This window comes from Gloeomargarita sp. (genome assembly GCF_053491055.1).
This window is the reverse complement of record NZ_JBRCEP010000025.1, coordinates 1-40,994: the sequence shown is the minus strand read 5'-3', so window position 1 is coordinate 40,994 and position 40,994 is coordinate 1. Positions and strand designations below refer to the sequence as shown.

Annotated in this window: 45 protein-coding genes and 1 tRNA gene; 23 read left to right on the top strand and 23 right to left on the bottom strand. The window is 56.5% G+C overall.

Going from position 1 to position 40,994, the window contains the following annotated elements; translation table 11 throughout:
- Window positions 1-127 precede the first annotated feature (127 nt).
- From ACWISF_RS02810 to ACWISF_RS02795, 4 genes are all read right to left on the bottom strand, one after another.
- A complete protein-coding gene (locus ACWISF_RS02810) occupies window positions 128-547 on the bottom strand; it encodes an FkbM family methyltransferase (RefSeq protein WP_448380074.1) in 420 nt (139 codons plus the stop codon).
- A 12-nt stretch (window positions 548-559) separates the two neighbouring features.
- Window positions 560-1,603, bottom strand: coding sequence for a GDP-mannose 4,6-dehydratase (gene gmd / locus ACWISF_RS02805; protein WP_448380073.1), 1,044 nt, complete (start codon window positions 1,601-1,603; stop codon window positions 560-562).
- Window positions 1,604-1,616: 13 nt separating this feature from the next.
- The gene (gene moeB / locus ACWISF_RS02800) at window positions 1,617-2,801 is read right to left on the bottom strand and encodes a molybdopterin-synthase adenylyltransferase MoeB (protein ID WP_448380072.1); all 1,185 of its coding nucleotides are present in this window, start codon (window positions 2,799-2,801) and stop codon (window positions 1,617-1,619) included.
- Window positions 2,802-2,897: 96 nt separating this feature from the next.
- Window positions 2,898-3,044 carry a DUF3285 domain-containing protein gene (locus ACWISF_RS02795; RefSeq protein ID WP_448380071.1) on the bottom strand — a complete coding sequence of 49 codons (147 nt, stop codon included), beginning with the start codon at window positions 3,042-3,044 and terminating at the stop codon, window positions 2,898-2,900.
- 139 nt (window positions 3,045-3,183) lie between these two features.
- Here ACWISF_RS02795 and ACWISF_RS02790 point away from each other — a divergent pair, with 139 nt between their 5' ends.
- Genes ACWISF_RS02790 through ACWISF_RS02780 form a run of 3 tightly spaced genes read left to right on the top strand, consistent with a single transcriptional unit; the run spans window position 3,184 to window position 4,110 of the window.
- A complete protein-coding gene (locus ACWISF_RS02790; RefSeq protein WP_448380070.1) occupies window positions 3,184-3,384 on the top strand; it encodes a DUF2997 domain-containing protein in 201 nt (66 codons plus the stop codon).
- 13 nt (window positions 3,385-3,397) lie between these two features.
- Complete coding sequence (locus ACWISF_RS02785; protein ID WP_448380069.1) at window positions 3,398-3,784, top strand: DUF1257 domain-containing protein; 387 nt, start codon at window positions 3,398-3,400, stop codon at window positions 3,782-3,784.
- Window positions 3,727-4,110: a ferredoxin gene (locus tag ACWISF_RS02780; RefSeq protein ID WP_448380076.1), complete on the top strand. Its 384-nt coding sequence runs from the start codon at window positions 3,727-3,729 to the stop codon at window positions 4,108-4,110. Before ACWISF_RS02785 ends, ACWISF_RS02780 begins: the two co-directional genes overlap by 58 nt.
- On the opposite strand, the gene gloA is transcribed toward ACWISF_RS02780, so the two are convergent.
- The 5 genes from gloA to ACWISF_RS02755 all read right to left on the bottom strand — a co-directional run bounded on the left by gloA (window position 4,107) and on the right by ACWISF_RS02755 (window position 10,593).
- Complete coding sequence (gloA, locus tag ACWISF_RS02775; RefSeq protein ID WP_448380068.1) at window positions 4,107-4,553, bottom strand: lactoylglutathione lyase; 447 nt, start codon at window positions 4,551-4,553, stop codon at window positions 4,107-4,109. The two genes, ACWISF_RS02780 and gloA, sit on opposite strands and share 4 nt — an antisense overlap.
- A gap of 166 nt (window positions 4,554-4,719) precedes the next feature.
- Complete coding sequence (locus ACWISF_RS02770) at window positions 4,720-5,766, bottom strand: DUF58 domain-containing protein (protein WP_448380067.1); 1,047 nt, start codon at window positions 5,764-5,766, stop codon at window positions 4,720-4,722.
- A gap of 131 nt (window positions 5,767-5,897) precedes the next feature.
- A complete protein-coding gene (locus ACWISF_RS02765; RefSeq protein ID WP_448380066.1) occupies window positions 5,898-7,208 on the bottom strand; it encodes a CO2 hydration protein in 1,311 nt (436 codons plus the stop codon).
- 17 nt (window positions 7,209-7,225) lie between these two features.
- Window positions 7,226-8,719: an NADH-quinone oxidoreductase subunit M gene (locus ACWISF_RS02760; RefSeq protein WP_448380065.1), complete on the bottom strand. Its 1,494-nt coding sequence runs from the start codon at window positions 8,717-8,719 to the stop codon at window positions 7,226-7,228.
- A gap of 26 nt (window positions 8,720-8,745) precedes the next feature.
- Window positions 8,746-10,593 carry an NAD(P)H-quinone oxidoreductase subunit F gene (locus tag ACWISF_RS02755; protein WP_448380064.1) on the bottom strand — a complete coding sequence of 616 codons (1,848 nt, stop codon included), beginning with the start codon at window positions 10,591-10,593 and terminating at the stop codon, window positions 8,746-8,748.
- 227 nt (window positions 10,594-10,820) lie between these two features.
- On the opposite strand from ACWISF_RS02755, the gene ACWISF_RS02750 reads away from it, so the two are divergent.
- Window positions 10,821-11,621 carry a pentapeptide repeat-containing protein gene (locus ACWISF_RS02750; protein WP_448380063.1) on the top strand — a complete coding sequence of 267 codons (801 nt, stop codon included), beginning with the start codon at window positions 10,821-10,823 and terminating at the stop codon, window positions 11,619-11,621.
- On the top strand, window positions 11,618-12,385 hold the full coding sequence (locus ACWISF_RS02745; RefSeq protein WP_448380062.1) for a class I SAM-dependent methyltransferase: 768 nt from the start codon (window positions 11,618-11,620) through the stop codon (window positions 12,383-12,385). Before ACWISF_RS02750 ends, ACWISF_RS02745 begins: the two co-directional genes overlap by 4 nt.
- A gap of 25 nt (window positions 12,386-12,410) precedes the next feature.
- On the opposite strand, the gene ACWISF_RS02740 is transcribed toward ACWISF_RS02745, so the two are convergent.
- Window positions 12,411-13,148, bottom strand: coding sequence for a superoxide dismutase (locus ACWISF_RS02740; RefSeq protein WP_448380061.1), 738 nt, complete (start codon window positions 13,146-13,148; stop codon window positions 12,411-12,413).
- A 148-nt stretch (window positions 13,149-13,296) separates the two neighbouring features.
- Here ACWISF_RS02740 and psaC point away from each other — a divergent pair, with 148 nt between their 5' ends.
- Complete coding sequence (gene psaC, locus ACWISF_RS02735) at window positions 13,297-13,542, top strand: photosystem I iron-sulfur center protein PsaC (RefSeq protein WP_448380060.1); 246 nt, start codon at window positions 13,297-13,299, stop codon at window positions 13,540-13,542.
- Window positions 13,543-14,141: 599 nt separating this feature from the next.
- Here the strand turns inward: psaC and ACWISF_RS02730 are convergent.
- Window positions 14,142-15,158: an aspartate-semialdehyde dehydrogenase gene (locus ACWISF_RS02730; RefSeq protein WP_448380059.1), complete on the bottom strand. Its 1,017-nt coding sequence runs from the start codon at window positions 15,156-15,158 to the stop codon at window positions 14,142-14,144.
- Window positions 15,159-15,224: 66 nt separating this feature from the next.
- On the opposite strand from ACWISF_RS02730, the gene tig reads away from it, so the two are divergent.
- The 6 genes from tig to ebsA all read left to right on the top strand — a co-directional run bounded on the left by tig (window position 15,225) and on the right by ebsA (window position 21,057).
- Window positions 15,225-16,787 (top strand): trigger factor, encoded by a 1,563-nt coding sequence (tig, locus tag ACWISF_RS02725; protein WP_448380058.1) that lies wholly within the window; start codon window positions 15,225-15,227, stop codon window positions 16,785-16,787.
- A gap of 101 nt (window positions 16,788-16,888) precedes the next feature.
- Window positions 16,889-17,476: an ATP-dependent Clp protease proteolytic subunit gene (locus tag ACWISF_RS02720; RefSeq protein ID WP_448380075.1), complete on the top strand. Its 588-nt coding sequence runs from the start codon at window positions 16,889-16,891 to the stop codon at window positions 17,474-17,476.
- Between the two features lie 26 nt (window positions 17,477-17,502).
- A complete protein-coding gene (gene clpX / locus ACWISF_RS02715; RefSeq protein WP_448380057.1) occupies window positions 17,503-18,819 on the top strand; it encodes an ATP-dependent protease ATP-binding subunit ClpX in 1,317 nt (438 codons plus the stop codon).
- A gap of 403 nt (window positions 18,820-19,222) precedes the next feature.
- Window positions 19,223-19,570, top strand: coding sequence for an NAD(P)H-quinone oxidoreductase subunit M (ndhM, locus tag ACWISF_RS02710; RefSeq protein WP_448380056.1), 348 nt, complete (start codon window positions 19,223-19,225; stop codon window positions 19,568-19,570).
- Window positions 19,571-19,642: 72 nt separating this feature from the next.
- Window positions 19,643-20,575 carry a 50S ribosomal protein L11 methyltransferase gene (gene prmA, locus ACWISF_RS02705; RefSeq protein ID WP_448380055.1) on the top strand — a complete coding sequence of 311 codons (933 nt, stop codon included), beginning with the start codon at window positions 19,643-19,645 and terminating at the stop codon, window positions 20,573-20,575.
- Window positions 20,576-20,640: 65 nt separating this feature from the next.
- Window positions 20,641-21,057: a type IV pilus biogenesis protein EbsA gene (ebsA, locus tag ACWISF_RS02700; RefSeq protein ID WP_448380054.1), complete on the top strand. Its 417-nt coding sequence runs from the start codon at window positions 20,641-20,643 to the stop codon at window positions 21,055-21,057.
- On the opposite strand, the gene hisS is transcribed toward ebsA, so the two are convergent.
- The 3 genes from hisS to ACWISF_RS02685 all read right to left on the bottom strand — a co-directional run bounded on the left by hisS (window position 21,054) and on the right by ACWISF_RS02685 (window position 23,476).
- Window positions 21,054-22,340, bottom strand: coding sequence for a histidine--tRNA ligase (gene hisS / locus ACWISF_RS02695; protein ID WP_448380053.1), 1,287 nt, complete (start codon window positions 22,338-22,340; stop codon window positions 21,054-21,056). The genes ebsA and hisS overlap by 4 nt on opposite strands.
- Window positions 22,341-22,399: 59 nt before the next feature.
- A complete protein-coding gene (locus ACWISF_RS02690) occupies window positions 22,400-23,050 on the bottom strand; it encodes a peroxiredoxin (RefSeq protein ID WP_448380052.1) in 651 nt (216 codons plus the stop codon).
- 81 nt (window positions 23,051-23,131) lie between these two features.
- The gene (locus ACWISF_RS02685; protein WP_448380051.1) at window positions 23,132-23,476 is read right to left on the bottom strand and encodes a DUF2203 domain-containing protein; all 345 of its coding nucleotides are present in this window, start codon (window positions 23,474-23,476) and stop codon (window positions 23,132-23,134) included.
- A 57-nt stretch (window positions 23,477-23,533) separates the two neighbouring features.
- Between ACWISF_RS02685 and ACWISF_RS02680 the strand changes: the two genes are divergently transcribed.
- From ACWISF_RS02680 to mraY, 3 genes are all read left to right on the top strand, one after another.
- The gene (locus ACWISF_RS02680; RefSeq protein ID WP_448380050.1) at window positions 23,534-23,776 is read left to right on the top strand and encodes a DUF6439 family protein; all 243 of its coding nucleotides are present in this window, start codon (window positions 23,534-23,536) and stop codon (window positions 23,774-23,776) included.
- Between the two features lie 87 nt (window positions 23,777-23,863).
- Window positions 23,864-24,163, top strand: a complete 300-nt coding sequence (locus tag ACWISF_RS02675) for a DUF3134 family protein (RefSeq protein ID WP_448380049.1) — start codon at window positions 23,864-23,866, stop codon at window positions 24,161-24,163.
- A gap of 76 nt (window positions 24,164-24,239) precedes the next feature.
- Window positions 24,240-25,313 (top strand): phospho-N-acetylmuramoyl-pentapeptide-transferase, encoded by a 1,074-nt coding sequence (gene mraY / locus ACWISF_RS02670; protein ID WP_448380048.1) that lies wholly within the window; start codon window positions 24,240-24,242, stop codon window positions 25,311-25,313.
- Here the strand turns inward: mraY and acs are convergent.
- Window positions 25,293-27,275: an acetate--CoA ligase gene (gene acs / locus ACWISF_RS02665; protein WP_448380047.1), complete on the bottom strand. Its 1,983-nt coding sequence runs from the start codon at window positions 27,273-27,275 to the stop codon at window positions 25,293-25,295. The two genes, mraY and acs, sit on opposite strands and share 21 nt — an antisense overlap.
- Before the next feature lie 198 nt (window positions 27,276-27,473).
- Between acs and ACWISF_RS02660 the strand changes: the two genes are divergently transcribed.
- On the top strand, window positions 27,474-27,824 hold the full coding sequence (locus ACWISF_RS02660) for a thioredoxin family protein (RefSeq protein ID WP_448380046.1): 351 nt from the start codon (window positions 27,474-27,476) through the stop codon (window positions 27,822-27,824).
- A gap of 13 nt (window positions 27,825-27,837) precedes the next feature.
- Here the strand turns inward: ACWISF_RS02660 and hslO are convergent, their stop codons facing one another.
- Entirely contained in the window at window positions 27,838-28,743 is a 906-nt protein-coding gene (gene hslO / locus ACWISF_RS02655) for an Hsp33 family molecular chaperone HslO (protein WP_448380045.1), read from the bottom strand.
- A gap of 64 nt (window positions 28,744-28,807) precedes the next feature.
- Here hslO and deoC point away from each other — a divergent pair, with 64 nt between their 5' ends.
- On the top strand, window positions 28,808-29,476 hold the full coding sequence (gene deoC, locus ACWISF_RS02650) for a deoxyribose-phosphate aldolase (RefSeq protein ID WP_448380044.1): 669 nt from the start codon (window positions 28,808-28,810) through the stop codon (window positions 29,474-29,476).
- On the top strand, window positions 29,469-31,355 hold the full coding sequence (gene cobJ / locus ACWISF_RS02645; RefSeq protein WP_448380043.1) for a precorrin-3B C(17)-methyltransferase: 1,887 nt from the start codon (window positions 29,469-29,471) through the stop codon (window positions 31,353-31,355). Before deoC ends, cobJ begins: the two co-directional genes overlap by 8 nt.
- Here cobJ and ACWISF_RS02640 read toward each other — a convergent pair.
- Both ACWISF_RS02640 and trmB read right to left on the bottom strand, forming a co-directional pair.
- Window positions 31,297-32,424, bottom strand: coding sequence for a beta-ketoacyl synthase N-terminal-like domain-containing protein (locus tag ACWISF_RS02640; RefSeq protein WP_448380042.1), 1,128 nt, complete (start codon window positions 32,422-32,424; stop codon window positions 31,297-31,299). The two genes, cobJ and ACWISF_RS02640, sit on opposite strands and share 59 nt — an antisense overlap.
- A complete protein-coding gene (trmB, locus tag ACWISF_RS02635) occupies window positions 32,421-33,050 on the bottom strand; it encodes a tRNA (guanosine(46)-N7)-methyltransferase TrmB (protein ID WP_448380041.1) in 630 nt (209 codons plus the stop codon). Before trmB ends, ACWISF_RS02640 begins: the two co-directional genes overlap by 4 nt.
- Window positions 33,051-33,099: 49 nt before the next feature.
- Here trmB and ACWISF_RS02630 point away from each other — a divergent pair.
- Window positions 33,100-33,173 (top strand) — tRNA-Val (locus tag ACWISF_RS02630).
- 196 nt (window positions 33,174-33,369) lie between these two features.
- Here the strand turns inward: ACWISF_RS02630 and psbA are convergent.
- Both psbA and ACWISF_RS02620 read right to left on the bottom strand, forming a co-directional pair.
- Window positions 33,370-34,440 (bottom strand): photosystem II q(b) protein, encoded by a 1,071-nt coding sequence (psbA, locus tag ACWISF_RS02625; protein ID WP_448380040.1) that lies wholly within the window; start codon window positions 34,438-34,440, stop codon window positions 33,370-33,372.
- A gap of 113 nt (window positions 34,441-34,553) precedes the next feature.
- Window positions 34,554-34,898 (bottom strand): histidine triad nucleotide-binding protein, encoded by a 345-nt coding sequence (locus tag ACWISF_RS02620; protein ID WP_448380039.1) that lies wholly within the window; start codon window positions 34,896-34,898, stop codon window positions 34,554-34,556.
- Between the two features lie 102 nt (window positions 34,899-35,000).
- Here ACWISF_RS02620 and argB point away from each other — a divergent pair, with 102 nt between their 5' ends.
- Window positions 35,001-35,870: an acetylglutamate kinase gene (argB, locus tag ACWISF_RS02615; protein WP_448380038.1), complete on the top strand. Its 870-nt coding sequence runs from the start codon at window positions 35,001-35,003 to the stop codon at window positions 35,868-35,870.
- A gap of 13 nt (window positions 35,871-35,883) precedes the next feature.
- Here the strand turns inward: argB and ACWISF_RS02610 are convergent, their stop codons facing one another.
- A complete protein-coding gene (locus ACWISF_RS02610; protein ID WP_448380037.1) occupies window positions 35,884-36,096 on the bottom strand; it encodes a hypothetical protein in 213 nt (70 codons plus the stop codon).
- A gap of 884 nt (window positions 36,097-36,980) precedes the next feature.
- On the opposite strand from ACWISF_RS02610, the gene ACWISF_RS02605 reads away from it, so the two are divergent.
- Entirely contained in the window at window positions 36,981-38,219 is a 1,239-nt protein-coding gene (locus tag ACWISF_RS02605) for a CCA tRNA nucleotidyltransferase (RefSeq protein WP_448380036.1), read from the top strand.
- Here the strand turns inward: ACWISF_RS02605 and plsY are convergent.
- Entirely contained in the window at window positions 38,216-38,839 is a 624-nt protein-coding gene (gene plsY / locus ACWISF_RS02600) for a glycerol-3-phosphate 1-O-acyltransferase PlsY (RefSeq protein ID WP_448380035.1), read from the bottom strand. The genes ACWISF_RS02605 and plsY overlap by 4 nt on opposite strands.
- Entirely contained in the window at window positions 38,830-39,099 is a 270-nt protein-coding gene (locus ACWISF_RS02595; RefSeq protein ID WP_448380034.1) for a chlororespiratory reduction protein 7, read from the bottom strand. Before ACWISF_RS02595 ends, plsY begins: the two co-directional genes overlap by 10 nt.
- Window positions 39,100-39,446: 347 nt before the next feature.
- Here ACWISF_RS02595 and ACWISF_RS02590 point away from each other — a divergent pair, with 347 nt between their 5' ends.
- A complete protein-coding gene (locus tag ACWISF_RS02590; protein ID WP_448380033.1) occupies window positions 39,447-40,394 on the top strand; it encodes an FAD-dependent thymidylate synthase in 948 nt (315 codons plus the stop codon).
- A complete protein-coding gene (locus ACWISF_RS02585; protein WP_448380032.1) occupies window positions 40,391-40,906 on the top strand; it encodes a dCTP deaminase in 516 nt (171 codons plus the stop codon). Before ACWISF_RS02590 ends, ACWISF_RS02585 begins: the two co-directional genes overlap by 4 nt.
- The last annotated feature ends 88 nt before the right edge of the window (window positions 40,907-40,994 follow it).

The following is a 40,994-nucleotide window of genomic DNA, read 5'->3' as shown; positions in this document are numbered from 1 at the left end:
TGTAAACCAGCCCCCCTACATCCCCCCGTATACGGGGGGACAGGAGGGGGGTCTGTGGTTGGCTTGCCAACTGCAGGGCTACCGTTCGCGTCAGCGGCGCGTAGCGCTTAAGCCCGCTCCGTACCGCTTAGCGGTCGGAGCCGGGTAGTTTACATGGGCGACCATCACTCATATAGAAATCAATTTCTCCATCGGTCGCTGAAATCGCTATCTTGGCCAAGGTAACCCGCGGATCGCTGCCCAATCGCTGCTGAAATTTCTCAGAAGCGCGGGGGTCGGGTTCAAAAGCATATACTTTTGCCCTGGGAAAAAGTTCTAAAAAAAGGGCCGTGTGACTTCCATCGTTTGCCCCAATTTCTAGGATTACCGGGTCATCTTTACCCAACCATGCGACCAACTCATGCAGGTCAAAAGTCCCGCTGGTAACCGGGGTCAATTCGGGTCTGAAACGACTGGCAATTTTGAGCACGCTTCTTTTCCCCTGGTTCCAAATCCTCTTGAGATAGGGAAAACGCTTCAGCCACTTTTTCCAGCCCTTAACCTGCATCCCTGCTGCTTCCTAATCACTCAAGCCCGGCACATTCACCCGATGCCCTGCCTCCTTCAGGGTCAATTCCTGGCGCGCCAATTCCAAATCATGCTCCACCATCATCCGCACCAATTCCGGGAAACTACACCGGGGTTGCCAGCGCAATTGTTTCGCAGCTTTGGTGGCATCCCCCAGCAAATAATCCACCTCCGTCGGGCGAAAATAGCGGGGATCGATTTTCACGTATTCCCGCCAATCCAAACCCACCAACCCAAACGCCGCCTCCAAAAAATCCTGCACCGAATGGGCCTCCCCGGTAGCAATCACAAAATCATCCGGCTGCTCCTGTTGCAACATCAACCACATCGCCTCGACATAATCGCCCGCAAATCCCCAATCCCGCTTGGCCGCCAAATTGCCCAAATATAAATACTTCTGCAACCCCATTTTGATCCGCCCCAACGCCCGCGTAATTTTGCGTGTGACAAAGGTTTCCCCCCGGCGTGGACTCTCATGGTTGAACAAAATGCCATTACAAATAAACATCCCATAGGCTTCCCGGTAATTCACGCAATACCAATAGGCCGCCACCTTGGCCACCGCATAGGGACTGCGGGGATAAAACGGCGTTTTTTCGTTTTGCGGGGGCGGCGCTGCCCCGAACATTTCCGAGGAACCGGCCTGGTAAAATTTCACCCGGCGTCCCGAGGTGTTTTCGTAGTCCCGCACCGCCTCCAGCAACCGCAGCGTCCCCGTCGCCACCGTATCTGCCGTGTATTCCGGTTGGGCAAACGAGACCTTCACGTGGGATTGCGCCCCCAGGTTGTACACCTCATCCGGTTGCACCTGCTCAATAATCCGCCGCAACCCCGTCCCATCGGTCAAATCCCCGTAGTGCAAAAATAGACGCGCCTCCGGGTCGTGGGCGTCTTTGTACAAATGATCCACCCGGCTGGTATTAAATAACGACGCCCGCCGAATAATGCCATGCACCAGATAACCCTTTTGGAGCAAAAATTCTGCCAGGTAGGAACCGTCTTGGCCGGTAATCCCGGTAATCAGGGCTTTTTTCATGGGGGTTCACCACCTAATACTGGGGTACGGAAGGGTCAATTTCCCGACTCCAGGCCAAAATGCCACCCTTGACATTCATCCCCACCCGCCCCGTTTTTTCCTTGATCAAATGCAGGGCTTTTAGGGAACGCACCCCCGATTTGCAATGCACCACCAGTTCTTGATCCCCCCACATTTGCCTTAATTTCTCCAACCCTGGCCCCTGCTCCAATTCCGACAAGGGAATCAACACAGAACCGGGAATGCGCGCCACCTCGTATTCCCCCGGATTACGCACATCCACAAGGAGCGTTTTTGCCGCTTGCGTCGTCAGCCGCCGGTGCAATTCCTGCACCGTAATTTCGGGAATTTCCGCCTGCATCTGCTGCTCCTGCTGTTTTGCCTGGGTAATGCCGCAAAATTGGTCGTAATCAATCAGTTCTGTGATTACCGGACGGTGCGGATGGGGACGCAATTTTAACTCCCGAAACTGCATTTTTAGGGCATTGTAGATCAGCAAACGCCCACTGAGTGTATCTCCCAAACCGAGAATCACCTTAATCGTTTCTGTGGCTTGCAAAGAGCCGATCACGCCGCACAAAACCCCCAAGACACCCCCTTCGGCACAGGAAGGCACCGCACCCGGCGGTGGGGGTTCCGGGAATAAATCCCGATAGGTCGGCCCCCCCTGATAATTAAACACCGAAACCTGCCCTTCAAACCACAAAATGGAACCGTAAATAAACGGTTTATTTAACAACGTGCAGGCATCATTGACCAGATAGCGGGTGGGGAAATTGTCCGTGCCATCCACCACCACATCATAGTTGGCAATTATATCCAGGGCATTGCTGGCCCTTAGCTGGGTTTCATACACATCCACCTGGCAGTGGGGGTTCAACTGGGCCAGGCGTTCTTTGGCCGACTGCGCCTTGGATTGCCCCACCCAGGCCATCGTGTGAATAATCTGCCGCTGCAAGTTGGAAATGTCTACCGTATCAAAATCCACAATGCCCAAGCGACCAATGCCCGCTGCCGCCAAATAAAGCAACACCGGCGAACCCAGCCCCCCGGTGCCCACGCACAGCACCTTGGCCGCTTTTAATTTCTTTTGCCCTGCAAGCCCCACCCCCGGCAAAATCAAATGGCGCGAGTACCGCTCGTATTCGGCTTGGGTGAGCGTCACAGAGGCCGGTTCCAGGGGTTGGTGACCCGTCATGGGTAATGGCTGCTCCAATCTTTCGCCAGTGTCATCCAGACTACCACACTTGCGGCGTCTGTGGGGCAAAAGACGGCTTTAATTTCCGGGTTACCCTCAGTGCCGGGTGAGGTAGGCCAAGCCCACCAACACGCCCACCAACGCCAGCGCTGTCAGGGTGAAGTGCACCAGGGATTTGCGCCCTTGCCGGACCATGTTCCGCATGGCCAGACGGACGTAACTGGGGGGACGCGCTTGGGTCATGGGTCCTTGGGTCTGGGTAACCGCCTTTTCTAGTGTAGCCGCACCAACCGGCTCTCTTCAGAATGTTAAAAAATATGATGGGGCTGTCATTTCCGCCTATCTTCGTTACAATCTGAGGTAATTTGTGGGGTGACAACCGATGGAAACCATTGAGTTCATCATTCGCCCAGACGGGCGGGTGGAGATGCGGGTACAGGGAATTGTCGGTCAGGACTGTATCCGGGTTTCCCACCCAATCGAACAGGATTTGGGTCAGGTTGCCCAGCGGGAATGGACGGCGGAGTATTTCCAGGCCGCCCAGCCCCACTCCCAGGACATCCACATCTATCCCCATTCCTAAAGGCGGTATTCCTATGTCCCACTTCAGCACGATTCAGACCAGCCTGCGCCAGCGGGAAGCCCTGGAAGCGGCGCTTACCCGCCTCAACTATACCTACCGGGTTGGCCCTCAGCCGGTGCGGGGTTACCGGGGGCAGACCCAGATGGCCGAATTGGTCATTCCCCAGGCGAATGGCTATGACATTGGCTTTGTCTGGGATGGTCAGCAATATAACCTTGTGGCGGATTTGCAGTACTGGCAACAGCCCCTGAGTGTGGAAGGGTTTCTCAAGCAGTTGCACCAACAGTACGCCTACGCCGTAGTGCTGGCTCACAGCCAAAAACAGGGGTTCCAGGTGAGCGAATCCCAACAGTTGCCCGATGGTTCCCTGCGGTTGGTGGTGCAGCGCTGGGCAGCCTGATGGAGCGGACGGGATTCGAGCCGGAACTGGGCGGGCAATGGCGGCAACAGGCTGTCTATGTGGATGAGGCGGTCTGTATCGGCTGCAAACACTGCGCCCACGTCGCCCGCAACACGTTTTACATCGAACCGGAGTATGGCCGCTCGCGGGTGATTAACCAGGACGGCGACCCAGAGTACCTCATTCAAGAAGCCATAGATACCTGCCCGGTGGACTGCATCCACTGGGTCAGTTACAAAGATTTGCAACGCCTGGAAACCGCCCGTCAGCGCCAACGCCTCAAACCGGTGGGGTTTCCGGGGGCGACGCAACAGCCGCTTATTTAAGCTGTCGGCGTAGCACTTAAAGCCGGTTCTGACCGGGCGCTGGCGTCGCCGGGTAAATGGGTTTTGAGTTCAATCAGTTCGATTTTGTAGCCGTTGGGGTCCTCGACAAAGGCAATCACCGTTGAACCGTGTTTCATTGGCCCCGGTTCCCGTACCACCTTGCCGCCTTTTGCTTTGATTTGTTCACATGTTGTATAAATATCGTCCACACCAATGGCAATGTGCCCGAAGCCATCGCCTAGGGTGTATTCTGTGCGGCCCCAGTTGTAGGTGAGTTCGATCACGGCTTGGTTGGCTTCATCCCCGTAGCCGACAAACGCCAGGGTAAATGCACCGCCGGGGTAGTCTTGCCGCCGCAGCAATTTCATCCCCAGCACATCGCAGTAGAAGCGTAAGGAAGCTTCCAAATCGCGCACCCGCAGCATGGTGTGCAGTATCCGCATCGTGCTTGGCCCCACCACATCACCTCTATTATGACGGGTGACATCCTCCCGCCGCTGACCCTACGGGTAGAGCACGAGCCTCCTGACCTCACATTCAGGCATTCCTGTCCCACATCCCTTGTCCAGGCGGTTGCCGTTCCCCAGCCTCCCTGAGTACGCCTTACATCTAAAAGGGTAGGTGTGCCAGGAGTTGGGCCGCGCCTAAGGGTGGGGGACTGCCCGGCGAGAGCACAATACAGCGGTCTTGCGCCGTCAGCGGGGTTTGGGCAGGGGGGCGGGGCAACCGTTCGACCACCGCCAGGAGCCGCAAAATGCGATCCAAATGGCTCAAACCCTGTCCCATCCCTGTCCGTTCCTGGGGCGTGACCAGGGCGACCGGATACCCCCGCTGCAGAAGTTCGTAGGCCAGACCCGCACACAGACTCACCCCCTGTTCCAGGCGCTGGGGTTCTAGGCTGGCCGGTGCCACCGGGTAAAAATACAGCGTCAGGGCCGCGTGGTGCTGGCGTTCCAAATCCCGCAGCAAGAGCACATCCCGCCGCGCCGAGGCTTTCCAGTAAATCCGCCGGGCATCATCCCCTGGGCGAAAATCCCGCAACGCCAGAAACTCTCCCTCTCCCCCTGCCTGGGCCTGCGGACGGTTGCCCTCTCCCACCAAAGACAAAAACCGCAGATGCGGGGGTGGTGCCAGGGCAGGATAGACCAACACCGACACCGGCGCCCGGATCACCCGCACCTTGCAAAACAAATCAAAAGGGAAGCGGGTACTGATTTCATAGCCCTCAATCGTCCACCAACCCCGCCGGGGAAACGTCAGCCAGTAGGATGCCTGCACCGTCTGCCCCCGCTCCACCTTCAGAAAATAATTGGCCGGAGCCGTCATGCCCACCGGTGTCCGATCCGTAATACTGATGGAAAAACTGGGAATCCGGCGCTTGCGGTTGTGCACCCTCAAAGTGACCAGCGTTGGCGTCCCCGCAAAAATTTGCTGGGCAAACACCCGCTCCACCACCAACCCCTTCATCACCTCCTCCGACAGGACGCCGCTGGCGATCATCAAACTCAACAGCATCCCAAACAGCAGGTACAGCAGGTTGTTGCCCGTATTGAACGACCCAATACTCACCAGCACCGTCACCAACGTAAAAATCCCCCCGATCCGGGTAAAGGTAAAACGGCGCGGCAGATTGTGAAACCACTGCTGGGCATTCATGGGCGGGTCAGCATCTGAGTAGGCACCCCGATCCTAGGATAATGGGGCAGGAAGCGACCCCTTGGAAAGGAACCCCTAGAACAGACCCACAAAAGGTCAGGCACCCAGCCCCGGCCATTCCTATCTCCCCATTACCGGTAATCGGGGCTTTGGATATGACGAATGCGGGCCGCCTCCCGTATCCCATATTCCGGGCGACAAAAACGGTCCAATTGCGCTTCAAAAAAGCGGCGATTGGCCAACAAATGGCGGGGATTCGGGTCATCCAAAGGATACAAAAGCGCCTCTCGCAGGGCATGAAATACCGCCGAGGTCACGCAATACATAGAGCGCTGGAAACTAATCGCCAACTGCACCAACATATCCGCCTCCCCCCGACAGTGTCTCCGGTAGTAATCCCGCAGATAATCCGGTAAGAAATGGAACATATCTTGGGCCAACAACGTAGGGGGAATCCCCGCCGTCCCCACCGGAAATTTATCCGCATACAGCACCCCATAGTGGAAATCCTCCTGCTTATCCGGCACCATCCCCGCCTGAGCATTGTAGGACTTGGTACCCCGAAAGGGCGACGTGCGATAAAACACCGCCTCCACATAGGGCAACGCCGCCTCGTATAACCACATAAAACCCTTCGCTTTCGGAATCACTTCGTAGCATTCCCCGCGGATGTACACGTGATGGTAAATCGGCCGACCGGCAACCGCAAAAATTCCCTTCACAATAAAATTCATGGCATCTTTGACCGTCGTAATACTCCCTTCCAAATAACGGTCGTGAATTTCAAAAAATACCGGCGCCATCACCTCCCAAAACAGCCCCAAATTCGCATAGTAAGAAGCCTGACGACACTGCTCCAAAAACATCTCTGGAAACAGGCGATACAGCCCCAGCATGATGGGGTTCCCCCGGAAATAGGCCCGAATGGCCCGGTCCGCATTCTGTTTGTATTCCTCACTGTCTAAATAGGGGTCAAACTGGCCGCCCATCCCCCGATGCCAGAGCATCGCCCGCATACATTCTTCCGCAAATTCCATATTGATCCGGTCATGCCAGAGGTGATGCAACCAACGGGGCATCGGCAGCGTTTCCCCCCGGCGAATAAATTTCACAAGCTCAGGATGGGCCGTGGCTTCCCCCCGCCAAATCCGCAAATCCGCATCATCCCCCGCGTAGTGATTGTGTCGGTTCAGATATTCCTCAGAAATGAAAAACTTATGGAAGGCCAACGGATGCAAAAACACCTGCTCGGCGATATACAACAAATCCCGCCAATAAAAATCCATCGGTACCGCATAGGCATACCAAATCCCCACAATTTGCATGAGATTTTCTGGGGTATCCGGCACCATTGCCCCCCCCGCTTCTAACCGATGCACAATCTCCGCCAATTCGTGTTGCGAAGGAGGTAATTTCGTCCGAGGTTCTAAAGTCGCCGTCATGGGTTCCTCCTGAGTGATTATTTGGGTAACAATTCGGAAATCGGAGGCGCCACCGCCACCGTCGTCAACGCCAAATTTTGGGCCGTTTGCTCACTCCATTGCACCAACCAGCGGGGCTGAATCCCCAGGAACAGGATTAAACCCGCCAGCACCAACGCCGGGATTTTTTCTGCCGCCCACACCGGGGGATAGTACGCCGTGCGGTTGTCCAACTTGCCAAAACAGGTGCGGTTGAGCAATATCACAAAATACACCGCCGTTAACCCCGTCCCCAACACACACAGCAAGGTAAACAGAGGAAACACCTGGTAACTGCCCTGAAACACGAGAAACTCCGCCACAAAACCCATCATTCCCGGAATCCCCGCACTGGCCATCCCCCCCAACACCAGCAGGGCACTCACCGTCGGCAACCCCCGCAACGGATTCATCAACCCATTGAGCACATCCAACTCCCGGGTGCCCACCTTCGCCTCAATCACCCCCACCAGGTGGAACAAAATTGCCAAAATCACCCCGTGACTCACCATCTGGCTGATTGCCCCCACCAAGGATAACGGCGTCGCCGTCGCACACCCCAGCATCACATAGCCCATGTGCCCAATCGAACTGTAGGCCACCATACGCTTAATATCCTTTTGGGCAATCGCCGCCAACGCCCCAAACAGCACCCCTGCCGTGCCCCAGAGCGCCAGCCCCAGCGACCACTGCTGCCACAACTCCGGGAACAACTGCACCCCAAACCGCACCAGCCCGTAGGTGCCCAGCTTCGCCAAAATCCCCCCCAACAGGATTGCAATCGGCGGGGACGCCTCCACATAGGCATCCGGCAACCAGGTGTGCAACGGCACCAAAGGCGTTTTGATCCCAAACCCCAGCAGTAGGGTCAACAACAACGTACCCTGCACCGCCACCGGCAATCCCGCCACCGTCGCCCGGATATGCTCATACGCAAAATCCGCCTGCCCACTCAGCCAGCCCAAAGCCAGAATTCCCCCCAGCAACAAAATCCCCGACACCGCCGTATAAAGGAGAAACTTCAACGCCGCATACTGCTTGCGCGCCCCACCCCAAATCGCAATCAAAAAATAAACAGGAATCAACTCCAATTCATAAAACAAGACAAACAACAGGGCATTCTGGGCCGCAAACGCCCCCGCCAACCCACCACTGACCCACAACACCAAACCGTAGTACAACCGCGGCCGCGCCACCGTTGCGGGCGTACTATAGACCACAATCCAGGTGATGAGACTGTTCAACGCCAACAGCGACACACTCAGGCCATCGCAGCCCAGGTCATAGTTCAACCCCAAATTGGGCAACCAGGGCACCAACTCCGTCAACTGCATCCCCGTCGCCATCACGTCAAACCGCCGGAGCACCACCCCCGTCCAAACCACCATCAGTGCCGCCAACACCAGCGCCAGCGTTTTCGCCTGCCGTCCATCCCGCAGGAGAAAAACCGCCAAACCCGCCAACAGGGGACCAAAAATCAAAACACTGAGCATGGTTGCGCCTCGCTTCCTTCAGGTGATTAATGCAAAATCGTTGTCACCGCCAATCCCACCACCAGTGCCATGCCCACCAAAATCGTCAACAAATACCACTGAAACTTCCCCGACGTACTGTACTTGAGGGTCTCGCCCCCAAACACCGTCGCCACCCCCACCAAATTCACCAACCCATCCACCAGATACCGGTCCAACACATCCGTAATTCGCGACACCACATCCACCAGCCCCACCACCGTCATCCGATAAATTTTCGGCGTGTACAGGTCATAGGCCAGCAAATCTTGAAGACTCGTCACCGGCAGCCGCACCGGCTTGGGAATCCCCGGACTCAGGTACACCAGCGCCGCCAAACTTGCCCCCGACAGGGTACTCAGACTCAACAACACCCCCCAATCCTGTTGCCAAGCAGGCAATAACCCCGTCACCGCCAGCAGATGCGGCATATGCAAAACCACCCCCGCCAACACCGTCATCGGCAGGATAAACGGCCAGTGCAACTCCGGCGACCGCTGACTCATCGGCTGCGGACGATTGCCAAACAGCAAACACACCACCCGCACCAACCCAAACGTCAGCAACCCATTCACCAGCAACACCACCGCCACCAACCCCGGCGATTGCTCCGCCAAATCCGTCACCAACTGCAACCAACTCCAAAACCCACCCAACGGCGGAACTGCCACCACCCCAGCGATGCCCACCAACCAGCACAGCAACGTCACCGGACGCCGCGCCGCCAGCCCCCCCAACCGCCGCACATCCTGGGTAATACTATTCCAAATCACATTCCCGGCCCCCATCACCGGCAACCCCATCGCCACCGCGTAGGTCAACATCAGCAGCAGCGCCGTCTGCGGATGCCCCGTTCCCACCGCCACAAACACCAATCCCAAATAGGCACTCACCGGATAGGACAACGTGCGCTTCACACAAATCTGGGCAATGGCAATCAGCGCCGCCCCCAAGGCCGTCGCCACCCCCACCCCTACCGTCACCCCCATGACCCCCGGCGACAGCGCCAGAATCGGGGTCAACTTCACCAGCACCCAACTGCCCGTCAACACCACCACCGCATTGCGCAAAATCGTCGCCGGTATGGGGCCTTCCATCGCCTCATCCAGCCATAGATGGAAGGGAAACTGGGCGCATTTCCCCAACGGCCCCGCCAGCAGGGCCAGCCCCAACCAGAAAAGCACCTGCGGATGCGCCTGGGCATAGGCCACCGTCTGCGGTTGAGCCGCCCACTGAGCCAACTCCGTGAAATTCCAAGTATGGGACAAAGGCCAAATGGCCAACACCCCCATCAACAACAGCAAATCCCCCACCCGCTTAGTCAAAAACGCATCCCGCGCCCCCGTCACCACCAACGGCTGGTTGAACCAAAACCCCACCAGCAGATAGGTGCCCAGGGTCAACAATTCCAAAATCACATAGCTAAAAAACAGGGAATCACACAGAACCAGGGCCGCCATCCCCGCCTCAAAAAAGGCCAGCAGAGAGAAAAACCTCGCCCAGCCCCAGTCCATTTCCATATAGCCAAACGCATACACCTGCGCCAAAAAATTCACCCCAAAAATCACCACCATTGCCGTCAACGACAGGGGCGACACCACCAGCGGCAAGGATAAATCCAACCCCGCTACCTGCAACCACGGCAGGGAATAGCTCAAAGACTCCCGTCCCCCCGTTGCCACTAACCCTAGAGCCGCATGCACCAAACTCACAAAAGTCATCAGCGCATTGATATACCCCGCCGGACGCGGACCCGTGCGCCGAATGATCCCCGGATACCAAAGCACCGCCGCCCCCATCCCCACCAACGGATACAGCGGCACCAGCCAAACCGACTCCAACAACCAGGACACCATGAAAACCTCAAATAAACACAACAGGGATCATGCAAAAACGTAGATAAAACCAGAGTAGTACAGCCCTCTGCCCACCCTGTCCCTACCATAACGACCCTGGCTCAGAAAAGGAAGGGGATGACCCCTCAAAATATGTTCAAAATATGTAATCAATGCTGTTAATTTTTCTTATCAATTCTTAATCCGGCCCCAACGTCTAAACTGGAAGTTAGGGACCCGCATCATCTATGGAACCTGATTCCCATCGCCTTCCCGAACATTTGGCTGCTGCTGTCTTTAGTCGGGCAGCGCGTTTGCACCTGCAATCCCAGGGGCACCTTGACAGCTACTCCCTGGCGGAATTGCTGGAAGCCGGTCAGGCGGCCAACATTCCCCCCGAATGCATCCACCAAGCCCTATACGAACTCCATCACCCCCAACCCCGCCGTTGGCGACCCCTGGCGTTGGCCCTGATCGCCGCGACCTTGAGTTTGGGCACCTGGCATTATCTTTCCCGCCCGCAACCTTTGCCCTCATCCCCGCCGGATGGAGCAACCCTGCTGCGCCGCAAACATTGCCCCCAATGTTCCCTCAATGGCGCCGATTTACGGGGCAAAAATCTCAGTCATTTTAATTTGGCAGGGGCGAATTTGCGGGGTGCTGATTTAAGCGGGGCCAATTTGAGTCATGCCAATTTGCAGGGAGCCGATTTGCGGGGAGCCATCCTGGACGAGGCCAACCTCGCAATCGCCGATTTAAGCGGAGCCAATTTAAGTGGTGCAACCCTCAATCGCGCCAATTTGACCGCTGCCAATTTGCAAGGGGTACTCGCCAATGGCACCCACATCCAGGCTGCCAATTTAACCGGTGCAGACCTCAAAGCCGCGCGATTGCAAGGGAGTAATTTAACGGGGACGGATTTGACAAAAACCAATTTTCAAGGCGCTGATTTAGAGCGAGTGAATATGAGCGCCACGATCTTAAAAAATACAGATTTCGCGCAGGCAAAAAATCTGGAGACTGTGGATTTTTCAGGGGCGCAAAGATGACCGAAGCCACCAAAAAGTCTTTTGCCGAGATTCGGGATGACTATGCGTTTTTTACCGCCCATACGACGGAATTTGACCAGGATTTATACCACTATCAACAAGCGCTGGCCCAATGGCTGCCCCCAGAACCCGTCCTGCAATTTTTAGATTTTGGCTGCGGTACAGGCGCATTCACCTCCCGGTTTCTCCAGCTATTGCATCCCTTAGCACAGCAACTACGTATTACCTTGATTGAACCGGATGACATCTCTCGCCAGCATGCCATTGACCTCTTGACGCCCTTGAGCCAATTTCCGATTCAACACTTCCCCTATTTCTCTTCAGAAATCACCGACCGATTCCATCTCATTCTCTGCAATCACGTTTTGTACTACGTACCTGATTTACGGCAGACGGTGACCTGGCTGTTGCAGCGGCGGCATCCCCAGGGAATGCTTGTGATGACCATGGCAGGCAGAGAAAATATCATCAGCCAATTCTGGCGTGTGTGTTTTGATTATTTAGGTCACAACATTCCCTATTACCTCGCAGAAGATTTAACCCCCCTTCTCCAAGAACTACATCCGAATTACCAGCGGCAGACGGTGACCTATACCCTACGTTTTCCCGATACCTTGGAGAACCGCTGGAAACTGCTGCGATTCATGCTGGGTCAGTATGTGCACCAACTGAAAGCCTACGATTTACCCGACTTATTTGACCCCTATGCCAACCAAGGACAAATTGACATCACCACCTACCACTATCAATTCCAGGTGAGTTGATTTTTTTGTTGATTGCATCGCCCATTCAACTGGGTAATGACGGTTGATCGGCTGTGAGGAGGGCATAGCGTTGCGCCACCACCGGCCAATTCACCACCTGCCACCACGCCTTGAGGTAGTCCAGCCGCCGGTTTTGATAGCTCAGATAATAAGCGTGTTCCCACACATCGTTGCCCAGCAGCGGGGTTAAGCCCACGCTGACCGGACTGTCCTGATTCGGGGTGGTCATGACCTGCAACCGACCGGTTTTGTCGGCGACCAACCACACCCAACCGCTGCCAAACAGTTGGGCGCCCGCTTGGATAAAGGCCTCTTGAAAGCTGGAGAAATCTCCAAAATGGGCCGTTAACGCCTTTTCCAAAGCTCCTGTCGGACGATTGTTGGGCTGGGGCGGTCGCATACTCTCCCAAAACAGGCTGTGATTGTAATGGCCACCCCCATGATTGCGAACCGCCGTGCGAATGTCTGCCGGTATGGCCGCTAAATTTTGCAGGAGTTGTTCGACCGATGGCGTCCCCAGTTCCGGGTGTTTGGCGATGGCCGCATTCAGGGCGTTGACGTAGGCTGTGTGGTGCTTGTCGTGGTGAAACATCATCGTGCGCCGGTCAATCACCGGTTCGAGGGCATCGTAGGCATAAGGCAGCGGTGGCACGGTAAACCGCGCGGTCAACTCCACCTGCTGCGTATCCGCCCACGCCGGTTTTACCCCCAAAGCCACAAACGCCAATCCCCCCAGTAGCACCTGGCGTCGGTTGCACCGCATAAGTCCTCCCTCGGTTGCCACCCATCAGCACCTATTGTAGTCAGAGCTATTCGTTAAATTCCTTGAAGATTCCTGACGGAATGTCCAGGGCCTTGCCTGGGTGCTATAGACTGAGATGCTAGAAACCTGACTGCGGAGCAACTCGGTTATGTCCCACGTTGTCAAAATCTACGATACCTGCATCGGCTGTACTCAGTGTGTACGGGCCTGCCCCCTGGATGTGCTGGAAATGGTGCCCTGGGATGGTTGTAAGGCAGGGCAAATTGCCTCAGCGCCCCGCACGGAAGATTGTGTGGGTTGCAAACGCTGTGAAACTGCCTGCCCAACGGACTTTTTGAGCATTCGGGTCTATCTGGGTGCCGAAACCACCCGCAGTATGGGATTGGCTTATTAACGGCATCGATAGACGGGGTATGGGCGGCGCCGCAGGCCGTCTGTACTCCCGGCAACCGGGAGAAGGGCAACAGTTGCGAAGGAGGTAAATCTGGCGCTACCTCAGCAGCGTTTTGTTTGGCATTGCTCAATAAGCGGTATGACAATGCCCAGCCATTAAACAATCAATATTCGCAAAAATTGGGTTCCCGACTTCAGCAAAAACAGTCTCAAATTGGCCCATCTCCAGAGTTGCTCAAGTTAGCGGTGGTGCATCTTTTGAGGGTTGGCGCCCCAATCGGCATTTGATGATGTAAAGCATGGTCGCTGAGGCCCTGCATTCTTATTTTTATAGCAATTCATAACAAAAAATGTTTTTATTGTGCCGGATGTGAATTGATGAACTACGTTGACACTACCAGGACCGACGCTGAAGTGACGCGCAGGTATGGTTTTGGGTATCCCCAAAGCTCACAGGCAACGGTTCCGAGGGTCTGCTCTACCGGAGACGCACTAGGCCAGGTAAAGGATAACCAACGTCATACCTAATGTGGTTTAGGGGCAAGAATGCTGGCCCCCGTTCCGGGTAAGGTTATCGTAAGTCCTGAGAGCCATCAACATTTAGGGCAACCAACCATTGGCAAGCAAACATTCGGCAATTTGCACCGCATTGAGGGCCGCCCCTTTGCGAATTTGGTCTCCACACAGCCACAAATCCAAACCGCAGGGATGGGACAAATCCTGGCGTATCCGCCCTACCAAAACCGCATCCTGTCCTGAAGCATCAATCGGCATGGGAAAATAATTTTTTTCCCAATCTTCGACCAATTTCACCCCCGGACTTTGGGCTAAAATTTCCCTGGCTTGGGGGGCGGGAAACGGCTCGGCAAATTCCACATTCACTGCCTCGGCATGCGCCCGCCACACCGGTACCCGCACACAGGTCGCCGTCAAACGCAAATCCGGGTAATTCATAATCTTGCGGCTCTCCCGGATCATCTTCAATTCTTCCTCGCAGTAACCCTGTTCGTTACAAGGACTGTTGTGGGGAAATAAATTAAACGCTAACGGATAGGGGAATACCTCGGTCGTCACCGGTTGGTTCGCCAACACCTGCTGCGCCTGCTGCCGCAATTCCTGCATCGCCCGCGCCCCCGCCCCGCTGGCCGATTGATAAGTCGCTACCACCACCCGCCGGAGCGGCTGCACCCGATGCAAAGGGTAGAGCACCACACACAGTAAAATCGTGGTACAGTTGGGGTTGGCAATGATCCCGTGATGCTTTTGTAAAACATGGGCATTGACTTCCGGCACCACCAAAGGCACATCTGCTTCCATACGAAAGGCGCTGGAATTGTCAATCACCACCGCTCCTTGACGCACCGCTACCGGCACCCATTCCCGCGAGACCGTTGCCCCGGCAGAAGCCAGTACAATATCCAAATTTTGTAATTCGGTTGCGCTGACAGGTCGCACGGGCAACTTTTCCCCGGCAAAAGGCAACATTTGTCCTGCCGAGCGGGGGGAAGCCAGCAGCCGCAGTTCACCCACCGGAAACTGCCGTTCTGCCAGCAGTTGGATTAGCTCTGTACCTACGGCTCCGGTTGCCCCCAGAATCCCTACGCGATAGGTCGTCATCGGGTTTAGCATTGGTCAACAATAACGTTAAGATACTATAGACACGACTGGGCGAACCTAACGTTTATGAAAATTACGCAGGAACCCCTACCCAAAAGCCAGTTGGGGTTGCGGGTGGAAATCCCCGCGGAGGAGGTGGCCAAGCAGCATGAGACGGTGTTTCGGCGACTGCTGAAAAATGTGCGGTTGCCGGGGTTTCGCCAGGGGAAGGTGCCGCCCCACATCCTGCGGCAGTATCTGGGGGAAGCGACGATTCGCGGGGCTGTGGTGGAAGAACTGGTGGAAACGGCCATGCCCAAAGCCCTGCAACAGATTGGTGTCCCGACGATTGGGGAACCGGAACTGCGGGAGGAAATGGCGACCCTGGTGCAGCGCTTTCACCCCCAGCAACCCTTTGTTTTTGAAATGGCCGTTGACGTTTGGCCGGAGGTCACCTTGGGGGATTACCGGAGTTTGGCGGTTCGCGCCGTGCGTTACGAAGCCGACCCCGAACAGGTGGAACGGACCCTGCGGCAACAGCAGTACCGACACGCCACGCTGGTGCCGGTCGAACGGCCTGCCCAGGCGGGGGATGTGGCGATTATTGATGTGGAGGCCTACCGGCAGACAGACCAGGGGCGGGGAGAACCGGTGGAATTTTTCCGTAGCCGCGAGATGGAGGTACGCCTTGACCCGGAAGACGGGGAATATTACAAGGAGGTATTGACCGCGCTGGTGGGGATGCAGGTGGGAGAAACCAAAGAAATTACCCTGACTACCGACGATGGGGGTTGGCCAGCCGACCTTGCCAACCAGACCTTTCTCCTGGTGGTGACCCTCAAGGAGTTGAAAGAGCCAGAATTACCGCCTTTGGACGACGAATTTGCCCAGAAGGTAAGCGACTGTCAAACCATCGCAGAACTCCGCCAAAGGCTGGCCGAACGGTATCGCCGCCAAGCCGAACACCGCACCCAACAGAGTCTCGAACGGGGAATTAGCGACGCGCTGCTTGCCATCACCACCACCGAAGTCCCGCGCACCCTGCTGGCGCGGAATTTGCGGAGCTTGTTTGAAGAGGCGGTGCAATCCCTGGCGCAGCAAGGGGCCGACTTGGACGAATGGCTCACCCAAGAGCAGGTGCAGGCCATGGGCGAGGAGTTGTTACCCGTAGCCGAGCGGCGGGTCAAAACCGTGCTGGCGCTCAAAGCGATTGCCGAGCGGGAAGGACTCCACCCCGACGAAGCCGCCATCCAGGCCCGGATTGAGGAAATTCGGCGCACTGAACCCGAACTGGCGGTGAGTCCCTCGGAATTGCGGCGCATGGCAGAGCAAACCTTGCGCCCCAAGTTGGCCCTGCAATGGCTCCAGGAACGGGCACAAATCACTTGGATCACCCAGGAGCAAGCAATTCAAGAATTGCTGGCCAGAACGGAACAGTCGTCTGCGACCGGCGAGGGAGAATCAGCAGCCGCTGCGACGGTTCCAGGGGAATCTGCAACCAGCGCGGAAACATCAACGGTTGCCGCAACCGTTACTTCTGAGTCCACTACGGTCGGTCAAGGAGAACCAACGACGGTGACACCGGCAGCGGGGGTCAGCGGAGAAGCATCGGCACCTGTAGCGGCGACTGCGCCGGAACCCCCAGCTTGAGGCATAATGAGAGACAAGTTTATTTGGCGGGTTGAGCAGGTGGTGCAGTTATGATTAACGACATGGCGCAAATTCCCGTGATTACGAGTCTAACTGGGGAGATGATCCAGGAGGCGCCGCCCCGCCCGGAAACCGGCTTTAATCTCCAGGAACGTCTGTTGCAGGCACGCATTGTGGTTTTGGGAAGTCAGGTCAACGATGCTGTGGCCAACCAACTGGTCGCCAGTTTGCTCTATCTGGATGCTCAAGACCCCACCCAAGACATTAAATTATTCATCAATTCGCCGGGGGGGTCGGTGACGGCCGGGATGGCAATTTATGATGCGATGCAGCAGGTGCGGGCGGATGTCTCCACGATTTGTTTTGGCTTGGCCGCCAGCATGGGGGCATTTTTGTTAGCTGCCGGTGCGCCTGGGAAGCGCTTTTCCATGCCCAATTCTCGGATCATGATTCACCAGCCGCTAGGGGGCGCCCAGGGACAGGCGATTGATATTGAAATTCAGGCGCGGGAAATCCTATACCACAAACGCCGGTTGAACGAACTCCTGGCACAGCACACCGGTCAACCCTTTGAACGGATTGAAGCGGATACGGATCGGGATTTCTTCATGTCGGCGGCAGAGGCGCGGGATTACGGCCTGATTGACCACGTTCTCACCCGTGAAACGCTCTATCCCACACCTGTTTAGTGCCTTTATCTTTTGGGGGAGGGTTTATGTCCCGTTACGACGCCCATCTGAAATGTTCCTTCTGCGGCAAGTCCCAAGAGCAGGTACGCAAGCTGATTGCCGGGCCAGGGGTTTATATTTGCGATGAGTGCGTCGAGCTGTGCAATGAGATTTTGGAGGAGGAATTGGCAGAGGCGCGCAGTGTGCCCGCAGCCCCCAAACGCAAGCCTGCTCCCAGCCGTCCCCCAGCGCTGATAGGTTGCGAATCGCTGCCCCGCCCCCAGGAAATCAAGCACTACCTCGACCAGCACGTGGTCGGCCAGGATGAGGCCAAAAAGATTTTGTCAGTGGCGGTGTACAACCACTACAAGCGGCTGCGGGCGGAGCATCAAGGCGGCGATGATGGGGTGGAATTGCAGAAATCGAACGTTTTGCTCATTGGTCCGACAGGTTGTGGGAAAACGCTGTTGGCGCAGACGTTAGCGAAACTGTTGGACGTGCCCTTTGCGGTGGCCGATGCCACGACGCTTACCGAAGCGGGGTATGTGGGGGAAGATGTGGAAAACATTCTCCTGCGGCTGTTGCAGGTGGCGGATATGGATGTGGAGCGGGCGCAGCAGGGGATTGTGTATATTGACGAGATTGACAAAATTGCCCGCAAGAGTGAGAACCCCTCGATCACCCGCGATGTTTCCGGAGAGGGGGTGCAGCAGGCGTTGCTAAAAATTTTGGAGGGGACGATTGCCAATGTGCCCCCGCAGGGCGGACGCAAACACCCCTATCAGGAATGCATTCAGATCAATACCAGCAATATTTTGTTTATTTGTGGGGGGGCGTTTGTAGGGTTGGAGCGGGTGATCGAGCAGCGGGTGGGAAAAAAGTCGATGGGCTTTTTGTTGCCGGAGGAACCGGCTACGCCTCTGCCTATTAAGGAACAGCGCACCGCCTCGATCCTGCGCCAGGTAGAGCCAGAGGATTTGGTGAAATTTGGCATGATTCCGGAATTTACCGGCCGGATTCCCATTGTGGCGGTATTGGACCCCCTGGACGAGGCTGCCTTGGCCGCCATTTTGACCCAGCCCCGCAATGCCCTGGTCAAGCAATACCAAAAGCTGATGCGGATGGATAATATTGAATTGGAATTTGCCCCAGAAGCCCTGCAAGCCATCGCCCGGGAAGCCTATCGCCGCAAAACGGGGGCCAGAGCCTTGCGCAGCATTATTGAGGAATTGATGCTGGAGGTGATGTACGAATTGCCATCCCGCCGCGATGTGACCCGCTGCTATATCACCCGGGAAATGGTGGAAAAACGCTCTAGCGCCGCGGTTTTGTTGCACCCAACGGCACGCTCGCAAACGGCATAGCGTGTGAAATGAAGCGGTAATTTTTGTCTCCTCGTCATCCTAGGGAAAAGTCTCAAGCATCTCATTTTTTTATGACCCAGTTTTGGCGCAAGCGAGGCAGAGGAAACAAAGTGTTTCTGCTTGAAGTCTGATGCGAAACACATCAAAGTTATGGTCATTGCCAACAAGTTTGCGACATTCGCGGTTACCGGTAAACCCGGTCCGAGAGGGGGATACAGGGATGACCAGTGCCTCCACCTGTGGCATGTTCTTGTGAAACGGCCATGACCGGTAAAAACCACTGCCTTGACCGTACCGCCAAACTGCTGTTTTACCCGCGTATTGCCTGGGCATTAGGGACCCTGAGTGACAGCACCCACCTCCCCGGCGTTACAATAAAAAGACACCGACCAAGGGATGAGCCATGTTACTCAAAAGCACCACTCGTCACATTCGCATTTTTGCCGCTACGGTACAGGATGGGGCACTCGTGCCCAGCGATACGGAATTGACGGTGGATGTGGACCCGGACAACGAATTCAACTGGACGGAAGCGGCGGTGGCACGGGTACATCAAAAGTTTGCGGAGCTGGTGCAGGCCTACCGCGGGGCGGATTTGACCGATTACACCCTGCGGCGGATCGGTTCTGACCTGGAACACCTAATCCGCAAAATGTTGCAAGACGGGGAAATTTCCTACAACCTCAACAGCCGCGTGCTGAACTACAGTATGGGACGCCCTCGGCTGGATACCTCATCCCAGCAGCGGTGACAGCGTTTGCTGCCAGGCCAAGGAACGCGGTTGTGCTAAAAAAAAGGTGGCACGTCGGTTTAGCGCGGGTTCATGGCGATTCCAGCGATGACTTCCTGGTGGCAAGTGGACATTGAATGTCCGCCCCTGCTGGAGGAGATGGCATTTTGGCGGTTACAGGAGTTGGATTGTCGCAGCACGGCCACGGTCTATGGGGATGGCTGGGTGCGGATCACGGCCTATGCGCCCCAAGACCAGTACAATGTCCAGCATTGGGAGGCCTTGCAGGGGTTATTGCGGGAGGATGCCCAGGCAGCGGCGTTGCCTTCCCCCCAGGTGCGGTGGCAGGTGTTGACCAACCAGGATTGGTGGGAATATTGGAAACGGCATTGGCAACCCCAACCGGTGGGGGAACGGTTTTTGATCCAACCGGCCTGGTTGCCGGTACAGAACCCCCAACAGCGGCTGGTGTTGCGGCTTGATCCGGGGTTTGCCTTTGGTACGGGCAGCCATCCCACCACCCAGTTGTGTCTGGAAGCGCTGGAAATGCGGCTTGACCCCCGCTGGACGACGCCGGCGGCGGTGGTGATGGCCGACATTGGCTGTGGGTCGGGGATTTTGGCAATTGGGGCGCTGCTGTTGGGTGCCAAGCGGGTGTATGCGGTGGATACGGATGCCCTGGCCGTTGCTGCCACCCGGCAAAATCAATCCTTGAACCAAATTGCCGGGGAACGGTTGGTGGTGGAACAGGGGAGTCTGTCGCGGTTGGCGGAATTGGTGCCCCAACCCCTCGATGGGTTTGTCTGCAATATCGGGGCGGAGACAATTATGGAGATGGCGCCCCACTGGCGGCGGCTCGCCCATGCCAAGACCTGGGGCATTGTCAGTGGCATGACCCAGGAGCAATTGGCCGCGGTGACCCAGGCGTTGGAGGCCCAGGGTTGGATGGTTGGCGCCCTCCGCCAAAGCCAGAATTGGTGCTGTATCCACATTCGCCCCGACCCCGATTACCAGGGAAGTGCCTAACCCCTGCGCCCAGGAGCATCCCCTTCGATTAGGATGGCTATGACGGGGTGTTTGGAGCCAAAGTGATGTCATCCGTACTGAGTCAGTTACAACCGGCGCCGCGGGACCAAGTGTTGTTGTATCAGCCGTTTTTACCGGCGGGGGTGAAACGGGAAACCCTCCCTTATGCCTTAAGTTTGTATCGCCTGGGCAATTTGGAGGGGGAACGGTATGTGGATGGGGGAGATGGCATCCCCTTTGTGGCCACGTGGAATGTGTCTAACTTACCGGCAGATTTGAGCCGTTGCCAAATCCAATTCGAGGGCAATAGCGATCTCACCTACGAAATCATGCTGGTGAATTTTGAATTTGTGGGTTTTTTGGTGGATTTACTCATCCATTACAAACGCAGCCAAAAGGTGGATTTTCCCCAGGATTTCTACCGCCGTTTGTTGAATATCGGCGACGACAAGGACAAAAAAACCACAGGGACAATGCCCTAGGCCACCGGGGGGTGCTGGCATTTCTGCCGCCAGGGGTGGGGGTCGGCAAAACCCGCCGGAAAGGGGACCATTTCCTGCACACCGGTCGCCAACCATTTCACGGGAATTTGCCCTGTGGCCACTTCCGTTTCCCCCAGGATCACGCAGGCTTTGCTCCCCAATTTGTCCGCTCGTTTGATCTGTTTGCCCAGACTGCTATGGCTTAGGTCCAAGTCCACCCGCAGGCCGTGCTGCCGGAGCATCTGGCTGATTTGCAGCGATAGGTTGGCGGTCGCCTCCCCCACCGCCACTACGGTAATGTCGGGAGCGACGCTGCGGGACACCCCTTGTTTTTGCCACAGCGCCACCAGCCGCTCTAGCCCGATGGCCCAACCCACCGCTGGCGTCTCTGGGCCGCCCAGTTGCTGCACCAACCGGTCGTAGCGTCCCCCGCCGGCCACCGCCGATTGCGCCCCCAAATCCACCGTGGTAATTTCAAAGGCCGTCCGGGTGTAGTAGTCCAGCCCCCGCACCAAGCGGGGATTCAAGACATAGGACCAACCCAACGCCGTCAAGCCCGCCTGCACCCGCTCAAAATGTTCCTGCGCCGCTTTGCTCAGGTACTGGGGGAGTTGGGGCGCGGTGGCCAGAATGGCCTGGGTGGTCGGGCATTTGCTGTCGAGAATCCGCAAGGGGTTTTTGGTCAGCCGCACCTGGGAATCCGGGTCCAAATCCTGGACATAGGGCGTGAGATATTCCACCAGCGCCGCTTGATAGCGTTGACGGTCCTCCGGGTCACCGACGGAATTGAGTTCCAGCGTCAGCGATGGCAAAGACAACGTCTGTAAAAATTCCAACCCCAGCGCAATCACTTCCACATCCGCCCGCGGGTCAGCACTGCCAAACAGTTCCACCCCCAGTTGGTGAAATTGCCGCTGCCGCCCCGCCTGGGGACGTTCGTAGCGGAACATCGGGCCAAGATACCAGCACCGCACCACCCCCTGGGACAGCCGTTTGTGCTCGATCAAACTGCGCACCACCCCTGCGGTTCCCTCCGGGCGCAGGGTCAAACTGCGGTTGCCCCGGTCGGTGAAGGTGTACATTTCCTTGTTAACGATGTCCGTCGCTTCACCGATGCCCCGGCAAAAAAGTTCGGTGGCCTCAAAAATGGGGGTGCGGATTTCCTGGTAATTGGCGCGCCCCAAAAGCTCGCGGGCCTGCTGTTCCAAAGCCTGCCACAGGAGAATTTCCTCCCCCCAGATGTCGCGGGTGCCCCGGCTGGCCTGGAGCGGTGTACTGCTCATGGTGTTTTGGGAATCATGCTCCCTGTTGTAGCATGGCCGGGACACCAACCGCTGCCGGGCTACAGGTCTTTTTTCACCAGGTAAAAGTCCACCTTTTCCGGGTAGTCGCTTTCCCGCCGTTTCTGCAATTCGCTCACCGTCTTCGGCGGCGGTTCGATCACCCGTTCCCCCTTGCGCCAGTTGGCAGGGGTAGCCACCTGGTGGGCGCGGCTGGTTTGCAGGGAATCCAACAACCGCAACAGCTCGTCCAAATTCCGCCCATTGGTCAAGGGGTAATAGATCAACGCCTGGATGATCCCATCGGGGTCAATGAAGAAGACCGCCCGCACCGTGGCCGTGGAACTGGCACCCGGATGCACCATGCCGTAGAGGCTGGCCACTTTCATATCCAGGTCGGCAATGATGGGAAACGGCAATTCAATGTTGAAGTGCTGGCGGATGTTCTCCACCCAGGCAATATGGGCGTGGATGCTGTCAATGCTCAACCCCAAAAGCTTGGCGCCCCGCTTTTCAAATTCTTCATTCATCTGGGCCAAACCCACCATTTCCGTCGTACATACCGGGGTAAAATCCGCCGGGTGGGAAAACAAAATCACCCAATACCCCCGGTAGTCGGAGAGTTTTTTCATGCCGTGGGTGGTCATCGCCTCAAAATCCGGGGCGGGGTCCCCGATGCGGGGAATCGGTCTGAGGGCCACTGCTTCCGTCATTGCAACACCTCCAATTCGGGCAGCCATTACCCTTAATAGGATACTCGAAAACTCACATTTTCCGGTCAAGTTAAGGGATTTTTAAGACCGCCAGTGGTGGAGTGCCACGCCCAGGAGAAAGCCCAAGCCCCCAAAGCGCACGGCCTGCCAAAAAGGTTGTTTGAGACTGCTCCAGGTGAGCAGTTGGCTTTCGAGGGTCACGGCCAGGTGGGCGAGTTGTTCTTGGAGGCGTTGCAATTCGGCCTGGGCTTCCTGGTCCTTATAGCGGCGCAGGTGTTCCCGCAGGTGCTGTTCCCGTTGACGCAGTTGTGCCTGCTGGGCGCGCGCCTGTTGGACCTGGGCATAGCGGGCTTTCAGGGCGGCCAGGTCCTGTTCCAGTTGGGTCAGGGCCTGTTCCCAGTCGTCCGGTGGGGGTGGGGCGCTCACAGGGTGGCAAGCGGTAGAGATTACAATAAAAGCAATCGCTCTTATTATCCTATGCCGATGGTTGGTTCTGACCCGGAGACACGACGGTTGGCGCAGATGCTCTGTGACCGTTTGCGGATTACGCCGGAGCAATGGCACCGTCTGCAAGCGAACCGCTACGCCCGGGCTGCCGAACAGTTGGCGGTGGCTTTGAACTATTTACTGCATGACCGACCCGAACGGGCATTGGCCCACACCCAGCAGGCCCAGGGTTGGCTCGACCGTTCTTTGCACGCTCCCCCCTGCCCGGAACATGGCTGAGGCGGCGGTCTGCTAAAATGGGAAGGGCAGAAATGTTGGCTCCCTGAGGGGAGGCCCTTTTGGATGGGTTTTTAAGCGGGAATGACCATGCCGAATGCTGAAGATGCGGCCCTTGAGCGGGTTGCTGAAGAACCTATTGTTATCCCCACCTTGCGGGAAATCCCCATTCATGAACCGGCGGGGGTGATTCCCACACCGGCAAATGCCTCGATTCTCAATTGGTTGGAGTCCATAGGCCGGATGGATGCCGGCGCTGTCCCGGATTACCCCTCTTTGTACGATGAGGATAGCGAGGTGATTGACGACTTCACCGGCGACGATGAGGATTTGTACGAGGATGACGAATTGGGGGACGAGCTGGGGGATGAGGAGGAAGAAGATTATTGATGGTTGGCGGTGACCGGCCGGTGGTTTGGTCCTACGGGGTGCTGATGTACCCCCTGCACGGTGGCTGGGGTGACCGATGAGTGGGCCGAGTTCCCCTCTGGCGCCCTGGTTGGTGGTGGGATTGGCGGCGGGTTTGGCCGGGGGGGTGGGCTGGTTGGTGCCTCAGCCTGCATGGTGGCTGTTGACGCTGGGGTTGGCAGCCGGTGGGGCGGCGTTGGCGGGCGCGGTGGGCTTGCCCTGGTTGCGCCGGTTGAAAATGGGGCAGGTGATTCGCCAAGAAGGCCCCCAGGCCCATTTCCAGAAGGCAGGGACGCCCACGATGGGCGGTCTTTTGTTTCTGCCGGTGGCGGTTTTGGTCACGCTTTGGGTCATAGGGAGGCAAGGGCTGCCCCTGTCTGCCGATTTGGGGGCGGTGCTGGTGCTGACGCTGGCTTGTGGGGCAATTGGGGCGGTGGATGACGGGTTGATTTTGCGGGCGCGGTCGAACCGGGGCTTGCCCCCGCGGGTGAAATTGGCGTTGCAAATCCTGGCGGCGGTGGGCTTTACCCTGTGGCTGTGGGGGCGGGGGGACCTGCCGCCAACGATTGCCCTGCCGGGGGGAGTCACCCTACACCTGGGGCTGGGGTTTTGGCTGCTGGTGGGGTTTGTGCCGGTGGCCCAGAGCAATGCGGTGAATTTGACGGATGGTTTGGATGGTCTGGCGGCGGGCACCTGTGCGCTGGCGTTGGCGGGTCTGGGGGTGGCCTGTGCGCCTACTGCCCCGGCGGTGAGCCTGTTTGCGGTGGCGTTGGCAGGGGCGTGCCTGGGCTTTTTGGTGCATAACCACCACCCGGCGCAGGTGTTTATGGGGGATACGGGTTCGTTGGCCTTGGGGGGGGCTTTGGCCGGTATCGGCATCGTCACCCAAAACCTCTGGCTGCTGTTGGTCCTCAGTTTGGTGTTTGTCTGGGAAACCCTGACGGTGATGGCCCAGGTGTGGTACTTCAAGGCCACCAAGGGGCCTGATGGCGTGGGCAAACGCCTGTTCAAAATGACCCCTTACCACCACCACCTGGAACTCAGTGGCTGGTCAGAAACCCAAATTGTCGCCTGTTTTTGGGGGATGGAAGCCCTGCTGTGGGGGCTGAGTCTAATCCCGCAGGCGCTCTAACACACTTTGGTCTTCTAGGGTGGAAATGTCACCGCTGGGCGCTTCCCCAGCAGCCAAGGCCCGCAACAACCGACGCATGATTTTGCCGGAACGGGTTTTGGGCAGGCTCTCGGTGAATTTCACCTCGCTGGGCCGGGCAAGGGCGCCGATTTCTCGCACCACGTGCTCTCGCAATTCCTGCTTGAGCGCCTCGCTGGGCTGGTAATGCCCCTCCAAAATCACAAAAGCCACCACCGCTTCCCCTTTAATCTCATCCGGTCGCCCCACCACTGCCGCTTCCGCCACCGCCGGATGGGACACCAACGCCGATTCAATCTCCATCGTCCCCAACCGATGCCCGGCCACGTTGATCACATCATCCACCCGCCCCATGATCCAAACGTAACCGTCCTCATCGCGGCGCGCCCCATCTCCCGTAAAGTAGAAGTACTGACCATCGCGCGGCGGAATCTGCTCCCAGTAGGTGCGGCGGAAGCGCTCCGGGTCTTGGTACACCGTCCGCATCATCCCCGGCCAAGGGTGGGTCACCACCAAATACCCCCCCTGGTTCACCCCCACCGGTTCCCCCTGGCGGTCCACCACCTGGACCTGAATCCCTGGCAGGGGCAAGGTGGCTGACCCCGGTTTGGTGGGTGTCGCTCCCGGCAACGGCGCAATCATGATCCCCCCTGTTTCCGTCTGCCACCAGGTATCCACAATCGGACAGCGCTCCCCCCCAATGACCCGGTGATACCACAGCCACGCCTCCGGATTAATCGGCTCTCCCACCGTGCCCAGCAACCGCAGCGAAGATAAATCCCGCGCCCGCGGATGCTCCTCCCCCATCTTGATAAACGTGCGGATTGCGGTTGGCGCCGTGTAAAAAATTGTCACCCGGTGGGCTTGGATCACATCCCAAAAACAGCCCGGATTTCCTGCGTGGGGCGCCCCCTCATACATCACCGTCGTGGCCCCGTTGGACAAGGGGCCATACACCACATAACTGTGCCCTGTAATCCAACCCACATCCGCGGTACACCAATAGACATCCTCCTCCCGCAGGTCAAACACCCACTGGGCCGTCAGATGCGTGTATAAGTTGTAGCCGGCGGTGGTATGGACAATTCCCTTGGGTTTCCCCGTCGTCCCCGACGTGTACAGGATAAAGAGCATCTGTTCGCTATCCAGCGGCAGGGCCGGGCATTCTGCCGACAGGGTAGGTTGCAGTTCATGCCACCACACATCCCGTCCCGGTGTCATGGGCGTATGGCCCCCCACCCGTTGCACCACCAACACCTGCGTCACGGTAGGCACCTGCCCCGCTGCCAGTGCCTGGTCCACCTGGGGTTTCAAAGGCACGACCTCCCCTTTGCGCCACCCCCCATCTGCCGTAATGACCACCTTCGCCTGTGCCGCCCGCAACCGTTCCTGCAAGGCCGTCGCGCTAAAGCCGCCAAACACCACCGTATGCACCGCCCCGATCCGGGCGCAGGCCAGCATTGCCATTGCCGCCTCGGGAATCATGGGCAAATAGATGCCCACCCGGTCCCCTGCTTGCACCCCCAAGGCCCGCAGGGCATTGGCCATGCGGCAGACCTCTTGGTGCAACTGTTCATACGTGAGAACCCGCACCTCCCCCGGTTCCCCCTGCCAAATAATCGCCGGTTTGGTGCGGCGGTGGGTGTGCAGATGCCGGTCAAGACAGTTGTAGGCCAGGTTGGTCTGTCCTCCTACAAACCAACGGGCCTGGGGCGGTTGCCAGTCCAACACCTGCGTCCAGGGGCGAAACCAATGCAATTCTTGCGCCGCCCACTTGCCCCAAAAACCCTGAGGGTCCTGGGCAAATTCCTGACACAACTGGTGGTACTGTTCTAAGGAGGCAATGCGAGCTTGAGCCTGAAACGCCTTGGGCGGGGGAAATTGCCGCCGTTCCTGGAGTACCGATTCAATCAACAGGTCCGTTGCCCTTGTGTTGTCACCCATAGCTGTTGCTCCCGCCCACGCTGAAATTTATCGTATCGCAGGGGGGAGGGGGGCGACATTCCTAGGGCCTGCCCCCGATGGTCCCGTTGATTTCTGTTTACCCCGCTCCCCGGTTTGCAGCGATCCCCACCCCTAGCACTCTGATCCCTGACCTGTTATGATCAAAACACCTTGCCCAAACTCGTTAGGATTCCTACCGTGAAACTCATTTCAGAAACCGACTTTGAATCCCAAGTTTTACAGGCGACTATTCCCGTAATTGTCCATTTTTCCGCGCCCTGGTGTGGCCTGTGCCGTTTGGTTGCACCCCTACTTACCCAATTACAAGCGCAGTACACTGACCAGATACGGGTCGTGGAGGTCAACGCCGATGAGAGTTTACATTTGGCCAGTCGCTACCGCCTGCGGATGTTGCCCACGCTGTTAGTGGTGCACTACGGGCAGGTGCAGCAGCGGTTGGAACAGTTCCAGAGCCGGGATCAACTGTATCAGCACCTGCAACAGGCCATACAAACGGTTTTGGCGGCATCACCGGTGGTTTCCGTCTGATTTTTTTTAACGGTCAGCGGGAGGTAGCTTCTTGCTCCAGTTCGGCCACCAGGGCTTCCAGGTGGTTGCGTTGGGCGTGGAACACCGAGCTACAGAAGTGGCAGGTCACCTCCGCCCCGCCGTCCTGGTGGATCATGCTTTGCAATTCGCCGACGCCCAGCATTTTCAGGGCGCCCAAGACCCGCTCGAAGTTGCAGCCGCAGTGGAAGCGCACCAACTGAGTTTCCGGGAAAATCGTCAAATCCATATCACCCAGGAGTGCCTCAAACATATCCCCCAACTGGTGTCCGGCCAGGAGCAAGGGGGTAAATCCCGAAAGTCTGGATACGCGGCTGGCCAGCAGGTCAATCAGCGCCTCATCCACCGCCGCTTTCGGCAGGATTTGTAATAACAAGCCCCCTGCTGCCTGCACTTGCCCGCCTTCTAGGTACACCCCCAAGGCCAACGCCGAAGGGGTTTGTTCTGAAGAGGCAAGGTAGTAGGTGATGTCGTCGCCAATTTCGCCGGAGACCAGTGCCACCGTACTGGCGTAGGGGTAGCCGTAGCCGTTGTCCCGCAGCACGTAGAGGTAGCCACTAGAGCCAACTGCCCCGCCCACATCCAGCTTGCCCTGGGGGGTCGGCGGCAATTCTACCCCTGGTTGGTCCACGTAGCCCCGCACCGTGCCATCCCGACCCGCATCCACAAACACCGTCCCTAGGGGGCCATTCCCCTGGAAACGGATGTTCACCCGTGCCGAGAGATGTTTCATGTTGGAAGCAAGCAGCAAACCGGCACTCATCGTCCGCCCCAGGGCCGCCGTCGCCACGTAGGACAGCCCATGCCGTCGCCGCGCTTCTGCCACCAACTGGGTGGTAATGACGCCCACGGCCCGAATGCCGCCCCCTGCCGCTGTAGCCCGCACCAACTGATCTGCCATCGCCTGTTCCCGCCCACAATTGCACCGATGTCTTTATGATGGTATCGTGTTTCTCTGCGTTGCGATGCTGGCCTCCCTGCCCGATATTGCCACGGTGATCGAACATGCCCTGCTGCAACCGGGGATCACCCCTGCCGCCATTGCCCAGGGCTGTGAGGAAGCAGACCGCTACGGTTTTCCGGTCGTGTGTGTCTATCCCAGCGCCGTGCCCCAGTGTGTCGAACTGCTCCACCGGCGGGCTTGCCAGGTGTGTGCCGTCATCGGCTTTCCTACCGGTGCGACAACCCCCTTGGTCAAATACACCGAAGCGATGGAAGCGGTAGAAGCAGGCGCCAAAGAATTGGATGTGATGCTGAATGTGGGGTGGCTCAAAGGCGGGAAAACCAAGGAAGTGTACGAAGAAATTGCCCAAATTGTCAGCGAGAGCCAGCAAACCGTAAAAGCCATTTTGGAAATGAATCTCCTGACGGAAGCAGAGCAAACATTGGCGGTGGAAATTTGTTTGGATGCCGGGGTGCATTATCTGAAAACAGGCACGGGTTGGTGTGGGGGCGTCACGGTCGAGCAGGTACGCTGGCTGCACAAAATGAGCAATCAACGGGTGGGGATCAAAGCTGCCGGTGGAATTAAAACCCTTGCCCAAGCTCAGGAATTACTCCTAGCCGGAGCCACCCGCATTGGCACTTCCCGCGGCGTTGATCTGGTGCAACAACAAGCAGAATTCCATGGTTAATTGGTCGGCCTTTCAACCCCTTGCCTGGATTGCCACTACGCCCACCAGTCAAGCCCGACTGTTCCCGCTGGCGCAGCGCTCCCAAAGCATTTTGTGGTGTTCGCCGCATTTGCCCTGCCCTCCTCCGTGCCAACCCTATCCCCAGCCGTTGCGCGCCCACATCCGTACCCTGTGGCCGCACCACAAAGCGCTCATTTTCGGGTTGACGCTGGGGGCAGTTGTGCGTTTGATTGCCCCTTTACTCACGGATAAACAGCGCGACCCCATTGTCCTTTGCATTCCCGAAGCGGGGGAATACGTCATCAGCGTCTGCGGCGGGCATCAACACCAGGGCAACCAACTGTGCGAAGGGATTGCCGCTGCCTTGGGCATTCCGGCGGTGATTACCGATGCCGCCAGCGCCCATCACATGGCTGGGGTGGATACCTGGGGCATCCCTTGGGGGTGGCGCAAAGGGGCGGGGGATTGGACCGCCGTTGCCAGCGCCATGCTGCGCTCAGAACCCATAGCCATCATCCAAGAAGCCGGTGACACGCTCTGGCAGCACCTGATGGGGCAAAACCCCAACGTTATCTTTCTCGACCGCCGAAACAAAGCCGCCGCTGACCCGCCCGCCTGGCCCCAGGAGCATGCCGCCCCGGCACCCACCCATCAAATCTGGATCACCTATCGGGACATGACACCTGCTCCTGGCGGCACTGTTGTGTGGCATCCGCGGGTGTTGTGGGTGGGCATTGGTTGCGCGCGGGGCACAGCGGCAGAAACCCTGCACACGGCCATCCAAACCGTCTTTGCGGCCCATCACCTTTCCCTCCAAGCCATTGCCGGAATCGCCAGCGCCGACCTCAAAAAAGATGAACCGGGACTGGTGGCCTTGGCCCAATCCCAAGGCTGGCCGTTGGTGACCTTTCCCGTTGCCACCTTGCGCGCGGTTGCCGTCCCCAACCCCTCAGCGGTGGTTGCCCAAGCCGTGGGCACCCCCAGCGTGGCCGAAGCCAGCGCCCTGCAAGCCTCCCAAGGGCAGTTGCTGGTACCCAAACAGATTGTTGCGGGTGTCACCGTCGCCGTTGCCCTGGCGCCCCAGGAATGGTGCGACCGCCCTGGCTGTATTTACTTGGTCGGCATTGGCCCTGGCGACTTAAGCCAACTGACTCCTGCTGCCCGCCAAGCCATCATCCAATCGGACGTGGTGATTGGTTATGAGTTGTATTTACAAATGATAGACAATATCAAGCGAGCACACCAACGGTGGGAACCCTATCCCATTGGGGCAGAAACCCAGCGGGCCCAACGAGCCATTGACCTGGCGCGGCGGGGTTTAAGGGTAGCAGTAGTCTCTTCCGGCGACTGCGGCATTTATGGGATGGCCGGGGTGGTGATGGAATTACTCCACCGGCAAAGGCCGCTTGCTCCCCAGCTTATCCCTGTGGAAATCGTCCCCGGCATTTCCGCGCTCCAGGCAGCAGCCAGTCGGGTGGGAGTGCCCTTGATGCAGGATTTTTGTGCCCTTAGCCTGAGCGATTGGCACGTGCCTTGGGAAGTGATTGCCCAACGGTTAACCCATGCGGCGCAGGGGGATTTTGTCACCGTGATTTACAATCCCTGTTCGTCACAACGCACCTGGCAATTGCCCGCTGCCCAAGCAATTTTTTTGCAATACCGCGACCCACAAACCCCTGTGGCCATCGTGCGTCACGCCTACCGTTTGGGAGAACATATTTGGCGCGAACATTTAGCCACCTTTACCCGGCAACCGATTGATATGTTTTGCACGGTGATTATTGGTAATTCCCGCAGTTATTGGAGCGAATACGGTCTGATTACGCCGCGGAATTACCCACCAGGACCGCCCCATTTTGCCCCCCAAACCCAAAACTGAGATTCAAAATGGCACGGAGTTTTTGGGTTTGCGCCACCTGCACAAACTTGCCGGGAAAATCCGGTTCACGCAGACCCACACAAGGGGGTAACACCTGGTGTTTGAGCGCCAATAAAGAAAAGATAATATTCAACATCCCGGAGGCCCCCAACGTATGCCCTGTGGCTCCTTTGGTGGCCAGGATGGGAATGCCCTTGGGAAATAAATGCGTAATCAGGTGAAATTCGCGCCGGTCGTTGGCCTGGGTTGCCGTTCCGTGGGTGTGCACCGCATCGCAACCCTCTAGGGAATGACGGTGCATCCGAAAACAATGGTGTACAGCCGTCAGTGCAGCTTCAATTTGGACACTGGGCGTTACCGGATGTTCGGCATCACAGGTGCACCCCCACCCCAAAACCCAACCATATTTCGGCGGTGTATGATGGCAGGGTTCAAGGAGAATCACACCCGCTGCTTCACCCAACACCAAACCCTGTCTTTTTCTGTCAAATGGGAAACAGCCCGTTGGCGCTAAAGCCCCCATTTGCCGAAATCCCGCTAGGGTCAAAGGCGTAATGGGCGCATCCACCGCCCCCACAATCACCCGCGCACAGCGTCCCTGGCGCAGCCACTCCATCGCAAGCGCCACCGCCCAAGTCGCCGTCGCACAGGCCACGCTTGGTGCCGCCACCCAACTTTTGGCCCCCACCTTAGCAGCCACCATCCGGGCAAAACTTCCCGGCAAATGTTCCAACCATGTATGGAAATCGTCCCGCTCCCCGGCCAGCCATTGTTCCCACCGATATTGCGCTCCCCGGCTCGAACCAATCACCACACCGCAATCCGGTAACGGCAACTCCCACCCCGCATCCTGTAATGCTTCGGTGAGCGCATCCTGTAATAACACCCCTGGGTCTGTCGGTAGCCCTGTATCCATGTCGGCAGCCCGCGCCAAAGGCAAAGGGGGTATATGTGGGAACGGTTGCTGTATTTTGATAGGACAATGTCCTGCCAATAGGTTCTGCCAACTGGTGTGGGCATTTCTGCCGAGGGCGCAGACCAACCCCATGCCGACCACGCCGATGTTCATCCATCTCTCCGGCGCTGGAGCAAGAAACGATAGACCGGCAGACCGCGCTGGAGTACCGACCGTTCGCGTTCGGTGGGGATGCCAAAGGGATTCGCTGCCAGTGATTCCCCGCAACTGACAAACTGCGGGTGCTGCACAAAATGGTGGTACATTTCCATTGCCACCTCCCAGACATCCGATTGCAAAAATACTTCCCCCCCCGGCTGTAAATAATCGGCAATGACGGCCACCAAATCGGGTTGCACCAACCGTCTTTTTTTCTGTTTGCGCTTGAACCAAGGGTCAGGAAATTGAATTGTCACGCGCCGTAGGACGTTTTCAGGAAAACTAGCAAGAATGGATGCCAAATGCACATTTGCCTGGGCCATTAGAAAGTAAACATTCGTTAAATTATGGTTCATTCTCAGGGAATTAGCGTAATGAACCAGGGGTTGACGGATTTCTAAACCGAGAAAATTCCAATGGGGTTCCTGCTGAGCCATTTGCAACAAGAAATGCCCCTTGCCACAGCCAATATCCAGATGCAAAGGCCGTTCTATTCGGTCATAAATCAACCGCCAGTCTGTCAGAGGAATCGGTTGCAAGAAATGTTGACTGAGGGGATTAACGTGTTGGCGTACCCGCATGGCTCAGCTATGCAAATGGCAGCACTAATGCTAATATAAAAAATTGCCGGGACGCATAGCTCAGTTGGTTAGAGCACCACGTTGACATCGTGGGGGTCACTGGTTCGAGTCCAGTTGTGTCCATCACGGTCAACCGCATTTGCTCATGCTCCTGCTGGTACGCAGGGGGAAACGGGTATGAGTAATCTCCCGTACATTCACTTCATCCGGCCAACGACCCTGAGTACACCCCTGCTCGGCTCTAAGCCACCCATAAAAAAATGCCCCTAGGTTTTAGGGGCACTTGCCAATCTCCACAACGGGAGAATCGAGTTAAGAATTAGGCATTGATCGCAGGGGCAACCACCGGCTCACCCGCGGCCAAATCCAAGGGGAAGTTGTGCGCATTGCGCTCATGCATCACTTCGATCCCCAGGTTGGCCCGGTTGATCACATCCGCCCAGGTGTTGATCACACGGCCTTGGCTGTCAACCACCGACTGGTTGAAGTTGAACCCATTCAGGTTGAAGGCCATGGTGCTGATGCCCAGGGAGGTGAACCAAATGCCCACCACCGGCCAAGCCGCCAAGAAGAAGTGCAGCGACCGGCTGTTGTTGAAGCTGGCGTATTGGAAGATCAAGCGGCCAAAGTAGCCGTGCGCCGCCACGATGTTGTAGGTTTCTTCTTCCTGACCGAACTTGTAGCCGTAGTTCTGGGACTCATTTTCAGAGGTTTCCCGGATCAAGGAAGAAGTCACCAAGGAACCGTGCATGGCACAGAACAGCGCGCCACCGAACACACCAGCCACACCCAGCATGTGGAAGGGGTGCATCAGGATGTTGTGCTCGGCTTGGAACACCAGCATGAAGTTGAAGGTGCCAGAAATCCCCAAGGGCATCCCATCCGAGAAGGAACCTTGCCCAATGGGATAGATCAGGAACACCGCGGTCGCCGCCGCCACCGGCGCCGAGTAGGCCACGCAAATCCAAGGCCGCATCCCCAGCCGATAGGACAGCTCCCACTCCCGACCCATGTAGCAGAACACACCGATCAGGAAGTGCAACACAATCAGCTGGTAGGGACCGCCATTGTACAGCCACTCATCCAAGGAAGCGGCTTCCCAAATCGGGTACAGGTGCATCCCAATCGCATTGGAAGAAGGCACCACCGCAGCCGTAATGATGTTGTTCCCATACAGCAAGGAACCCGCCACCGGCTCCCGAATCCCGTCAATGTCCACGGGCGGAGCAGCAATGAACGCAATGATAAAGCAGGTGGTCGCAGTCAACAGAGTGGGGATCATCAGCACCCCAAACCAACCCACATACAGGCGGTTTTCCGTGCTGGTCACCCACTGGCAAAACTGCTCCCACAAACTGACGCTAGAACGACGTTCCAGAGTTGCAGTCATGGTTGTATAAGTCCACTGAACAACAGTTAGTAGGGATTACTCCCTGAACGTATCTTAGTCCATGCCGCCGATTTTGTGAAGGACTGTTACAAGTTTTTTATACTTTTGTTTTTCTAGCCGGGTGGCCAGCCCATGTCCCGTCCGCCCAGAACGTGCAGGTGCAGGTGATAGACGGTTTGACCACCTTGCGGGCCGTCGTTAATCACCAAGCGGTAGCCCTCGGTGAGTTGGTGCATTTGGGCGACCCGTTGCGCCGTCAGGAGCAGGTGTCCCAGCAGGGCTTGGTGTTCGGGCTGGGCTTGGGAGATGCGGGGGATGGGTTCCTTGGGGATCACCAGCAGATGCACGGGCGCTTGGGGGCGGATGTCCTGGATGACGATACAGAGGTCATCCTCATAGACAATGTTGGCGGGGATTTCCCGGCGGATGATCCGACCGAAGACGGTATCGCTACTCATAGATGAGAAAAGACAGGGCAAGTAACTTAGGAATCATCTTCAGTTTCCCAGAATCCGGTAAGCTAAATCGGAAACTTTATTAAAACTTTCAACGCACGGACCATGCTGACCAACCAGGACCGGGTGCAGGTACTCAGCGAAGCCCTGCCCTACATTCAGAGATTCACCGGACGCACCATCGTCATCAAATACGGTGGGGCGGCCATGCGGGAAGAGTCCCTCAAACAGCAGGTGATCAGCGATGTGGTGTTCATGTCCTGCGTGGGCCTGCGACCGATTTTGGTGCATGGGGGCGGCCCGGAGATCAACACCTGGCTGGACAAGTTGGGGATTGCCCCCCAGTTCAAAAACGGCCTGCGGGTGACCGATGCAGCCACCATGGACGTGGTGGAAATGGTGCTGGTGGGTCGGGTCAACAAGGAAATTGTGCGGTTGATTAACCAAGCTGGCGGCAAAGCGGTGGGTATCTCTGGCGTTGATGGCCATCTGATTCAAGCCCGTCCAGAAGGTTCCCATGACATCGGGTTTGTGGGGGAAGTCAAAAGCGTGCAAACCGGTTTGTTGGAAACCCTGATCCAGGGAGGTTATATTCCGGTGGTCTCCAGTGTTGCTGCTGATGAAACCGGGCAAGCTTATAACATTAATGCTGATACGGTAGCCGGAGAATTGGCCGCCGCTTTGGGGGCAGAAAAATTAATTTTACTGACCGATACCGCCGGCATATTGCGCGACCCCAATGATGCGAGTACCCTGTATCATTTCCTAAATATTCAACAGGCGCGGCAACTGATCGAGCAAGGCATCATCACCGGCGGCATGATCCCCAAGGTAAATTGCTGTGTACGTTCCCTGGCCCAGGGCGTGAAAGCCGCCCATATTTTAGATGGCCGTTTACCCCATGCCCTGTTGTTAGAAATTTTCACCGATACTGGCATTGGCTCGATGATTGTGGCTTCAGGATCGGGAAATTAGCCCAAAAAACAATTTACGGGTCAATCCGGTGATCCACAAAATAGGTAATCCGTCGAAATTTAGCCAGCCGCAATTCCTGCATGGTTTGCACCATACATTGCCGGCTGGCGGGGAAATCATGACATAGGGGGTCTTGCGTATGTAAATTGATATAGTCTACTTGATAGATTGGCACTTGGCCGTAAAAGGCCGCCCAATTGCTGTAGGTACTAGGAGGAGCAATCATATAATCAACCTGCGCCAGAGCATACAAATCTTCAATCACATGACCCGAACCAAAATGTACCAAAAAACCTCTGAATATATCCCTTTGGTCTCGAAAATTTTCATCTGAAAAAAAACAATAAATCCCACCTGTTTTCCTGGTAACTCATTCACCATTTTTTCCATAGCAATCTACCAAATTTCTCATCCATGAAACCCTCCATACAACCGGTAATCTCCTGCTCGGATATGTAAACCTACAATTACATCATACTTATCCCGCAGGGGTTGCAAAAAAACCTGAATGCGCTGCTGATACATGGGCAAGGGTGTAAAGCATTCCCGAATCTTTTGCTGATGCTTTACAAAGTAACGGGGGGATCGCACATACCAAGCACGGATAAATAAAATATTTTTAACTGATAAGTCATCAATAATCAGAGGATTACCCCAATGTTTTCCAGGTTCGGGGATCACTTGCACATAGGTCTTTAGTTGGGAATATAGATGAATTAGTTTACGTACACCCCGGGCGCTGGTGTAGATTACATTTCTTAGCCATCGCTGATTGATAGGATATGGTTCCAAATATCCCGCCGTGGGGGAAAACGAAACACGTAAGGGTCACCTGCAGTACCGATAAAATAGGGAGTGTATTCGGCAAATCCCCAATCCATCAGCGTATGATTTGTCTCTAAGGCCTAGGCCATTAAGTGAGCAGTAATTAATAAGCGATTTCCCAGGCGTCCAAAGCGGTGGGTTAGAATAATCATGATGGAGCATCATTGCTCAACCACCACTGGGATAGTACCCTAGATCAAAATAAGTGTCAATTCAATCTGCCAAGCTTCCGGTTACTTAGCGAGTCATTGAGCCGCAACCGATTCCCAAATATCTGCTTGCCCTATGACTGGATTTGACCCTTTTCAGCCGCAGACTTGGCCGGTGCGTATCCATGATTTACCCAGGGAGGGCTATCTGGTAGGTGGTGCAGTTCGGGATAAATTACTCCAGCGTTCCAAACACCATTGGGATTTGGATATTGTTCTGCCTCTGGATGTAATTCCTTTGGCGAAACGGCTTGCCCGGAACTATCACGCCAATTATGTGGTTTTAGACCAGGAACGTCAGATTGTCCGGCTGATTTTTCCGCAGATCACTCTGGATTTGAGTCAGCAACAGGGGGAGGATATTTACACCGACCTTAGCCAGCGGGATTTTACGATCAATGCAATGGCTTGGCATTACCACACTGGCGAACTGATTGACCCCCACAACGGTCAACGCGATTTAGCAATCCAAACAATTCGCATGGTACATCCTGAGAATTTGCGCTGTGATCCCTTGCGCCTATTTCGCGCCTATCGGTTGGCGGCACAGTTGGGGTTTGTGATTGAATGCCATACCCGCAGGGTGATGCAAAGTTATGCCCCCCTGTTAGCCCATATCGCACCCGAACGATTCCAAAATGAATTGCATTTGCTCTTGGCAAGTAACCGGGGGGCTGAACATCTATTACAGGCGTGGAGGGATGACATCTTGACTGCTTGGTTCCCAGCCATTCAAACCCATTGGATCGAGTTGTTGCCCCGCTGGGATGACCTGCCATATACCTACCCGGAATTAGCTGTTTATTTGCAACAGGAATTGCGGCCCGAACGCTCGGTACTCAACACCCTCAAATTGCGCTGTTTGCTACCTGAAGATGTGGCCAATGCACAGCATCTTTTAAGTCAATTGCGCTACAGCCGTGCGGAGATGCAATATGTGAGTAAATTAATTGAACTCTGGCCGGTATTCCAGACCTTACTCAACCAACCCCAACCCTCGATTCCGGCGCAATTTGACCTATTCCAAAAAGCAGGGCAGGTGCTGCCTGGGTTGCTGGCGGTGGCTCTGGTCCATGATTACCCCTGGTCGGCAGTGAGCAGTTGGTTGCGGCGATTTGCCGATCCCCAGGACCCGGTGGCGCACGCTCTGCCATTGGTCAGCGGCCATGACCTGATGCGGACCTTTCACCTGGCCCCTAGCCCCCAGGTGGGCGAATTGTTGCAGCAACTGGCGCTTGCCCATGCCCAAGGCCAGATCAGCACGCCCGCTGAGGCGCTCGCCTTCGCCCAGGCCTTGGTCAGGGGTTCATCCTAGGTTTTGGGCTGTCCCAGGCGGGGTTCCGTGCCCTGGAGCAACCGTTGGATGTTGGCGCGGTGACACCAAGTGATGTAAAGCGTCGCCAGCAGGACATAGAGTTGATAAGCCGGGGGAATGCCCAACCCCACCGCCAAAGCCAAAGCGGTCAAACAAGCCCCTAGAGAACCCACCGAGACAATCCGCACCGTAGCCACCAGCACGCCAAACATTCCCAAAGCGCCCACCGCCACTGGCCAGGCAAACAGGGCCAACAATCCTAACCCGGTCGCGACGGATTTGCCCCCCTGCCAATTGATCCACACGGATTTGCTGTGCCCCACCACCGCCATCAGGGCGTATCCCAATTCCCACCAGAGCCGCTGGTCGCCTGGGTTTAGGGCAGGAAACGTTTGCCACAGCCAGCGCGCCACTGCCACCGCCGCTACCCCTTTGGCCACATCCACCAGAAAAACCACCAGCGCGGGGACCACGCCCAGAGTGCGTAGGACGTTGGTGGCCCCGGTGGAACCAGAACCCATTTGGCGAATGTCCACCCCCGCCAAGCGTCCCGCGATGTAGCCTGGCGGTAGGGAGCCGCACAGATAAGCCAACAATAGCAGCAGCAGGTTTACGGCCATGAACGGGGTTTCTCCAACCGCACCAGATACCATTCCATAAACTGACCGTCGCCCCATTCCCAGCGGCAGCCGGTGTCCAACAAATACTGCACCCGCTCGGCAACAGTGGGATAGGCAGCCAATTCTGGGCTAAGTTCCGACGCCTGCGTTAATAATTCCGCCAATTTGTTCCGCAATTCCGCTTCGGTGTAAAACTGTTCTGGGGCATCAGCCGTCAATACCACATACTGATCTCCTTCGTACATCCGTGGGTCGGCCATCCCTGGTCACTCCTGCTGAAATCGAATAATGCCCCTTAGTATTCTAATTGATTTTTACCCTTATTTCCAGGTACCTTTACAATCCTCAGCCCAGCCGGGAAGGCCACCCTCAGACCTCAATCCAGGGCAAGAATTACCGCCGGGGCAATGAGCACGGAAACATAACAGAAATTGAGTAATTGACCAAACAGATGCCACTTGATTTACCAGGCAGTTACCCTAGACGTTCTCCTAAGAATGACCACTTTGACCGGGCAGCAAAGGGGTTTTCATTCGGGTTGAAATTGCTGCACATTCATTTTGCCAGAAAATAAGCCTGCTACAATCACCACTAGTAGCATTGCCGTGTGAACCAACGGTCGCCGGTATGTCAAATGGTGGATACGGGGGACATCCAAATCAAGGCAGATTCGCGTAATCGGGTGACGGGCGACCGGTTGGTGACGGTGCTATTGACCCGATTCCCTTACACGCTGTTACAGGAATTGGCAACCCATCGGCTGTTGCGCCAGGGTGGGGTGGTGGAGGTTCTAGGCGACACCAATCCCTTTACGGAAGTGACCAGCCGTTCTAGTGGCTCGTCACGGGCAATTCCGGTGGAGCGGGTGATTCAGCGCATTTTAGATGACCCATTTATTCCCAGATTCAGCAAGCACCAAAAGGGGATGCAGGGGATAGAGGTGGACGACCCGGAATTTCAACACCAAAACGAAACGCTGTGGCGCCAGGCGTTGGAGCGCAACATTGAACTGGCTCGCAAACTAGCCGCGCAGGGCGTGCATAAACAACACGTCAACGACCTGTTAAAACCATTTCTGCGCATTCCCATCTTGATTACCGCCACCGAATGGGAGAATTTCTTTCGCCTGCGGACGGATAAACCCTGCCGCCCGGAATTTCGGGAATGGGCCATTGCCATGCAAGCGGCAATCGCACAATCCACGCCACAAGAGCTAAATCCTGGCGAGTGGCACATCCCCTTTGGTGACCAGATGCCGCCGGGGCTATCATTGACAGAGCAATTACAGGTGGCCACGGCGCGTTGTGCGCGGTTGTCCTACGCAACGCATGACGGTAAACGAGACGTACAAGAGGACGTGCGGCTGTACCACCAACTGCGACACGATGGGCACATGGGGCCGTTTGAACATTGCGCTATGGCCGTCGCTGCCTATTTGGATGCGCCGCCTGTGATTCCTTGTTATGCCCGGATTCCTGACCACCCTGCCCCCGTGTTCACCCGCAATTTCCGGGGCTTTTATAGCTACCGGGCCATGGTTGAAGATGGGCTATGATTCTGGTTGACCACGAACTGCTGCAACTCTGTCACGCCGACCCGCCCTTGGTGACCCCTTTTGACCCTAGTTTGATCAATCCGGCGTCGTTAGATATTCGCATCGGTACGTCAGCGCTGATCGAACAGGAAAACGGGGCACAAGTGCCGTTGGATTTGCATGCTTACCACGCAGACCGCCCCTATCTCCTGGCACCGCAAACATGGCTGTTGGTGGCCTCTTTGGAGATGTTCCATATTCCGGTGTTTACGGCCGGTGAAGTGCGTCTCAAATCGTCACGGGTACGGGAAGGGTTTGATTTGGCACTGGCACTGTGGCTTGATCCGGGTTGGCAAGGTGCGCATCTGACCATGGCCCTGCGCAATAACACCCGCTTCCGCCACTTGGGAATTTATCCAGGCTTGAAAATTGCCCAGGTGATCCTGCATCGCCTGTCCAGTACGCCCCACCGCCATTACGGGGAAACAGGACGATATAATTTTGACCAACACGTGCAAGGGTCTAAAGGGTGAGGGGTTGCCTCTAATCAGCTATCTACTGAAAAACGCTGAACTTCAATGAACTCAGCTACTCTTTTTGGGGATATGTTATCATAGACTT

What these genes read in the sequence shown, in the direction of transcription:
- ACWISF_RS02810 (WP_448380074.1), bottom strand. Translation starts at nt 547, where the DNA reads ATGCAGGTTAAGGGCTGGAAAAAGTGGCTGAAGCGTTTTCCCTATCTC.
- gmd (WP_448380073.1), bottom strand. Translation starts at nt 1,603, where the DNA reads ATGAAAAAAGCCCTGATTACCGGGATTACCGGCCAAGACGGTTCCTAC.
- moeB (WP_448380072.1), bottom strand. Translation starts at nt 2,801, where the DNA reads ATGACGGGTCACCAACCCCTGGAACCGGCCTCTGTGACGCTCACCCAA.
- ACWISF_RS02795 (WP_448380071.1), bottom strand. Translation starts at nt 3,044, where the DNA reads ATGACCCAAGCGCGTCCCCCCAGTTACGTCCGTCTGGCCATGCGGAAC.
- ACWISF_RS02790 (WP_448380070.1), top strand. Translation starts at nt 3,184, where the DNA reads ATGGAAACCATTGAGTTCATCATTCGCCCAGACGGGCGGGTGGAGATG.
- ACWISF_RS02785 (WP_448380069.1), top strand. Translation starts at nt 3,398, where the DNA reads ATGTCCCACTTCAGCACGATTCAGACCAGCCTGCGCCAGCGGGAAGCC.
- gloA (WP_448380068.1), bottom strand. Translation starts at nt 4,553, where the DNA reads ATGCGGATACTGCACACCATGCTGCGGGTGCGCGATTTGGAAGCTTCC.
- ACWISF_RS02770 (WP_448380067.1), bottom strand. Translation starts at nt 5,766, where the DNA reads ATGAATGCCCAGCAGTGGTTTCACAATCTGCCGCGCCGTTTTACCTTT.
- ACWISF_RS02765 (WP_448380066.1), bottom strand. Translation starts at nt 7,208, where the DNA reads ATGACGGCGACTTTAGAACCTCGGACGAAATTACCTCCTTCGCAACAC.
- ACWISF_RS02760 (WP_448380065.1), bottom strand. Translation starts at nt 8,719, where the DNA reads ATGCTCAGTGTTTTGATTTTTGGTCCCCTGTTGGCGGGTTTGGCGGTT.
- ACWISF_RS02755 (WP_448380064.1), bottom strand. Translation starts at nt 10,593, where the DNA reads ATGGTGTCCTGGTTGTTGGAGTCGGTTTGGCTGGTGCCGCTGTATCCG.
- ACWISF_RS02750 (WP_448380063.1), top strand. Translation starts at nt 10,821, where the DNA reads ATGGAACCTGATTCCCATCGCCTTCCCGAACATTTGGCTGCTGCTGTC.
- ACWISF_RS02745 (WP_448380062.1), top strand. Translation starts at nt 11,618, where the DNA reads ATGACCGAAGCCACCAAAAAGTCTTTTGCCGAGATTCGGGATGACTAT.
- ACWISF_RS02740 (WP_448380061.1), bottom strand. Translation starts at nt 13,148, where the DNA reads ATGCGGTGCAACCGACGCCAGGTGCTACTGGGGGGATTGGCGTTTGTG.
- psaC (WP_448380060.1), top strand. Translation starts at nt 13,297, where the DNA reads ATGTCCCACGTTGTCAAAATCTACGATACCTGCATCGGCTGTACTCAG.
- ACWISF_RS02730 (WP_448380059.1), bottom strand. Translation starts at nt 15,158, where the DNA reads ATGACGACCTATCGCGTAGGGATTCTGGGGGCAACCGGAGCCGTAGGT.
- tig (WP_448380058.1), top strand. Translation starts at nt 15,225, where the DNA reads ATGAAAATTACGCAGGAACCCCTACCCAAAAGCCAGTTGGGGTTGCGG.
- ACWISF_RS02720 (WP_448380075.1), top strand. Translation starts at nt 16,889, where the DNA reads ATGATCCAGGAGGCGCCGCCCCGCCCGGAAACCGGCTTTAATCTCCAG.
- clpX (WP_448380057.1), top strand. Translation starts at nt 17,503, where the DNA reads ATGTCCCGTTACGACGCCCATCTGAAATGTTCCTTCTGCGGCAAGTCC.
- ndhM (WP_448380056.1), top strand. Translation starts at nt 19,223, where the DNA reads ATGTTACTCAAAAGCACCACTCGTCACATTCGCATTTTTGCCGCTACG.
- prmA (WP_448380055.1), top strand. Translation starts at nt 19,643, where the DNA reads ATGGCGATTCCAGCGATGACTTCCTGGTGGCAAGTGGACATTGAATGT.
- ebsA (WP_448380054.1), top strand. Translation starts at nt 20,641, where the DNA reads ATGTCATCCGTACTGAGTCAGTTACAACCGGCGCCGCGGGACCAAGTG.
- hisS (WP_448380053.1), bottom strand. Translation starts at nt 22,340, where the DNA reads ATGAGCAGTACACCGCTCCAGGCCAGCCGGGGCACCCGCGACATCTGG.
- ACWISF_RS02690 (WP_448380052.1), bottom strand. Translation starts at nt 23,050, where the DNA reads ATGACGGAAGCAGTGGCCCTCAGACCGATTCCCCGCATCGGGGACCCC.
- ACWISF_RS02680 (WP_448380050.1), top strand. Translation starts at nt 23,534, where the DNA reads ATGGTTGGTTCTGACCCGGAGACACGACGGTTGGCGCAGATGCTCTGT.
- ACWISF_RS02675 (WP_448380049.1), top strand. Translation starts at nt 23,864, where the DNA reads ATGCCGAATGCTGAAGATGCGGCCCTTGAGCGGGTTGCTGAAGAACCT.
- mraY (WP_448380048.1), top strand. Translation starts at nt 24,240, where the DNA reads ATGAGTGGGCCGAGTTCCCCTCTGGCGCCCTGGTTGGTGGTGGGATTG.
- acs (WP_448380047.1), bottom strand. Translation starts at nt 27,275, where the DNA reads ATGGGTGACAACACAAGGGCAACGGACCTGTTGATTGAATCGGTACTC.
- hslO (WP_448380045.1), bottom strand. Translation starts at nt 28,743, where the DNA reads ATGGCAGATCAGTTGGTGCGGGCTACAGCGGCAGGGGGCGGCATTCGG.
- deoC (WP_448380044.1), top strand. Translation starts at nt 28,808, where the DNA reads ATGCTGGCCTCCCTGCCCGATATTGCCACGGTGATCGAACATGCCCTG.
- cobJ (WP_448380043.1), top strand. Translation starts at nt 29,469, where the DNA reads ATGGTTAATTGGTCGGCCTTTCAACCCCTTGCCTGGATTGCCACTACG.
- ACWISF_RS02640 (WP_448380042.1), bottom strand. Translation starts at nt 32,424, where the DNA reads ATGAACATCGGCGTGGTCGGCATGGGGTTGGTCTGCGCCCTCGGCAGA.
- trmB (WP_448380041.1), bottom strand. Translation starts at nt 33,050, where the DNA reads ATGCGGGTACGCCAACACGTTAATCCCCTCAGTCAACATTTCTTGCAA.
- psbA (WP_448380040.1), bottom strand. Translation starts at nt 34,440, where the DNA reads ATGACTGCAACTCTGGAACGTCGTTCTAGCGTCAGTTTGTGGGAGCAG.
- ACWISF_RS02620 (WP_448380039.1), bottom strand. Translation starts at nt 34,898, where the DNA reads ATGAGTAGCGATACCGTCTTCGGTCGGATCATCCGCCGGGAAATCCCC.
- argB (WP_448380038.1), top strand. Translation starts at nt 35,001, where the DNA reads ATGCTGACCAACCAGGACCGGGTGCAGGTACTCAGCGAAGCCCTGCCC.
- ACWISF_RS02610 (WP_448380037.1), bottom strand. Translation starts at nt 36,096, where the DNA reads ATGATTGCTCCTCCTAGTACCTACAGCAATTGGGCGGCCTTTTACGGC.
- ACWISF_RS02605 (WP_448380036.1), top strand. Translation starts at nt 36,981, where the DNA reads ATGACTGGATTTGACCCTTTTCAGCCGCAGACTTGGCCGGTGCGTATC.
- plsY (WP_448380035.1), bottom strand. Translation starts at nt 38,839, where the DNA reads ATGGCCGTAAACCTGCTGCTGCTATTGTTGGCTTATCTGTGCGGCTCC.
- ACWISF_RS02595 (WP_448380034.1), bottom strand. Translation starts at nt 39,099, where the DNA reads ATGGCCGACCCACGGATGTACGAAGGAGATCAGTATGTGGTATTGACG.
- ACWISF_RS02585 (WP_448380032.1), top strand. Translation starts at nt 40,391, where the DNA reads ATGATTCTGGTTGACCACGAACTGCTGCAACTCTGTCACGCCGACCCG.